Below are 42,788 nucleotides of genomic sequence, written 5' to 3' on the forward strand. Positions count from 1 at the left end.
CCATTCCCGCGACGCGGCGCGCTGATCTGGCTTCGATTGCAGTGCTCGCGCACCACTCACCCGCTCAACCTGTCCATCGCGCAAATCGACCACGCGATCAGATACCCCGAGCATCTTGTGATCGTGGGTATTGGTCACAATGGTCACACCGCTTTCGCCCTGCATCTTGAGCAACAACTCGATAATTTCCTGCCCGGTCTTCAAATCGAGATTTCCTGTCGGCTCATCAGCCAGAATCAAATCGGGATCATTTGCCATCGCTCTGGCAATTGCCACGCGCTGCTGCTGTCCACCCGACAACTCGTAGGGTTTGTGATGCAGACGGTCGGCAAGGCCCACCAGCGACAATTTGTGCGCGGCCTTTTCTTCGTAATCACTGCGCGCCATGCCCGAAAACACCATGGGCAAAGCCACATTTTCAAGCGCCGTCATCACGGGAATCAGGTTAAACGACTGAAAAATATACCCCACACTGTGGCAGCGCAAATAGGCAATTTGCCCCTGGCTCATATCGCCCATATTGGCACCGTTGACCAATACGGTTCCCTTCGTGGGCGTATCCAGTGCCCCGACCATGTTAAACATCGTGGTTTTACCCGATCCCGAAGGACCCATAATGGACAAATATTCACCGCGAATCACATCGAGGTTCACGCCTTGCAGGGCATGCACTTCCTGGTCGCCCATCCGATAGGTCTTCCAGACCCCTTGAACTTTGATAATATAATCTTCAGTATCAACCTGTTGTTCAGCAGCCGATTCCTGATCCATTGTGTTCTCCTCTGAAACAATAAAGTTCACCATTGAACGCACGTATGGTAGCGAAAACCCATGGGCATGTCAAGCCATTTTAATGAAGATAAAATTCTACGTGATTCCGCAAGCGTCTTCTACTATATTCTAAAGCGTTGTGCCATAGACCTGCCGCATCACCAAAACCAGCACGAAAGGATCGCATCATGAAACTCGCAGTATGCAATGAATTTTTTGAAGATTGGAAAATCGAAGACGTCTTTAACTACGCAGCGGAAATCGGCTGTGACGGCGTTGAAATCGCGCCTTTTACACTCGCGGAAAGCGTCACGAAAATCTCTGCCAAACAGCGCAGCGACATTCGCAAAGCCGCGGAAAAAGCCGGCGTGGAAATCGTTGGCCTGCACTGGCTACTCGCCAGTCCACCGGGGCTTTATCTCACACACCCGGACAAAGCCATCCGCGACAAAACTGAGGACTATATCAAAGCATTGATCAACTTCTGCGGCGACCTGGGCGGACAGATTATGATCCACGGCTCACCGGCACAGCGCAACATCCAAAAAGGCTGGGACCGCGAAGAATGCTGGAAATACGCCGTCGATATCTTTTCAAACTGCACTGCAGAAATGAAACAAAACAACGTCACCTACTGCATCGAAGCACTCACCGGCAAAGAAACCAATATTCTGAACTCCATCTCTGAAGCCCTCAAAATGGTTGCCGATGTCGGCCACCCAAATTTCCAGACCATGGTCGATACCAAAGCCGCAGCCGCTGAAAACAAATCCCATGTGGATGTAATCGCCGAAGCGGGCAAAGCCATGCGCCATGTCCATGTCAACGACCCCAATTTGCGCGGTCCGGGATTTGGCGACTTACAATTTGCATCCATCCTCCGCGCCCTCAAGGACCGCCACTACGATGGTTATGTATCCGTAGAAGTCTTTGACTTCAAACCCGATGCACAAACCATTGCCGCACGCAGCATCGGCTATCTCAGGGGTATTTTGGAAGGATTGGAAGGGTGATCCTCTAGACTACACACGGAGTGTCTGTTGTTTGGCTTTATTTACCATCAGAACCTCCGCGTTCCGGCAATCGCTCTGCCACAAATCCCAATTCTTCTTTAATCCGGCTCACATCGTAAACACTATCGTATTCATGCCCGCGCTGTTCAAAATGCGACAGATCCACCTCGTCTCCCCACCAGGCGCGAAAAATCTCCGCCACGGGTACGGCAACCCACGCCTTTGGACCAGCGGCATTCATAATGCGAACCCCGGGTTTGTGCGGCGACTGTGCAGACAGCGTGAAGACCCGAACTGCATCTGGCAAATCCATAATGGTCATGGAGCCCAAGCCCCACTGCCGCGTCGGAGAAATATTTCGCAAAGGCGGCAATCCGGCGTGCGGCACCGAAGACAGGCGCAAATTAATCACATCGATATCGCCATTTTGCCGCGCATAGAACTTTGTGATCTCCTCCATCAAAAATTTCGACAAACCATACCCATTGCGATCCAGACATGGGTGTTCATCGGGAATCGGCAATGTCTGTGGACGAAAAGCCTCATTCTGCATCCCGACCGCTGCGATCGAACTCGCCATCACAAATTTGCGGCATCCGCGATCCATCAAATAGCGCATCAAACACCGCGTACCCTCCACATTGACAATCAGCGCGTCGCGCTCCGAACAACCGCCGGTCACAGCCGCGAGGTGAATCACAACATCAATCGCCTCATCATTGAGCTGTTGCAAATCTTCAAAAGAGCCAAACTCGCCGTTTACATAGGGCAAATCCAATTCTGGATCTCTTCGACTCATGCAAATCACCCTGTGGTCTTCCGCCATCGAGACAGACAGTGCCCGACCGATAAAACCACTCGCTCCAGTAATCAGTACTGTACTCACAATCCCTCCTCATTTAATCACTAAAAATATCACTCGCCCCACCTAAAACATCTGCGATAACCTCCCCCTCTTTCATCACCATCTTCACCTGCCGCAAGCATGCAATATCTTCAAGCGGATTGCCGTTTAGTGCAATCACATCTGCGAACATCCCAACGCCGAGATGTCCAACGCAATCCGCCATGCCCAACATCTCAGCCGTATTCGTCGTCACCGCCTTCAACGCATCCACCTCTGACACGCCCAACCCAACGAGTTCTTTTGCCTCGCGCCAGAGCGTTGCATGCGTGCTATCGGTACCCAAACACACTTTCACACCCGCACGCACGGCTTCGGGAATATATTTTGCCGTCAATTCACGCGCGCGTTCAACCCGCTCGCGCCACCAATCCCACGCCCATGTATCAAAAGACGCAAAACCCACTTCATCGTCGAAAAACAGTTGTAAATTGGGATCGCTCAAATATGCGCCCGATTTCACAAACAAAGCCACATCCTCTTCGGTCAGCAAATTGGCGTGTTCAATACTATCGATCCCCGCTTCCATCGCCCAGCGCATTGCCAGCCCACCAATCGCGTGTGCGGCCACGGGAATTCCCAGATCGTGTGAAACCGCAATCGCCGCATCAATTTCCCGCTTCGAATACGCCGCCACATCCGTCAGGTCACCCCGAATATAGTCCTCATAAGAGTCGCCCTCTCGCACATTGGTAATAAACAACTTGGTCCAATCCGCACCCTGAGAAAAATTCTCTCTGATTTTTAATGCCAGTTCTTCTTCCCCATCCGCGGGAAAACACAAAAAAGGCGCAGTCCCATGGCTCGGTCTCAATGCCCGCACACACACCTTCAACCTCGGACCTACAGCTTCGCCGCGACCAATCGCACCCTGAAAAGCCTTCTCAACACCCGGACGATCTCCCAGCGTGCGCATGGTCGTCACGCCCGTGTTCAAATCACTTCGCAAATTCATCGCACCGCGCAACACAGCCGTTGTCGCATCCAGATCGAAATGCGCACTCAAGGGCGTGTGGAACCGATTGTTAATCGTAATATGCACATGGGAATCAATCAACGCCGACATCACGGTATAGGACGAGCAATCCACAACCTCGGCGTCTGGAGGCACATCTATTTCAGTTCCGACATCAACCACGCGTCCCTTGTTCACCACAACCATCCCCTGCGGAACAGGTGCACAATCGGGATGGACAATCAACAATTTGGATTTAATCACTTTTGACATAATTATTTTGTTTGTATAATGTAGGTGGAACAACAAAACACCGTCATCTCGATCACCGGAGATCTATTCATGCAATTTGGCATCTTTTACGAACACCAGATTCCCCGTCCATGGGCAGAAGGCGAAGAACACCAGCTTTTCAAAGACGCCCTCGAACAAGTCGAAGTCGCCGACCGGATCGGCATTGAATATGTTTGGGAAGTTGAACATCACTTTTTGGAAGAATACTCCCACTCCTCAGCCCCCGAAGTCTTTCTCGCGGCCTGTAGCCAGCGCTCGAAAAATATCCGCCTGGGACACGGCATTGTACTCATGCCCCCCAATTACAACCATCCGGCTCGCGTTGCCGAACGCATCGCAACCCTCGACCTGATCAGCGATGGACGCGTCGAATGGGGCACGGGTGAATCGGCCTCTCGCGCAGAACTCGAGGGATTCAACGTGCCGCCTGGAGAAAAAAAAGCAATGTGGGCGGAAACCGTCCGGGAAACCGCCAAAATGCTCGCATCAGACCCGTATCCCGGATACGACGGCGAATTTTTCTCAATGCCCGAACGCAACGTCTTGCCCAAACCCCTGCAAAAACCCCACCCACCACTATGGGTTGCCTGTTCCAACCGCGAAAGCATTCGCTGGGCGGGAAAACACGGCATCGGCGCGCTCACCTTTGCCTTCATTGAACCCGAAGACGCCAAATACTGGGTTGACGAATACTACACCGCATTTGAAAACGAATGCGAACCCCTCGGACAAGCTGTCAACCCCACCATCGCCATGGTCGCTGGATTTATGTGTCACGAAAACGGAGAAAAAGCGCGCGCACAGGGCCTCGAAGGATTCCAATTTTTCGGCTATGCACTCTCCCATTACTACCGTCACGGGACGCACATCCCCGGCGAATTTGACATCTGGGCAGACTTCCAGCAAAACAAACCCGAACGAAAAAAAGGTTCGGGATCAGGCTGCATTGGATCCCCGGATGAAATACGCGCTCACCTCGAATCAATGGAAGAAATCGGCGTCGATCAGGTCGTCTTCCTCCAACAAGCTGGCAACAACAGACACGATCATATATGCGAATCCCTCGAATGTTTCGCACAAAATGTATTACCCGACTTCAAAACGCGACACGAAATATACGCCGCACAAAAAGCAGAACGCCTCGGTCCCGCTATCGAAAAAGCACTCTCTAAAATTCCACCAATAGACAAACCCAAATCCACACCCTTCGAAGCCTATCCGCTCTTAAAATCACCTGACGAAAAGCAAGAAGACCTCGAAATTGTGGAATCCGTTGCGGGGAAAAAGTCCTCATAATCCGACGTTAATCCAAATCCCCAATAGCCTCGCGCACCGCTTCTATTGTATCTTCGATATCCGCCTCTGTATGTGCCAGGGAGAGAAACATCGGATGCGAGGGATGCAAGTAATACCCCCGCGCAAGACATCCCCGCAGCATCTCCATGCAGCGCTCGCGGTCAGAATCGTCTATGACGGGACGCGGCATGGGCCCAACGCCAATGAGATGATAACTCAACCCTGCTGCTTTGCAAACCGCGTTGATACCTTCGATCAATCGGCTTCCAATTTTCCATTGATAGGCAATGCCATCCCGCCTCTGAAGTTCCCCTATCACGACCTCCATTGCCGTCAAACTGAGCGGGTCCCCGTGCGCGGTAGCTGTCATCCACACCGACTGGCACGCTTTTGACCCCAGAATCTCGCGCTTCCCGGCAATAAAACTTCCCGCATACCCATTGCAACACGCTTTGCCAAACGTCGCAATATCGGGTACAACCCCATAATATTCCCCCGCGCCGCCCATTGCCACGCGAAACCCTACCTTTGTCTCGTCAAACACGCAGACCGCGCCGTATTCATGTGCCAGATCCACACACCCTTGCAAAAATCCATCCGGCGGGCCGCTCCCCTGAATCGTCTCCATCACCACACACGCCACCTGATTGTCATACTTCTTCAAACCCGATTCCAGAGCGTCTAAATCGCCGTAGGGAACCGCACAGGTCAGTTCACTGACGGATTTCGGGACACCCTCATCGTCCGGACGCGCCCAATCGTGCCAGCCGTGATACCCACACGTAATCACTCTATCGCGACCCGTATATACCCGCGCCAGGCGCACCGCGCTGGAAGTCGCTGCACTGCCCCCAATAAAAAAACCCACCATCTCCGCACATGGAATCACTTCAATGAGCAATTCTGCAACCGCCAACTCCCTGGGATACGCCAGACTGTACACTGTGCCATTCGCCACCTGATCCTGTATTGCACGGCACACAGCAGGATCATCATACCCCAGAACAATCGGCCCGAAACCCATTACATAATCCAAAAACTCATTGCCATCCACATCCCAAAATCGCGCTCCCGCTGCGCGCTGTACAAATGCGGGATAGCCCATATCGACCTGGCCAAAAATATTCTTATGCGGAATGTACCCGCGAACCAGAACATCGCCATAGCGATTCAGCAGAGCCTTTGACTTTGCAATGGTATAATTCTTTTTTGACATTTCGACCTCCTCCGCGCGTAAATTGAACCTCTTTTTCTAACAAATGAACTTCTCACACAGACACAAGCACAAAATAGACTGCTTCTGCGCTCCTATTGTACTTGCCCCCCGCCTTTTCTTATCTTATCCTATTTTGATAGGATCGTCCTCACTTCTAACCGGAGAATTTATGCCACGCGAACTCATAGCAGACCGGCCGGGACACACGACACTGCGAGAATACAATGAAGAACCTTTAAATCGAGATCAGGTACGTGCAAAAAGCTTGTATTCAGCGGTAAAACACGGCACGGAGTTCCGGGGTTTCCAGGCCAATACACTCGATGCGTCCGATATTTTTAGCTGGGAATGGCGCATGCACCTGCGCGGACAAAAACAGAAAGACGCGTTTCCCAAACGGTTGGGCAATATGTATGTCGCCGAAGTGACAGATGTGGGACAAGACGTGTCAAATATTCGGGTGGGAGATCGGATTTTTGGTCACGCTCCCGTTCGAGAGACGCATACACTTTCGGCGGATCGCGTTGAAAAAGCACCGGATGGCGTCTCGTGGCAGGCTCTAATGGCTACAGACCCCGCAGGCGTTGCCCTTGGAGGCGTCAGAGATGCCAATATCCGCATTGGGGATCGCGTCGCAGTCTTTGGTCTGGGGGCGATTGGATTGATGACCGTACAACTCGCCCGCATCGCCGGCGCGCGCTGGGTCGCGGCAATTGATCCCATTGAAAAGCGATGCCTGATTTCCGAAGCCTACGGTGCAGACCTCGTCCTGGACCCGCGCGAAGCCGATGTCGGCATGGTCATTAAACAAGCCACCGCAAAACTCGGCGTCGATGTATCTATGGAAACCAGCGGATCGTCCGCTGCAATGACCGATGCACTGCGTTCAACGCGCTATCAGGGCACGGTTGTATCCACAGCCTATTACAATGCCCCCATGCAAAGCCTGCATTTGACCGGCGAATGGCATCGCAATCGGATTCGCATTATATCCGTGAGATCCGACAGCGAACCCTGGCTGGATTACGGGTGGGACAAAAAGCGCGGAAATAAAGAAGCCTACGACCTCCTCGTCGAAGGCCGCCTAAACGCCGAAGGCTTAATTGATCCCATCGTGCCCCTTAACCATGTTGCCGAAGCCTATATGCAAATGAATGAACATCCCGAAACCGGGATTAAACTCGGTGTTGATCATTCTCTTGTCTAATTGCGAACAATAAGAAAGACGAAAAGTAATATTTCAAATCATACAAAATCACATGTATGGCTAACTACAAATTCACGGAATACTTTGAGCAAGAAGTCCTGCGTAAACGCCCCTACTTAAAAAAGGAATGGTGTATTCATGCCGTTGAAAATGCCGTTCGTTCAGAGCCTCAAGAACACAATAGATTTCGATTTTGGGCTCCAATAGACGATTTTGGTGACCGCTACTTGAGGGTCATTACACTCGAAGATAAAGTTACAATTCACAATGCCTTTCCAGATCGAGGATTCAAGCCATGAGACTTAACTATTACCCGGAAACGGATTCTCTATATATAGATCTCTCAGAGCGAACCAGTACTGATAGTCGAGAAATATCGGAAGGCATTATTCTCGACTATGATGCGGAGGGCCAGCTTGTTGGCATCGACATTGACCACGCCAGCAAGAAGGTTGAACTAAAAAAACTCACGCTCAGCAAGTTGCCTGGTACACTTGAAATGAGCAGTGTATAACACGACCCATGCAAAAAATCCAAACCATAGCGATATGTCTATCCATCCTGTTGACCACTACGGACCTGCTGGCGAATGAAGGCACAGTACAGCAAGTCTCGGGAGACCTCGTTTACGTCACGGGCATGAACGGTTTGGCTCCGTTGTGGTCAAATCTCACAGTGCAGAACGGACAGGAGGCAGGCGCGCAACTCGAAGTCATCAAAGAATTGCCAGAACTGGTCGTAACGAGAATTGTAGAGGCCAACGGAACAGCGGTAAATACCGGCGATGCAGTGGTACTGAGCAGCGCACAGTCAGGCGGATCAGCACGAAAATCCAAGCGGATTGTTTACGCTGCTCGCGTTGACGAAAATCCAAATGTAGATGGCGTGCTGGACGACCCCGTATGGTCGCGGGCAACACCGATCAGGGGTTTTGTACAGCGCGATCCAAACTACTGGATGCCGAGTCCCGAACAAACAGTCGTGCGGATTATCTATACAGACAAAAGCATCTACTTCGGTTTTGAATGCCTCGTCCCGGACTCCTCTCAATTTATCGCAAACAACATGCGACGAGATTCCGAGATCCGCGGCGACGACAATATTCAAATCCTGCTCGACACGTACAATGATCGGCAAAACGGCTTCTTTTTCTCTGTCAATCCCCTCGGGGCGCAAAGCGATTTGATGCTCTCCAACGAGGGGCGAACCTATAACCGCGACTGGGATTGCAATTGGACCGCCCGCACCAGACACTATCCCGATCGATGGACAGTCGAAATCGAAATCCCGTTCAGCCAACTGCGGTTTAAGCAAGCTGCCGACGCCACATGGGGCATCAATCTCGCGCGCTATATTGCCCGAAAAAACCTGGCGACCCAGCTCGTCGTCGGCCAGCAGACTTCTTCATCCACAGAGCGTTACCGCACGGCGGACATCGGCGAACTTCACGGCCTCCAACACATTCGCGCCAGACGTCCGATTTATCTCAAACCCTACGCTTTGCCGGGCACGACCATGGACGATCAGGCAATCAACCCCTCTGAAAGCCGCACATTTGAAACGGGCCTCGATCTGCGCTATGGCATCACGTCAAATATCTCGCTCGACTTATCCTACAACACGGATTTCGCACAGGTAGAAGGCGACCAGGAACAAACCAACCTGACGCAGTTCCGCCTCTTCTTCCCCGAAAAACGCGAGTTCTTTCTCGAGGGCGCCAACCTATTCCAATTTGGCGAACAAGCGCGAAGAACCGGCAGCGGCACCAGACCACCCACCCTCCTTTTTTACACCAGACGCATCGGCCTTGAAAAAGGGAAAAAAATCCCGATTATCGTCGGTTCAAAAATCGCGGGAAAAGAGGGACGAACGAGTATTGGCGGTCTCAATGTGCTGACCGACGCGGCATTGTTTGCCGAAGATGGAGACACAGTCCAGGTACACCGCACCAACTACTCGGTCCTCAGCATAAGACGCGACGTATTCGCGCGGTCAAACTTCGGTTTCATCATGGTCAACAAACAAATCGATGACCCTCACGAGGGATGGAACCAGTACAACCGCGCGGGGGGTGTTGATTTCAACTATTCTCCAACGTCAACCTTGAATTTCCAGGCTTTTGCAGCGCGAACATGGGATTCGCAGATTGACAACGCAGACGATGCGCGGTTTGCATCTATGAATTACCGCGGCACCAAATATTGGGCGCGTCTAAAATTTCTCGATGTCGAGGAACAATTTGAACCCGCTGTGGGATTCATCAATAGCAGAAGTGGATTGGAAGGTTTCAGACGCTATGACCTCTATGCGCGCTACCGACCCAGACCGAAATTCGCCAATATTCGCTACATGTCAATCGGTCCCGAAGCGCAAATCTTTACAGACCGCGACAACAATGTGAAATACTGGACAGCCGCACTCTCGGTATATACGATCTTCAATACCGGCGACTACTGGCGGAACGAATTAAAACGCACGCGCGACGTGGTTGATGAAGAATTCTCTCCCTCTGCGCGAAACAAAGATGTAATCATCCCCCCCGGGGAATATACCTTCACGTCATTTACCACGGGACCGCGACCCAGCCGATCTCGAAAATTGCGCCCCGGCATCGTCTTCGAGGCAGGCACATACTACACGGGAAGACGCTATACCATACGCTCGGAAAGTGCTTTTCGCCCCTCTGGCCAACTGTCTTATGAAGTCGAATATCAGGGCGACTGGGTCCGACTCCCCCAGGGTAATTTTAATATTCACACACTCAGCAATCGCCTGCAATACTCCTTTTCCACAGACTTTTTTGTCAAACTCTTTGTGCAGTGGAACAACGACAAAGAGTTCGCAAGCGCAAATTTTCTCCTCAACTACCGGTATCGCCCCGGCAGCGACATCTTTCTCGTCTTCGACAGCGCTTATGGCACCGATCCGACCTTAACCCGGCGAAACCGCTCAGTGCTCCTCAAACTCTCCTACCTTCTGGGGCTGTGACGAATCTACGGAACGGGGCACAACTGGCCGCCTCTCAGGCCAGTTCATCTACGCCCCCCCATCTTCCCAAAATCAGTGTGTCTCGCAATTCGTCTATTCGTCTATTCGTCTAACAGCCAGCGCGACGGCTTCGCCTCCGCCAATGCAGAGTGAGGCAATGCCAATGCGCTTATCGGTGCTTTTCAAGGCGTGAATAAGCGTTACGAGAATGCGCGTGCCGCTCGCCCCAATGGGATGCCCCAGCGCGACAGCACCGCCATTGACATTGAGTTTTTCCGCCGGAATGCCCAGATCCTGAGCCGCCGCCATTGGAACGCCAGAAAAGGCTTCGTTGATTTCAAACAGGTCGATATCTGAGACCTTAAGGGAGAGCCTGGACAAAAGTTTGGAGATGGCACCAATAGGCGCGAGCGTGAACCACTCCGGCTCCTGTGCGTGTGTGGCATAACCCAAAATCTCAACTTCGGGTGCAATACCGCAATCTTCTGCTTTTTCGCCAGAAAGGACAATAACAGACGCTGCGCCATCGTTGATACTCGACGCATTGCCGGGCGTCACCGTGCCATCTTTTGAAAACGCAGGGCGCAGTTGGCGGAGCTTGTCCTCGTCAAATCTCAGAGGTTCCTCATCCCGATCTATGGTTGTAATTATCTTGCCAGAAGGTGCATCTATGGGTACAATCTCGCTACGGAAACGGCCTTCTCTATCGGCGCAAAGAGCTTTTTTATAGCTACTAATGGCAAAATCATCCTGGTCTTCGCGCGAAAAATTGTAGCGCTCAGCACATTGGTCACCACATGTACCCATATGCAGGTCATTGTACACATCCCACAAGCCATCGCGGATCATTGAGTCAACGAGTTCGCCTGTCCCAAGCCTGTACCCCGTTCGCGCATTTTCGAGAAGATAGGGCGCGCGACTCATGTTTTCCGTGCCCCCTGCGAGAATCAAGTCGGCATCGCCACACTGAATGGCCTGCGCGGCGAGCATAATGGATTTGAGGCCCGAACCGCAAACTTTGTTGACCGTTGTCGCCCCGACCGAAGTATCGAGACCCGCGCCAATAGCAACCTGGCGCGCGACATTTTGACCCAGGCCAGCACTGAGCACATTGCCAAAAATCACTTCATCAATTTCATCGCCGATTATGTCTGCCTGCGCTATCGAAGCCGCCGCGACCGCACTGCCCAATTCCGGTGCAGACACCTCGGCAAAGCCGCCCGTAAATCCACCAATAGCCGTGCGCTTGCTTCCAGTGATATAAATGTGTTTCATAGTCATTCCTCCATTTTACTATTAAGATACGTCCAGACCTGAAAATAATGCAAAAAATAAGAGATAAAAGGTGAAATATCCAATCGCCATTGCCCTGTGTAGTATCCTGTGTACATTAATCCTCATGATGTCCTGTTCTGTCCCCCCCGATGGCAAAACTGTATTTATCGAATCGGGGTGTACAAGATGCCATGAAATCAACGGCTCTGGAGGCTCTCAAGGACCGCGATTAGAGGGCTTACAAAGCAAATGGACACCCGAATCACTGGAAGAATTTCTGATTGATCCCCCTGCGTACGCAAAAGACAATACCCGATTGCAGGCGTATGAAAAAAAATACCCGACGCCAATGCCCAGACTTGAAATCGCACCTGCACGGCGAAAAATACTCGTCCAATATCTACTTAAAAGGTATCCATGAAAAATCAGATTGACCAAAAATACGAGCGGATATACAGAGAGGTTGCCAAAATCCCCGAAGGTACTGTGGCAACTTATGGACAGATTGCCGAACAGGTTGGGTGTGGACCGCGCGAAGTGGGCAGAGCACTATCGGAATTGCCACCGCACACATCCTGTCCCTGGCATCGGGTCATCAATGCGCGGGGAATGGTGTCCATTCGCAGCGGGAATCACATGGCACATCACGACCAGGAAGCCCGCCTTGAAAGAGAAGGCATCGTATTTGTCAATGGTCGCGTCGATCTCGAAATTTACAGGTGGGAGGCTGATGTTTAAGACCCGAATCAAATTTGTGTATTGACAAGGATAATCGGTTTTTTTATCATTCACGCACTTAGGGGAGAAATACGTCTGTAAATACTGAGAAAGGGGATGCAGTGACCAAAGCTGATATTGTCAATCAGATTGCCGACGCTACGGGATTGACCAAAACAGATACCTCTGTCGTTGTAGAGGGCTTTCTCACCTCGCTCATCGCAGCAATGGAGCAGGGTGAACACATCGAAATCCGCGGTTTTGGCACATTTAAAGTCGTTCACCGCGCACCGCGCACAGGTCGCAATCCCAAAACTGGCGAGGTTGTCAAAATTCCCTCGCGCGCAACGCCCGTGTTCAAACCCTCACGCGAACTGCGTAATTCTATTGCTGAGGTCTCTGTTATTCCATCCAGCTAATGCACCCACAGGAGGTAGCTCTTGCCCAGCGGAAAAAAGCGCAAACGCGCAAAAATCGCAACGCATAAGCGAAAAAAAAGGCGCCGAAGAGATCGACATAAAAAGAAAATCTAAAGGCGATATACTACACTGACGCTATGGACTTAGCCCCTGACATTGTACCTGGATATGCCGGCATTTTCAGTCACAAACGGCTGTGATACACTCCGGTATAGACCAATGAAGGCAGGGGCCTATCCGTAGTCTGCCCTCTGCGGCATTAGCTCAGTTGGATAGAGCACTGGTCTCCGGAACCAGAGGTCACAGGTTCGAATCCTGTATGTCGCACCACAACCAATGGGGCGAGAGTCACAAACGACTCTCGCCCCATTTTTTCGTCTCACTTCACTATGTCTATGCGTCTAGTACCAGACCCCACAACTTCTGAATAAGCGCATCCAGGCCCTGACCTGTGACAGAGGAAATTCCCATATCTGTTTGCCCCTGAAAAAATGGCCCTTTGCGTTGTTCGGGTGGCAACAAGTCCAGCTTAGTAGCAATAAGCATCGCGGGTTTTTCGCGCAATACGGGACTGAAACGATCGAGTTCTTCTCTCAAAACTGACAGATCGTATTCGGGATTGGGGCTGGTGACATCGACCATAAAAAGGAGAACGCGTGTGCGTTCAATATGACGCAAAAACTGAAACCCAAGCCCTTTGCCGCGATGCGCGCCTTCAATCAGGCCGGGAATGTCTGCCATAACAAAGCTATCGTAATCGCCACATTTGACAATGCCCAGATTGGGCTGCAGGGTCGTAAAGGGATAATCGGCAATTTTGGGCTGTGCCGAAGACACTCTGGATAGAAGGGTCGATTTGCCCGCATTTGGATGGCCGACCAGACCGACATCGGCGATGAGTTTGAGTTCGAGTTCCAGATGGCGTTCTCGCCCCGCTTTTCCAGGCTGGACATACTCTGGCGCTCTATTCGTCGGCGTGGCAAAACGCGCATTCCCACGACCACCACGACCACCCTCGACCAAAACAACGCGCTGCCCCGGCTCGGTCAAATCCGCGAGAATTTCGCCCGTTTCTGTATCCCTTATAAGCGTGCCAACCGGCACGGGAATTTCTGCATCTTCGCCACGACGTCCCGCTCTCTTTTGCCCCGATCCATGTTCTCCATGCCCTGCGCTCAGGTGTTGTCGATACCGATAATCGAGCAGTGTGGAAAGACGCGGGTCCGCTATAAAAACGACATCCCCCCCATTGCCGCCATCGCCACCATCTGGCCCACCTCGCGGCACATGCTTTTCTCGGCGAAAGCTTTTGCATCCATTGCCGCCGCTACCCGAACGGGCATAAATTCTGGTTAAATCGACAAACATGGGAAAATTCGCTATGTTGCGGACGCTGCCTGTGCGCTATTTCTCAAAAGCAGGGCCTCTTCAATGGGAATGTGCTCATCTGCGCTGTTGATGAGGTCCCTCGCCGTATTGTAGGTAAAGGAAATGACCTCAACGCGCGGTCCCAGAGTTTTAACGAGATCGACCAGAGGTACAAAATCGCCGTCACCACTCACGAGAACCACGACATCGAGTTTATCGACAAATCGCATGATATCAATGGCCATGCCCATGTCCCAATCGCCTTTAGCCGATCCATCGCTGCGCTGCCGCAAATCTTTCCTTTTTACTTCATAGCTCTTCTGCTGGAGCATTGAGATAAAGTTACTCTGGTCAACATCTGGCGATTGCACGACATAGGCAATAGCGCGGATCAAGCGGCGTTTGCCCACACTGAGTTCCATCAATTTTTCAAAATCGAGACGCGCATTAAACGGTTTTGCAGCATAAAAAATATTCTGTACATCGACAAATATCCCAACCCGCAATTCGGGCGCGGGAATGGCCGTGCGCCGATCTAACCGGGCGCGGGCATTGGCCTGTAGAGCAGCGATATTTTTCTGGATGGCGTCGAGAGTGTCAAAAATTTCCCGGCGCTCTCTGGCACCGCTAATAGCCTCTTTATAGACTCTGGACTTAATCTCTCGAAGGTCTCGAATTGAAGCCTGTGCCATGTTGATCTGATCTAATTTTCGCTCAATACGCGCTATTGCCTCTTGTACTTTTTTAATCTGTTCTTGAAAGTCTGCCATGTGTTATGGAGTCTCCGATATGAGTTTGTGTAACCCCGCGCCAAGGGCAAGGGCAAATCCGCTCGCCTGTCCGAGTTCTGCGCGATCTCGTTTTGACAACTGCACAGTGTCTATACCGCGAAAAATTGGATATTCTACAAGGTTGAGGTCTGCTGGTGGATCAATGGCCTGTATATCCCCCGATAGATAAACCCGTTTGCAGGGTCGATGTGGAGAACTGGAGATAGAGAACCAGCGTTGCAGACGCAAAGAATCGGGGCTTGCTGTTTCAACATCGACTAATATACCATTTTCCACAGAAATATAAAAAGCCCCAGAGGAGTCGCTGTGAATAGCCATTTGCCTACCCGCTTCCTCCCATACGCGAGCGGGCAGTCCCGCACAAAATAGAGCCAGCGGAGCAACGGAGAGATGCAGGTGGGTTTCTCCCAGAGCAGAACACAGAGTTTCGTGTGCGTCAATCACCCCGTTGCGCACTGCGGTCCAAAAAGCTGCGCGCCCCACCGCAATAAAGTCGATCACACAATTGTCAATAGGAGAAATAAGTGCCTGTGATGCTTCCCAAAAAATCTGCTCGCGGCGATCTTCTTCCCCCGCGACTTCGAGAGGAATTTTTTGGATGTGATACAAACCACCCGAAAGACAAAAAGAGAGCGTACCAATCGGTTTTGGCAGGCTTTCAAGTGCTTGACCCAATTCCTCAACAAAAGATTTGGGTACTTCTTTTTGGGGATCAAAATCAAAAGCCTCTGATACGCGCTGGTTAATCAGACCCCTGAGATAGTACGCATTATCCAATTTTTCAAGATGGACCACGCGCAAGGTGTTGCCCAAAACATGAATGCCCGTAGCTGTACTCATGGCGTGCTCATCGTAAGGTGTGGTCGCAGGCGCTCAAGGGTTTTGGTACCAATACCCTTGACCTTTGTAATATCGTCAATGCGTTTAAATGCCCCATTCTCTTCGCGATAGATCACAATGCGTCCCGCAATTTGAGGCCCAATGCGGGGCAGCCGCTCAAACTCTTTTGCCGTTGCCGAGTTGATATCGATCAATTCCCTTGCCGGGGCAACTTCTACTTTTTCGTTTTTTTTAGAGGCATCCGCTTTTCCATCCGCCTCAGTTGGCGACAGGGATTGACCAACTTCTGCTTCTTCTCGAAGTGGAGCTTCCACGACATTTTTACGCACCTCAAAATCGGGGATGCGATCCGGATCTCTACTGTCGAGATAACGGATAACAATCCCCACAATCAGAACGCCGCAAAGCATCAACAGAATAATTTGTTCGTTGCGGTTAAAAGTGAACACAAAAAAGTCCTTTTACTGAAATCCGATTTCACCCCAGAATCGAAAATCCCAGGTCACATTGGTGAGATCGCGCAGTTTGTCTTTGCGCCGTTCATGGCGGAACGTGGTACCGCCTGTAAATCGCGAGCTAAAGGCATATTGCGTACCCAGGCTAACAGACCAGGATGCCGAGTTTTGGCGGATAATGGGTTCGGCTGGCGCATCGGGTTCGGCACTTCGCGGCATTTCGGTTTGTGTATTCAAATTGCGCGAAAAGGAGAGCGTGAGATCCAGAGTGCGTTGAAATCTTCCGCGCAGCGAATAGCGAACATCTGCTTGCAAAGTACCGTTTTCCGTCAAAGTGGTTCCGATCAGACGATCGGCAAGGGTCGGTTGCACAGAAGCTGTATCGGCAGTCACATTGCGCTGATAGCGGATTTCATCATTGTTGCTTTGGCGGCGGCTAAATGTCGTATTCACATCGCCTTTCCAGCGCGCGCTCCACTGAAAAAGCGGATTATACGATATTTCTCTTGCATCGCTTGTCAAATAACGCGACGAGAGACTGAGGCTGCCATCACCCCGTCGGGTGCGCGATTCCTGGTATCCGAAACTGGCATTGGAACTAACCCAAAGCCGGCCGATCAAAGGCACGCGCTCAAGACCGCGCCAACTCGCGTCAAATTTGGGAAAGATGACCTGATCGTCTTTGCCGAGTATATTGCCCGTGCGTTCGTTTTCGGAATAATTGGCAGAGGTGTTGAAATTCAGGCCCAGAGGCAACCGAATACCACTGGATACCTGCGCCTGTCTTCGCACATTGCTGGCGTTGGTTCTCGTCCCCGTGGTCGCGACCACAATGGGGACCTGGATCGTATCGCGAAAGCCTAATTGATAGGCCAATGCAGGACGGTTCGTGAGGCCAAACAAATTATCTGATTTGTTCTGGGAAACACTGCTCGTCACATTCTGAAGGCGGCCACCCACTTTTCCAATCCATTGCAAGATGGAAAAACCACCGTCTTTACCTGATCTGCGCGTCCAGCGTTGAAACAAACTGGGCAGGTTGAGATTGATGCGCGCATTCGCCGTTTGCTGGCTATTGACCGTGAGTCCGCGCCGAATACTGCCGTATTGCACGCGCTCCCCACCGATTTCAAAGCGATCCGTGTACGTAGCCGAATACGATGGATTCACGGTAATCCAGTTTGAGATGCGCGGCGTAAATCTGAAGTTGAGCGATTGGTTGCGCGATACTTCACGTCCAAATTGGAGTTGGGTTAGAGCGTATCCATTTCGCAAGTCGCGGTTGATAGTGAGCGAATAATCGGCATTCAGGCTGCGAAATGGCGATAGTTTAATGGCATAACTTTCGGTCAGATTGAAAGTCTCTCGCACTGTATCAATCACATTTGACGTGTCGCCAGCGATGGCGCGAAATGAGGTCTGATCCGATACCCCGCGATTAAAACGCAGGTTGTAATTGATGCTGGAGGGCAGGTAAAAAAACTGCGCTTCCTGGAGCGTTTTATAAAAGGGCACCCACTTGAAAATGGCGAGAGCTTCACGCTGAGACCACACCTGATTATAGGTCATATTGCCGTTTAAGTTCTGGTTCAGGCTTCGCCTGCGCTGTGTAATCGCACCCGTTGTCGATGCATCAGAACTGTAGTTGAGCGACGTGGAAGCTTTGTCAAAGAAAACGCGAGATATCAGGCTCGGGTCTTCGCGTGCTGGTCGCTTTCTCAGCGAAATGGTAAAGCGCGTCTGAGAGCGCACATCGCTTTCGTTGATTTTTTGTTCCGGGGTAAGCACAATATCCGATCCCGGGCGTATGCGGGGGCTTGATGTATAGCGATTATAGCTAAATCGGACGGGTATGGAGGTATTCCATTCTTTGGGAAAGAACTTGTCGATATTGAGCTGGCTGTCAAAGTTGAAACGCGTGGTGGTATTGCCCGAAGCCCTGCCTTGAAGGTCTTGAAAATCACCGCTCCGGCGTTCCAGATTGACCGTCAGATTGCCCAGATCGGCGAGGGTTATGCGCGTATCAGCCAGGGCAGATAAGGCGGGTTTTTTGCGGATATCATCAACGCGCAATTCATCCATCCAGACTTCGTTCTCGCCAATGAGAATCTCATCGCCGCGATTGCGAATCCCCACGGTAAAGGCTCTGATCGAAGCCAGCGCGGGATTACCGCGCACAATATAGGTGCGACCATCCACGTCGATCTCTATGCGATTGCCCTCTTTGTCGTAGTGAGCGAGAAATTCGCCACGGCGAAGCGACACACTAACGGTATCAGAGACTTGTTCGGTGGCTTGAAGGTCAAGCAACTGGCCTTTGAGTTGCGACATAATCTCGAGATCTAATCGAACGGTATTGGTTTCTTCTGCCCAACCGCGATAAACCCGCGAGCGATATTCGTAAAAGTTGAGAGAATCTTCATTAATGGGCGCAAATCGCATAAAAAATTCAATCGGACTGGGGCCTGTGCTCATGGAATCTGCGGCATCTGAAAAATTGGTGCTGTAAGTGGGATCAGCCGGATTTCCGCCGTGCAAAAACAGCGTCATAACACCGTATTCGGTATAGTCCTCGCCATTGGCAAAACTGCGGGATGCCGAGATGGATTCGCCCGGGTAGAGATCGACGAATTCGAGCACCAGAGAATTTTCAGATAAACGAATACCCGTGGTGGGGTCAATTTCTCGTTCGAGGCCCGGAGGAGATTCGTAAAAAGTGTTGTTTGTCCCGATAGTCGAAACCTGAAAATCGCCCGATAACTGCCCAAAAGCGACGGGGTCTTCCTGCCATTCACTGCCAGTCGCGCTAAAAGTATAGATTTCGACAGAGGTCGTGTCATTGTGTTCGAACCAGACGCGCACAAAGTCAATCTCGCTGGCAAATGTGGTGTCGGGGCTCCCTTCAAAGGTGCGCGGCGCGTCTTGCCCCTTGAGAGGGATGCGCAACAAGCGCCACGGAGGATCCGTAACACCACCCAATTCGGGAAAGAGATCGGATTCCGTGCCCGGCACAAGCGCAGATGGGCCAGTAAAGGCCCCCGATGCGGGAGACAGCCCCCTATTGCTGGACAAATCGACGCTGTATCGGATAAAACTATCGCGCTCGTCGAGAAAACCATTGCCGTTGAGATCTTCGGTATCGGGTCGAGATTGGCGCTCTGCCCTGTTGCCCTCTGTTCCATTGAGACCAGAGGGATAGCGACGCAGGATATCCGTCGTGTTTTGATCTACGTCTTCAAAATTATCTCCCGAAGGATCGCTGGGCACAGTGACACCTGGAAATATTTTTCGAAAGACCTCGGCCTCTTCGGTATCGGTCAATCCATCCAGACCAATATCTTCTTCGTCGATGACGATATCGTCTCCTGTGGGCAAGCCACCGATGGGTTTGTCTTCTGTGCGAAAGCCACTTGGAAATCGCTCCCGGTCGCCGGGATCGTTGTACATGGGGTGATCGAGGGGCAGGAGAACGCGCTCAGAAATATCACCCAAATCGATGTGCAGATGCCCATCATCTCCCCGAATCCAGAGTTCGAGAAATTTAGACCGCGACAAATCGAGACCATTGACATAGCGCATAATCCCCGCCCATGATTGTTGGGGAATACCGTTTTCATTATTCTGCGATCGGATGGGAAATCCATTGCTACGCGCGGGATCAAATCGCAGTTTGAGAACATCTACAATGTCTTGTTCCGCGCTTATGTCATCGCGGGTGGGCTGAATTCGGGACAGAGATGCCCTGTCGCGATCAATGGGATTATACCACGTAAGCCGCCCTTGTGGCAATGTGAGCATTCTGCTATTGCGGAGGGGAACACTTGCGCGGTTCCACCCTATTTTGCCAATTGCAAACGCCGTGCTGTTCAAAGCGCCTTCAAAATCATCGATATAGGCCACATTTTTAGTATTGGGATTTGGCAAACTTTGCGCGATCTCAAAGTCCATGTCGATAGACGACGGCGCCTGCGTGTTCACGAGGGGAATTGAATTGACGAGATCGCTCAACAGTTTGGGTTGCATCCGGAAGCGCGCATTGGCATCCCACAAAATAGTGCGCGTGGGTTCCTGCCCGACCCGCACGCGCGGCGAGGCAGTACTTTGACTGCCGTATAGCAAGGTCATGCCAATAAGCGAATACTGATCGTCAAAGGGCCGCTCGAGACGCACGCCCAAAAGGCTTTTGGACTGTCCAAAACCGAACTGGTCTTTGGTCTGATACGATATGTCCAACTCAGAGGACGGATCCGCAACCTCGTTTTCGGCATCGCCAATAAATTTCAAACGGCCTGTCAGATAATTTATCGTGTAGTCTGTATCGCGTGTTAAGGTTCGGTTGTTCAGCCGAACGACTTCGCTGTCTTGAAGCAGTCCGCCAAATCCGAGGTTATATTCGGTCGATTTGCTCGTGGAACTCACCCGCAATTCATACCGCCCCGCTTCCTGGCGGTTGGACGTGTTGGTCTCATTGTAAATGCCCGGTACGCGCACCTCGAGATCTGGCGCGCCCAATCCCTCCTCGCCAAAAGGTTCGAGGAAGGGAAATACGAGATGTCCTCTGGCGAGACTCAGCCCGGGAATTTCATTACCCGTGCCAATATCGATGAGTCGATCTGGAGGAGAAGATTCAGAAGACCCATTGGTGTGCCGGTCGAGGCCAAAAATTTCCAGATATGACCTGCCTTCCTGATTATCCTGTGGACTTTCACCCGGCACATTGCGAAAAATGCCGACGGACAGGCCAGCGGGATCGATATTGCGCACACCCAGGCGATAAACATTGCGCCACGCAAGCCCCCATGTCGGATCTGTGGGGCGTTGTTGCCTGGCTTTGATGAGCTTGAGTTGAATTTTTTTGTCTGGATTTCCCGGATCGGGAATAAATTGTATGTCGCCAAAGTTTTCACCAGACGCGGTTTGATAAGCCACCGCAAGCGTGTAGCCCCGCGAAATTGAACCGCGATCATGGATGAGATAGCCTTCGGGTAAAGGCGTAAATTCGGAGGGGTCGAGCTCGTGAAACGTACCTTCTTCAACGCCCTTGTCAGAACGACGCGACGCTCCTTCATCGGGCGATCCATTGTTCCACACGAGGTATGCGATACCGGGAATGGCCGAGTCTTCGAGGTCGTTTTGCGCGTTGTAGTCGTTTATGAATACGCGCACGCTTTGCTCAGTGACGCGATCGCCCGGCGCGGGGAATAAGCCGCTGCGGAAATTCTCGCGATAAGTGTTATCGAGAAAAAAGTAAGTGTTTTCGACATACCTGTAATCGGGAATTGCATCAGCCCTTCCTTGCCCTTGTCCCGTATCTCCTTGTCCCGTAAAGGTTTTGCGACCACTCGACGATTTGTCCTGAGATGTGACAACCGTAAAATTGATGGCGCCAACCCGCCCCCGCGTTTTGATGCCAAACAGTCCGCCTCTACTTCCACCGCTAAATCCAATCAGTCGCGTACCGGGTAAAGCCAGTGTCGTGTTGCCCGCTTCTATGGTTTCAATAATGCCGTCCTCATCGCCTTTGTACTGCAGGCGCAGGCCCTCGGTCAGTTCAAAGCCTTGTCTTTCGCTATCCTGCTCCAGCGAAACCAATATCCGATCGCCAATGGAGCCTTCGACAGTGAGTCGGGCTTCTTGTTCAAAATTGATGGTGGGAAAACGCGATGTGCGCGTGAGGGCTGCTTGCGCCTGTCCCAAAGTGTATTGCGAGAGGCCCGACAATTCGATGCGGCGGTACCCCCGTATGGTGAGATTGGCAGCCCCTTCTCCGGTAATAGCACTCAAACGCTGGGGAACGCGAATCGGTATTTTGACATCGATTATGCCCTCACCTTCTGTATCTTCATCCATGCGTCCTCCCAATCGCTCCTGTGCAAGGCGATGGGTATCGTGGTAGAACTTGTAGCGCATAAAGTCGCCCAGACTGATAATCACTGGAAGGCCGTAAGGCGTACCGCCCAGATCGCGGAACACCATAAGTGTATATTCGGCTTCTGTTTCTATCAGTTGCGCCGTAGGAGTCGCATATGGGCGTCTTCTGGGAAAATAAGAAGTGGATCCAGGCGTATCGCGCAAAAAGGCTTCAAGCGTTGACACACCTATTTGCGGGCGCAAACCCGGCGTGGCAAGAGCAATAATCGGGCAGAGCAACGCGAAAAAAAATAAAACACTGAGGCCGCGCGACCACAGGTGAATGTGAATAAACTTCATAAGGACTTTGGGAAACAGACGGAAAGTTGTATTAAGGAGCAGGTGATAGACTGTCGAACAAAGTACATAATAGCATAAGCCACATGAAAGTCAAGGTAAAATCCGAAGAAATTGGCGGGAGATAAATATCGGTAAGCGCGTCTTTTTTTCAGAGATAAAAAGCCGTATATTCCGTTGATCGTTAAACTTATTTTTTTGCAAAAGGTTCCTCATGCGCTTGCGCTGGTATGTGATATCCGAACTGATAACGCCATTTTTATTTAGTTTTTCCGTGATCATCTTCCTTCTCGTCATTGATCTCGTGTTGCAAATGCTCGATCGCATTCTGGGAAAAGGCGTACCCATAGGTGTGGTTTTTGAGTTGTTTTTTTTAAACACGGCCTGGATGATTGCACTCGCCGTTCCGATGGCTGTGCTGGTCAGCACCCTGCTGGCATTTGGCCGCTTGAGTGCCTCGGGCGAAATTGTGGCCATGCGCGCATTGGGCATTGGGATACATCAGGTCGTAGGACCGGTCTTGATCGTCGCAATGCTATTGGGAATTGGGCTGGTGATTTTTAATGATCGCATTTTGCCCGAATTTAATCACCGCGCCCGCGTATTGATGACAGATATTCACCGCAAACGCCCCGCTGTCGCACTCGCCGACAAAGCCGGTGTAATGATCGGCGATTTCAAAAATTACCAGATTTTATTTGATCGCGCCGATGCGGGCGGGAATATCCTCCATGACGTACTGGTATATAGCTTTAATAGCGATGGGTTTCCCGAAACCGCGGTTGCCGATTCCGGTGTTGTCGAATTTGACGAAGCGCGCGACGAGGCTCTGCTCTATCTTTTTCAAGGAGAAATGCACCGCATTGATCCAGACGATTCCACAGTCTATGCGCTCACGACATTTGCCAAAGCCAGGTTGCGGCTCGGTGATGCGGGCCAACAGTTATCGCGGTCTTCATCGGCGTATCGCAATGATAGAGAAATGGATATCGCCACCATGCAGCACAAAATTGCACAATACGAAAGCGAATTATATCAGGCGAAGATCAAAAGAGCAAATCTCCTGAATGCATTTGTGCGCGAAGTGTTAATAGATTCTACTGATACAAAACCCGTGCAGTCGCTGCGCGCTGTATTGGGACGCGCGGCAGCCGATACGCGGATTGCAAGCCATAAGTTGAGAGCCGCAGACCGATTGCGCGTAGAGGTACACAAAAAATTTTCAATTCCCGCAGCCTGTGTAGCGTTTGTGCTGGTAGGCGCGCCTATCGGCATGTGGGCGCGCAGTAGCAGTGCGGCAATTGGCGCGGCAATTAGCATTGGCTTTTTTTTGGCGTGGTGGATTTTTCTCATCGGAGGTGAAAAACTGGCTGACCGCGGGGTACTCATGCCCTGGTTTGCGATGTGGATACCCAATGTATTGACCGCCCTCGTCGGCGTTGTTCTATCTGCTCGTATTATCTGCGAGTGGGGCGTAAAAAGGAGATAGCCGTGCGTATTTTGAGCCGCTATGTCATCGTCCAATTTGCAATGCCCTTTGCTCTCAGCTTGCAGGCTTTTACGGTTGTTTTTGTCGTAATTGATCTGGTAGATCGCCTCAGTTCGTTTATAGACCGCGAAGTCGGCCTGGGAACAATTCTATCTTATTATTTATGCTATTTGCCCTATATTGTCGTCCTCGTGCTTCCAATGGCGGTCTTGCTCGCGGGATTATTCTGTATGGGTGGGCTGATACAGCGTGGGGAATTGCTGGCAATGAAAAGCGCTGGCATAAGTCTTTATCAAGTCGTGATTCCATTGCAAATACTTGCCCTTGGAATCAGTATTTTGGCCGCTACAATGACCGATCAAGTCGTGCCGCGGGCAAACCGGGCGCGATCGAAAATCGAGCAACCGCGTCGATCAGCGGTTGGGCCTCAGTCCATTCGCGTGCAAATTGCGCTGCGGGATACGGGCAGGCGCGTTTTGTCAATGAGAGAATACGACGCCCAGGCCCTGAAAGGACGGCAGGTAATACTCGACAAATACGAAGGTGGGTCACTCGCAGAGCGCGTTCGCGCCGAAGAAATCGTTTGGGCCGCCGCAGAATGGCATTTTATGAATGGAGATCGGCGTGTATTTTCAGATGGTAAAGAATTTTATCGCGCATTTCGCGTGTGGGCGGCAAAAGATGTAACACTAACGCCCGAAGACCTCGTACGCGACGTCGTGCCCGAAGACCAGATGACGTATTCGGAACTGACGGACTTTATCCATCGCAAATCGCGCAACGGCAGCCAAACACTTCGAGAATCTGTGGCACTTCACATGCGTTTGGCATTTCCATTTGCGAACTTCGTGATCGCCCTTTTTGGCCTTCCCATCGCCTCTCGCATGCAGCGGACGGGACGCCCCATCCAAATTGGCATGTGCTTGCTGATTTGCTTTGCATTTTACGGATGCATTCAACTCGGACGCGCCATGGGTTGGAACGATGTGCTATCTCCTGCCTGGGGTGCCTGGGGGGCAAATGCGATCTTTGGCGCGATTGGGATTATCACCCTTCTCACAACGCGCAAATAGTTAACACCTTAACATTCGAGGATCCACATGAAATACAATATTCTCCTGATGATCTCCGATCAGCACAGCAAATATCACATTGGTGCTTATGGCGATCCCCTCGTGCGCACGCCCCACCTCGACCAGCTAACAGAAAACGGTATGCGCTTCACAAGCGCGTATTGTGCCTCACCTGTTTGCGTGCCCAGCCGCATGTCATTTATGACGTGTCGCATGCCTTCGGCCAATCGCGTGTGGAACAACAATCACCTGCTGCATTCGGGGATTCCCACCTGGGCACACGCCATGGGACTCGTCGGATATGAAACATCGCTTATTGGGCGGATGCACTTCAACGGACACGACCAGCGACACGGCTTTGAAAATCGCCCCTTCGGCGAATACGGTGCCACACATCCGGGCGCAAACAGGCAGGGCGCGCCCCTCTTCAAAAGCATTTCAACGGCGACCACCGGGCAAAATCGCACGGCTGTCGAAGTTGCTGGACGAGGATATGGCTCATACCACGTTTTTGACGAAATGGTCGCGGAAAGAACCAGTGCATATCTGCGCGACAAAGCGAAAAATCCCGGCGACCGCCCCTTTGCTGCCGTAGCGGGATTTCTTTTACCTCACTGCCCCTTCATCGCACACAAAGAGCTTTTTGATTATTATTACGACCGCGTCGATATCCCCCAACACACGCCCAATGAACCCGCAGCCATTCGCAAATTCAAACAGCTTCGCGGCCTCTATCCCCCCCTCGACGAAGAACGCATTCGCGTTGCCCGCGCCGCTTATTTTGGCATGTGTGAATACCTCGACATACAAATCGGGCGCATCCTTCAGACCCTGCGAGAAACGGGCCTCGACCGCAATACGCTGGTCATTTACTGCTCGGACCACGGCGAGATGGCCGGAGAACACGGCTGCTGGTGGAAAAGCAGTTACTACGAAGGATCTGTGGGCGTTCCCCTCATCGCAAGCCTTCCAGGCGTGATCGCACCAAACGCGGAAACCAACCAGATATGTAATCTGATGGACATTGGTCCCACACTCCTCGACATGGCAGATGGAGATCCCATGCCGGACATTTGCGGACACTCGCTCTGGCCGCTGCTTATGGGGCGAGATGATAGCGATCACCCCAATGAAACATTCAGTGAGCACCTGGGGATAGAACGCACACCCTCGTGTATGATTCGAACGGGTCCCTGGAAATGTTACACATATCACGACGATACCGCGCCCGTCCTCTACAACCTCGAAGACGATCCCGATGAAATGCACAATCTGGGCAGCGATCCCAATTATGAACACATCCGCGACCACCTCATATCCCGCATTTTTGAACACTGGGATCCGGAGTATGTACTTAGAGAATGCGCGGATATCGATCGCGATATACGCCTGATTACCCGCTGGGGACAGACCATTCAACCCGCCTTGCCCGACAGCGTTCCGGTACCCGATGGCGCCGAAGATATTGAATGTCTGTGACGCTAACCGCTAATCGCTTGTGTTTTTAAGTGACAAATGACTCTTTTTTACTTTACTTTAACACCCCCAAATTATCCGTTGTCGCATTTGACTGAATAGTTCTTCGAGCTATTTTTACAGAGGACACATTTATGCAACGCAAGTTTTTAATCCCAACCATATTTGTCATTGTCATCGGGTTCGCGTGGTTATCATCCTATTATACCGACTGGCTGTGGTTCTCGAGCCTCGATTTTCAGGCTGTCTTCTGGACCACCCTGAAAGCGCGTTTCCTATCCGGTATATTTTACGGTCTGATTGCCGCTGTGGTCATTGGTATCAACCTCCATTATGTCGGCCGATTCACCCGCTCCGCGCTCGAATTAGACGCCTCACTTTACGAAGATGAAATGCCCGGCGCAAGTCTGCTGCGCTCAAATACCGGCTATCTGTTAATCGCCGCTGTACTCGTCCTCATTATGGGCAATGTCGGCTCCTCCCAGTGGCCCACCCTGTTGCGTTACTGGTACGGCGGATCATTTGGTACTTCCGACCCCATTTTTGCGCGCGACGTTGGGTTTTATGTCTTTGATTTGCCCTTTTACCAGTTTACAGTCGGTTTTCTCATCGGCACGGTAATCGTATCAGCCCTTGCATCAGGGGTTATTTACATGGCCACAGGCGGTATTCGCTTGCAGGAACGCATTCAAGTCATGCCGCGCCCCGTAGCACACCTGTCTGCCCTTGCCGGGCTATTCTTGCTGTTTTCCGCTATCAATTATTACCTCAAAATCTACGGCTTACTCTATTCTCCGGGCGACGTCTTTTTTGGCGCGGGATTCGTAGATGTCAACGTCCAACGCTGGATATATTGGATCCTCATCATTGCCTTTGTCGCAACGGGCATCATGCTCTTGCGAAATATCAAAGCACGTGAAGCGCGCCCGCTCCTCATCGGTGTTGGCGTCTTTCTCGTCGGGACCATAGGACTGGGCAGTATCCCGGGCGCAATTGTTCAAAAACTCATCGTAGATCCCACCGAACTCCAGCGCGAAACCCCCTACATCAAAAACAACATCGAATTCACGCGAAAAGCGTACGCCCTCGACAGGATTTCGGAACAACCCTTTGAAGCATCCGAGAACCTCACCGCAGAGGATATTGCCGCCAATCCTTTGACCATTCGCAACATCCGCATCTGGGATGAGCGCCCAATGGTACAAACCTATCAGCAGGTTCAGGAAATTCGTCCCTATTATGTCTTTCCCAGCGTTGATGTTGACCGCTACACTGTGGACGGCGTATATCGACAAGTCATGCTTTCTGGACGCGAACTCGACACCAATCGCCTGCCTGCTCAGGCGCGCAACTGGGTCAATGAAACCCTGCAATACACACACGGATACGGGGTTGCCATGAGCCCGGTTACCCACGTCACGCCCGAGGGTTTGCCCGCGTTTATGATCAAAGATATTCCCCCGGTGTCCGACGCGGCAGAGCTACAAATCTCCCGACCTGAAATCTACTATGGCGAACGCACCTATGGCAACGTGGTCGTCAAAACCAGCGCCGAAGAATTTGACTATCCCCAGCGCGATGGCAATGCGTTTACCACCTACGAAGGCAATGGCGGGGTGCCCATGGGCAGTTTCATCAACCGCCTGGCATTTACCATTCGCATGATGGATCCCAACCTGCTCTTGAGTACCTACATCTTACCTGAGAGCAAAATTATGTACCACCGGCAGATCGCCCAACGCGCACGCGAGATCGCGCCTTTCCTCTTCTTCGACTCCGACCCCTATCTCGTTATCTCTGAAGGCCGTCTGTACTGGATCTTAGATGCGTACACGACCACCAACATGTATCCCTATTCCAAACGCATGGGAAGGTCGCAGATCAACTACATCCGCAATTCGGTCAAAGTCGTTATGGATGCCTATCACGGTTCTGTCACCTTTTATCAGGCAGAAGATGAACCCGTGATTGCCGCTTATGCCGCGATATTCCCCACCCTGTTCAAATCAATTGACACCATGCCTGCAGATTTGCGCGCCCATGTGCGCTATCCCGTTGACCTCTTCCGCATTCAAGCGACGATGTATCGCGAATATCACATGCAGGAAGTGCAGGTGTTTTACAACCAGGAAGACCTGTGGGAAATCCCAAATGAGATCTACGGCCAAAACGACCGCACACAACCGATGGAACCGTATTATATCATCGTCAAATTTCCCGGTGAAGAACGCGAGGAATTTCTTCTGCTCGTGCCCTTCACACCCGCCCAAAAGGACAACATGATCGGCTGGCTTGCCGCGCGATGCGACGGGGAAAACTACGGTGACTTGCTGGTCTATCTCCTGCCCAAAGAAAAACTCATCTTCGGTCCGATGCAACTCGAAGCCCGCATCGATCAGCAGCCAGATATATCGAGCCAACTCACCCTGTGGGGACAGGGCGGCTCCGAAGTCATTCGCGGCAACCTTTTGGCCGTACCCATCGAATCATCTTTCCTGTACGTTGAACCCATCTACCTGCAAGCCCGCCAGGAATCCAATCAATTGCCACAACAGGGTTTCGAAGGCGAAGGCGGTGGACAGCCCCAGCAAGGACAACCACCGCGTCAACTCCAGCAAAGCACAGCCATCCCCGAACTCAAGCAAGTGATCGTCGCATTTGGCGGGCAAGTCATCATGCGCGATACATTTGAACAGGCACTCAACGAACTGTTTGGCTCTGATGCGGGGAAAACCCTGGGGACTTCAAGTTCCGAAGAAACATTCGAGACCACATCAGAACAACCCGCTGAACGCACCGCGGCAGATTTGGCATCAGAAGCAGATATGCAATTCCAGCGCGTGCGGGAATCGCTTCAAAAGTGGGATTGGACAACCGCGGGCGAAGCGATGAAACAGTTGGAACAGTCGATTCTCGAATTGAAAAAGACACTGGAGAAATAATTCCTCCAGTCCATTTCTCCCAATTCAAACATGGATAGACGAGATAATTCGGTCTATCCATGTTTTTTAGAACTTCATAGAAAGGAAAAAAATGGCCGTAAAAGTAGGATTTATCGGAACTGGCGGCATATCGCGCCCCCACCGAAAACATTTGAAAAGTATGGATGACGTAGAAGTGGTGGCAATGTGTGACCTGGAAGAAGACCGCGTCGCAAAAGCCGCCGAAGAATGGAATGCGACGGTCTATACAGATTACAAAACAATGCTCGAAAACGAAGAAATGGACGCGCTATACGTGTGCATTCCGCCCTTTGCACACGAAGATCAGGAAATCATGGCCGCCGAAAAAGGCATAGCCCTCTTCGTGGAAAAACCCGTATCTGTCACAATGGAAAAAGCCCGCGAAGTCGATGCGGCCATTCGCAAAAACAACGTCGTATCGTGCGTTGGATTTCAAGGACGCTATTTAGACATTATCGCACAGACAAAAGACCTGCTCAAAGACCGCCCCGTTGGCATGGCGATGGGATACTGGATGGGAGGGATGCCGCAAGTGCCCTGGTGGCGACGCAAAGAAATGTCCGGCGGACAGGCCGTTGAGCAAACCATTCACGTCACCGACATGGCGCGGTATCTCTTTGGCGACGTAAAATCCGTCTATGCGGCTGGACGTACGGGGCTGATGACCGATGTGCCCGACTACAACATCGAAGACAGCAGCGCAGCCACGCTCGTTTTTGAAAACGGTCTGGCCGCCACCATCTTCTCCGCGTGTTTTCTATCGGGCGGGCGAGGCAGAGGCGGCATTGACATCTTCACCAAAGACATGAACATCGAATATCGCGAGCGCAGATCCATCACCATCATTCAAAATGGCAATTCAGAACGGGTCGAAGTGCAAAACGATTACTGGCAAGACATGGACAATGACTTTATAGATGCCGTGCGCAAAGGCGACGACTCCGCACTCAAAACCACCTATGCCGATGCCGTCAAAACACAGGAAGTCGTCATGGCCGTAAACCGATCAATAGAAACGGGCGAAGTTGTTCAAATATCGGATATGTGAGGAATCACTGTAAAAACCGCTCGAGGCGATATCGCCTCAAAAAATCTATTCGAGCACCATCCAAAATCTCAATCGCCGCACATTCGCCGATTAAAGGCGCAAGCGTAACCCCACTGTGTGTCACAGACAAATAGAGATTTGGAACCCGTTGGGAAAATCCGAGAATCGGGTGTCCGTCCTTTGGAATCGGCCGACGCCCGCGCCGTACCTCGCGCACGGGCACGCCTTCAATCGCAGGCAAAAAACGCGCCACCGCATCGACCACCCGCTGCACTTCTTCATCGTACTGCCCAAGCGAACCGCCATCGTACACCCGACCGTGCGCCCCGCCGTGAAGCATCACCGAACCATCGGGCAACTGCCTGAAATTGGTCTGCGGAGGACAATCGCGGGGCGAATGCACCACCGATGCATTTTCAAAAACAGGCGGCACAGGCTCTGTCAAAATCGTACATCCAAACGTGTAATACATCGGTACATCGATATCTGCCATTGCCGCAAGACTTGCCGTCTCTGCACCCCCGGCAAGCACGACCGCATCACACGCAATCTCTCCCCTATCCGTCACCACAGCCGCTATATCCGGCCCCGAACGCGCCAGCCCTGTGACGTGTGTCCCAAAAAAAATATCCGCGTCCCATTCTCGCAACCGTTCAATACATGCTCCAACAACAACCCCTGTATCCGCGTGTCCCTCTATATCCGTATAAGAAGCTGCCGTCACAACGCCTGGCCTTAAACGCGGCTCTAATACTTTAACCTCTTCCCCATTCAGCAGACGGATGGGATATCCCCACGACTGCAAAACGCCTGCGCGTTCCACAATTTCTCGCGCCCCATCATCCGTAGAAGCCCACCGCAATTCACCGCCCCATGTCGCACTTTGAGGAATGCCCAATCGCTCGACAAATCGCGCCCACATATCCAACGAGCGTCGGTTGAAAAGGTGATAATGTCTGGGATTTTTGTCGCGCGCATTCATCCATGCAAAAGATACCGCGGTTGCTGGTTGAACTGCCGATTTCTTCCCAGGTTCACCCGCATCGATCAGCGTGACCTTTGCACCGCGTCTCGCCAAGTGAAACGCGATTGACGCCCCCACAATACCCGCACCAATCACAGCGATATTTGAAAAATTGTTCATTTCCCTTCACCATATAGAAAACGGGTTCCCCCCAAAGGCGAACCCGTTTTATCTTACCTCACAATTCAATTATTTATACACCGTCAACTCACCCGCCTTGTAACGCCCCCAGTATTCTTTGAGCACTGCCTTGATCTGCGGGCTTAAGATAATGCCGCCGATAATATTCGGAAACGCCATGCCCAGGATCATCGCATCGGAAAAATCGAGTACATTCTTTAATGCAGTGACCGAACCGATAAACACAAAACACACAAAAATAATGCGATACGCCAGAATGGATCTCAAACCAAAAAGATATTCCCACGCACGCTCGCCGTAATAAGACCAGGAGATCATCGTCGAATACGCAAAAAGCATCACCGCAAATGCGAGCACATAACGCGCTCCGGGAATAAACGAATCAAATGCCGCAGCCGTCATTTTGGCTCCTACGAGAGACCCGCTCTGTCCCTGAAACTCAGCCAACTGATACGCACCCGTAATCATACAGACCAATGCCGTCATCGAACATATAATAACGGTGTCGATAAAAGGACCGATCATCGCAACCATACCTTCACGCGCGGGTTCATCGGTCTGCGCCGCTGCGTGGGCAAATGCCGCAGAACCCAGACCAGCCTCATTTGAAAAAGCCGCCCTGCGTACCCCCTGGACCAGAACTCCCAGGAAGCCACCATACATAGCTTCTGGCGTAAATGCCTGTGCAATAATATTCGCAATAAGCGCGGGCACTTCGGTAATATGCGACAGAATAATAAGGATAGACGTGAGAACATATAGTCCACACATAAAGGGCACAATGCGCGATGTCACATTGCCAATGCGCTTAATACCACCAATAATCACAATAGCGACCAGCGATGCCAGAAAAAGCCCGATCACCCATTTATATGTCTTAAATTCTTCGGCCACAGTGCCGAGAATTTCAACCGTCTGATTTGCCTGAAACATATTGCCGCCACCCAGAGAACCGCCAATCGTCAACAGGGCAAATATGACGGCAAATGTCCGTCCCAATGGTCTGAGACCTTTTCCTGAAAGACCGTGCTCCAGATAATACATCGGGCCACCCGACACGCGGCCATCGGGATGGATTTTTCTGTGCATAACCGCCAGCGTACAGGATGCCAGCTTTGAAGCCATACCAAAAAAGGCCGTGACGACCATCCAGAAAACAGCACCGGGACCACCGGCACTCACAGCAATGGCAACGCCCGCAATATTCCCCAATCCCACCGTTGCAGACAGCGCACTGGTCAATGCCTTAAAATGCGAAATCTCACCCGGATGATCGGGGTGATCATATCGCCCGCGAATCACATTGAGCGAATGCCTGAATCCGCGAAACGTGATCCAACCAAAATAAAAAGAGTAATAGATGCCCCCCCCGGTCAGCACAATAACTATCAGTGGTAAGCCCAAACCAAAATCAAAGAAAAAAACCGAAAACAGAAAATTGGCTGCAGCCCCCAGATGTTCATTTAATGCGGCGATAAATATCTGTATAGCGCCATCCGATTCACCCGACGCTGCCCCCTGTGCAAATGCATAACCGGCCATGAACAGACCCAGAAGCACGGTGAACAGACAAAATTTTTTAGAAGACATAGACCCTCCTTTGTATCTGATTTATACTCCCCAATGGAAAACGGCATGAGACCAATGAAAGCATAATACAAACAAATTGGAGGGATGTATAGCACTTTTACACCCTCCGTGACTTTATCCTTGCACTTTCCCCTCGCGTTGAGCAGATTAAATATCCGGATAAAACAACCATACAATATGGAATACGCATGTCAAATTCACTACTTCATCGCTATCTGCCTTTTCTCAACTGGATTGGAGAACTCAAAGACCGGCACATCCTGCGCGCCGATATTATTGCGGGCATCACCCTGTCGCTGGTCTTGATCCCACAGGCCATGGCCAATGCCCAACTGGCCGAGATGCCGCCCTACTACGGCTTCTATGCATCATTTGTACCCATCATCGTCAGCGCCCTCTTCGGGTCTTCTCGCCAACTCTCCACAGGACCAGTCGCACTCGTCGCCTTGATGGTCGCCTCTGAATTGGGACAACTCGCAGTTGATGAACAGGCGTATATCGCCTATGCGATCCTGCTGGCTCTCATGGTTGGCCTGTTGCAATTTGGACTGGGCGTATTGCGCCTGGGCGTATTGGTGAACTTTCTCTCCCATCCGGTGGTACTCGGTTTTACCAATGCCGCAGCCATCATCATCGGCACATCGCAAATCGACAAATTATTTGGCGTCACTGTAGAACGCGGCGGAGCACATTACGAACGCATGATACGCATGTGGGACGTCATCTCTGCTGGCTCTCACTCCCCCACCCTGATCATGGGCCTCTCTGCCATCGCATTATTATTTATTTTGCGCCGCATCAGCCCGCAAATTCCGGGTGTGCTAATTGTCGCCATCACAACAACAGGCGTTTCCTATCTCATTGGATTCGAACAAAATTACGGCGGACAGGTCGTGGGCAACATCCCCGAAGGCATTCCCGCATTTGCACTGCCAATAATTGACTGGGGTATCGTACCGCATATTCTCAGCGCCACCATAACCATCGCACTCATTGGATATCTGGAAACCATTTCAATTGCCAAAGCCATCGCCACGCAAACCCGTCAACGCATTGACGCCAACCAGGAATTGCTCGCACAGGGATTGAGCAATATCGCCGGCAGTTTTTTTCAGAGTTTTCCCGTCTCCGGGTCTTTTGTCCGATCAACCGTCACATTGCGCGCTGGCGGACAAACCGGCTTTGCATCTGTCATCGCCGGGCTGGTCGTCATCCTGCTACTCCTCTTCTTCACCCAACTCCTATACCACATGCCCCTATCCACCTTAGCGGCAATCGTCATCGTCTCTGTCACCGCGCTGATTCACGTCAAACCCATTGTAAGCGCGTGGAAAGTACACAAACACGATGGCATTGTCGCCATATCTACATTTGCGCTCACCCTCATCTTCGCGCCACACCTGGACCAGGGCATATTGATCGGTGCGACCTTATCACTCGCCCTCTATCTCTATCGCACGATGAAACCGCGCGTGGCATTCCTCGCCCGCCATCCCGATGGCGCGTTTCGAGACGCAGTAGAACACAATCTGGAATTGTGCGATGCAATAGCCACCATCCGATTTGATGGCTCATTGTATTTCGGCAGTGCAGGCGCATTTGAAGACACTGTATTGGAACGAATCCGCGATCCCAAATTGCGCTATGTAGTTGTCGATGCCGAAGGCGTAAATGAGATTGATGCAACTGGAAAAGAAATGCTGGTCGGCGTAGTGCAACGGCTACACGAGGCCGGTATTGAGGTACTCTTCACGCATACCAAAAAACAGATCCTGGACGCGCTCAACCGCGCGGACGTACTCGAAGAAATCGGCCGCGACCGATTTTACACCACCCTCGATCGCGCATTGGCCCATGTTTGGGACGCCTTAGAAGACCAGTATCCCTGCGACAGATCGTGCCCTGCCGAATGTCCACTTCATCGCCCCAGACCAGATGGAGACGTATTTTATCGCGTGTAGAAAATCCGATCCTTTTGAGTGTACAAACTGTAACAATTTTAACAATTTATTACAATTTGCATGGGAACGAAGTGACCTTCTAATTTGTCTAAAACAATGCAGTTGCAAATGGGCTGACCTGCTGACTACTGAATGTCACAATTATTGTTGATTTTTTTTTGTAAAATGATACTTTAAGGAGTCTTAGTTTTGCATCGCAACAGATTGTCTCCCTTCAATTTCGGGCAATCTGATTCAATTCCAATACGAAACAGCGCAACTGTCCCCTTTCATCACAGGAGGAAGTCTATGAAGCGATTAAGTCTGTTTTTCTTTTTGTTCACAGCCCTGGCATTCTCAGCCAGTGCTGTTTTTGCCGGATCAACCGGTAAAATTGCGGGCAAGGTCGTGGAGAAATCCACAGGTGAAACCCTGCCCGGTGCCAATGTCGTCATTGAAGGCACCACATTGGGCGCAGTCACTGATCCCGATGGCAATTATTTCATCATCAATGTGCCGCCGGGTTCTTATACCGTCAGCGCGAGTATGGTCGGCTATCACAAAGCCACGCAAACCAATGTGCGGGTCTTTATCGACTTGACCACAACGGTGAATTTCTCCGGTGACTTCGGTCTTGTCGAAGAGACTATTGAACTGGCAGAGATCACGGTAGTTGCCGAACTCCCGGTGGTGCAGCCCGATATTTCCGCCAATGTCGCCAATATCTCCGCGCAGGATGTCGAAACCCTGCCAGTGACCAGCGTGAACGAAGTCGTGCGATTAGAAGCAGGGGTTCTCGCCTCTGCCAATGGCGAACTCTCGATTCGAGGCAGCAATTTTAATGAGATCGCCTTTTCGGTCGATGGTCTGTCCATGCGCGATGGGCGCAACAACGAACCGTACTCCACGGTGAGTTATACCTCAATCAAAGAAATGAGCGTGCAGTCGGGTGGGTTCAACGCCGAATACGGCAACGTGCGCTCGGGCCTGGTCAATATTGTAACCAAAGAAGGCGACAAGCGACGCTACAACGGCGATGTGTTGTTGCGACACAGCGGCGCACAGCGCGATTATTTTGGTCCGTTGCCAAACCATCCCAATGGCTTTTTTTGGCGGCCATTTACAGATCCCGCTGTGAAGAACGTGGGCACCCATTCGCCCGAAAGCCCCTGGGATGTGTACACGCGGCGTCAATACCGAGTCTGGACCGGGTGGAATACCATTGTACAAAGATGGGCTGCCACCCCTACTGATCCCTATCACGGCGTGGGCGTGAGAGACACGGGCGCGGATGAATCGACTTTACCAGTCGATGAACTGCAAGTTGATGACGCAGTGATTACAGAATTGTTCGAGTGGTATCGCCGCAAAGACCTCGAAGTTCGCAATGCGGATTTCGATATCGATCTGGGTTTTGGTGGTCCCTTGATTCCGGGATTGAGCGAAAAACTGGGCGGTCTGAGATTCTTTGCTTCGGGCAAGCGCGAGCGCAGAGCCTATATGATGCCGCGCAATATCGATGAATACGAAAACGACTGGGGCCGCGTAAAGGTCACGTCGGATATTCGCAGTAGCATGAAATTGAGTGTCGAGGCGATGACAGGTGAAGAATATGGCTTAAATCCGAACAAAAGTGGCTTTCCCAACATGTGGCGCGGCAATCAGGAAATGGGTCTTAATGATGCTGACCTGATTTGGGCAAATCACCACGAGAACACGCTTCAGATCAAGCGCAATAATATCGGCCTTAGCTTTTCACATGTGTTGAGCCCCAGAACATTTTACGAGTTTCGCTTGCAGAGGATGCAATCGGACTTTTTGACCGAAAAGTATCCAGACCGCGATTTGACGGCTGTTGAAAATACCATTCCCCGCAATCCGGACTTTGCGCCTCCCAGTCCGTCTTTACAGGTTTCAGAGGTCACGCAGAACCACATCGGGTTGACGGCTGCACCCGATGGCTATTTTATGAAAAATGAAGTCTTTGTTGACGGCCTGTATTTGGGGGGACACTGGGCCAATGGACGCGACGACTCTGAAGTCGTAGCCTATACAACGCGTTTTGACATTACCAGCCAGCGCAATCAGGTCGCGCAGTTTAAGGCGGGTTTTGAATGGATCGCCAGTGATTACGATGTCAAGCACGAAAATGCACAGCCTTTCTTCAAAAACAATGCGGCACCCAAATACATCTGGCAACGCACCCCAAACCAATTTGCCGGATACGTGCAGACCAAGCTCGAATTCAATGCGATGATCGCAAACCTGGGGGTGCGTTGGGATCGCTGGAATGGGAGCGGCGAATGGTGGGTTTATGACGATTTCTCCTATGCGTTTGGGCCTAAAGTTGGCAAAGACAATCTCGAGGCAGAACTCGAACAGGCACCTGTTAAGACCCTGTCTTATTTAAGCCCGCGCCTGGGTATTTCATTCCCGGTGACAGCAGATAGCAAATTGTTTTTTAACTACGGGCACTTCCGCCAGATGCTGAACCCGCACAATCTCTTTCTCGTAGATGAAATAAATACGGGCGCAGTCTCTCGGATTGGCAATCCCAATCATCCGATGCCGCGCACGATCAATTACGAACTTGGCTTTGAGCAGAATTTGTTTGATCGGTATTTGCTGCGCCTGACCGGATATTACAAGGCCAACGACGACCAGTCAATTGGCGTGGCTTACACCAATCTGGACCAAACCGTAGCTTACAACCTTTTTGAACCCCTCAACTACGACGATATCCGGGGCTTTGAAATAACCATTAGAAAGCACAGGGGCAAGTGGTTTGGCGGATCAGTCAACTATACGTATCTGCAAACTAAGGACGGCAACTTTGGTCGGCGCCAGATATTTGAAAATCGCTTAGAGCAAGCCACTTTTGATGCGACCTCTACGCGGCACTATCAAAGCCGGCCCGCCAGCCGACCCTTCGCCAGATTGTCGCTGGAAGTTTACACGCCGCGCGACTTTGGTCCCCAGGTCTCTAAGTTTTATCCCCTGGGCAAGTGGGATATGTCTTTCGTGGGCCGTTGGCGAGCGGGTCAGTACAGCAACTGGTATGGGCCAGAAGGTGGCGATATCCCCGGTTTGATCAGAAATGTTCAATACACGAGTATCAGGAATATGGATCTGCGCCTGACCAAGCAGTTTGCGATGATGGGCGTCAGGGCCATGTTCTTTTTAGACGTCGATAATGTGTTTAATCTCAAGCGACTCAATAGCAGTTCTGCCAACCCGGGGCTCGAAGACTGGGAATTCTATATGGTATCCCTGCATTTGCCAGAAGACACATTTGGCGAGTTTGAACCGCCCTATCAGTTCATTCCCGGCAATGACTCGCCCGGCAGTTTCAGAGATTACGGCACGGATTTTGTGCCCATTGAAATTGTCAATACAGCCAGCGATTTGCCCGCCAATGGATTGCCCGGCGATGCGGAAATCACGGCTGTACTGCCCACGGGTCTCGAACCCGGCCGCCGCGTGTTGTGGTATGTTCAGGAAACCGGACAATATCACGAATATCAAAACGGAAACTGGGCGCAGGCAAATCAGGACTTTGTAAATGAAGTGCTGGACAATAAGCTGTATATCGACATGCCCAACAACGACTCTATCTGGTTCTTGAACCCACGGCGCGTGCGTTTGGGCTTGCGGTTCTCGTTCTAAATTCAAACGCAACCACAGAGTTTATCTGTGGTTTCAACAGGAGACATTGTAATGAACAGATTGTTAAAACCGCTGGTCGGAACAGCTTTTGCACTTGTGGCTCTGGTGTTCTTTGGTCAGCCAACCGAAGTGCAGGCGCAGGCGGAACTAATGTGGCTGGATGTGGGCGATTATCACTATCGATACGCATCGACAGGCACAGAGCCTTCAATCACACGACCCCCGTTTCGGGCACGTGTGAAATACTGGCCCGGTATTTATGCTCGAGAAGGTGGAACCCATGTGCGTTCGCGTCACTATATTGGAGTAAAAGATTTTACCGATGAGAATGGCCAACCCTGGCCATTTAAGGTCGCCCGTGCGGGACCGCGCGTATTTGACCTGGGCGAACACTTTGCATTGCCCATGGAACTGATTGGCAAGTTTGACAAACCCGACGTGTTTGTCGATGGGTTTCAATCTTTTTCTCGGCCCACAGTATTGACCCGCGTCGATCCTTCTATTCCATCAGATCGCATGATTGTTCGCGGTGCCAATTCCAATGTGGGGATCACATGGGAAGAGAAGATATACGCATTTTCCAATCCCTATCACGATGACTACCACATCCGGGAAATGACCTGGACAAATACGGGCAATGTCGATGCCGATGAAGAGATCGAATTGCCCGATCAAACCGCGAACGAGATGATGTTGTCCTTTGCCGCTAAAGAGCACCTCTGGGGGCCGCGCGGGGTTACGGGCGCGGGTGTCTCGGGCACAATGTGGGATTATGTGGGCGACGGCAAGGAGCCTCTGGGCAAATGGGAAGGCATACGCGCCACGCTCGGCTGGATCGGCAATGGTACGAATGTGTCCTTCCTGAACCGCATTGGAGGACCTATCTGGCGAGGTGGACGCGGAAATGCTAACTATCGGATTACAGAAGGCGATTCCATTGGTCGGCTCGGCGGTGCTTATATGCTGACCCGCGCGATCTTGCACGCAGATACAAGCCCATCAGATCCGACGAATGATCCTGGCCAGCCCAGGAGTACGGGCTTTCACCGCGGCGGCGACTCGATTAGCAACCCGTCGTTTGGCGATGCCGAACAGATGGCAGACACGTACCATTTTATGCACCCGGACCTGAGCTATGCCGAATATGGCAACCCGGGCACTGATGGACACTTTTTTCCGCACGAAGCCGACCGGTCAGCACCGCCGGAGCCTGCGGGTCCTTTCGATGATGAATCGTGGTACGAACGCATGGGTGCACAAACTGATGTCTCTCGCATGAGAAGTGGTGGTATGGTACCGTGGTTTGCCTTTGGTCCCTACACACTGCCGCCGGGCGAAAGCGTCAGTATGGTCTGGATTGAAGGTATGCACGGGTTGAATCGGGACGTATCTGTTGCAGTGGGCACGGCTTACAAAGATTCTGGTTATGACGATACACTCCCCATTACCTTCAATGGGCAGACCCACACGAAGAACCGCTGGGTACTGGGCACCCGGGATTCCATCTACCAGATGATCCGCAGAGCTACTGCGAACTGGGAATCGGGGTATAATATTCCGCATCCCCCACTACCGCCCAGAGTTTTCAATGTGCAGTCCGGTTCTGATCAAATTGTGCTTTCCTGGGATACCTTTGCCAATGCCAATCACACGGGTTTTGAGATCTGGCGTACGCGCAATTTTTATGAAGGCAATGTGGATGACCGCTGGGAATATCAATTAATCGCCACCCTGGGGGCAGAGGCACGCGAATACGCAGACACGGACGTGGTGCGCGGCATCAGTTATTTCTACTATATCCAATCCGTTGGTGCAGTGAACAACGATGGAACGGGAATGACGCCGACAGGCAGTGTGCTGAAAAGCAGCCGGTATTATACGCAGACCTATGATCCCGCGTTTTTGAAGCGTCCGCCCGGAGGTGTCATGAGTGACGTGCGCGTTGTGCCCAATCCCTATGTACTGGAAGCCGATCAGAATATTCGATTCCCAGACCAGCAGGACAAGCTGGCATTCTTCGAAATTCCCGGAGAATGCACCATCCAGATCTTCAGCGAACTGGGAGAATCGATTTTCACTATTGAGCACACAGACGGCACAGGGGATGAATTTTGGAACCTGACCACAGAATCGAATCAGGTGATTACAAGCGGTATTTATTTTGCCGTGATCACAGACCTTCAGACCGGCGAAAAGATAATCAAAAAATTCGTCATTATTCGTTAAGAACGGAGTATTCCAATGACCAGAAAATTTCTTACTTATGTCGCGCTGAGTCTGATGTGTCTGACGCCGCTCTATGCACAGGACCCGGTGGATACGACAGATCCAGACGACCTTCCCGTGCCCGAACCGGGACAGGATCTCCCGCGCGAACGCCGCGCACAAGCGGGCTTTAAGTTTTTGAGCGTATCGCCCGATGCGCGCGCTGCCGCCATGGGCGATGCGTATTCCGCATTGAGGGTGGGGTCATCGGCGATGTTTTACAACCCCGCATCAATGGCGTATGCCACGCGCAAGTTTCAACTCTCTGCCGGGCAGATCCAGTGGATCGCAGATGTGACCTACAATATGGGAAGTGTCGCATTGAATACGGATTGGGGCGTTTTCGGATTGTCGATGGTTGCCGTCGATTACGGCGATTTTGAACGCACCATTCGCGCGGACAACGAAAAGGGCTTCCTCGACGTGGGCACGTATAGCCCATCTGCCTGGGCAATCGGACTCGGTTATGCCCGCGCAATTACCGACCGCTTTTCAGTGGGCGGCAATATACGCATCGCCAAGCAATCGTTCGGCGATGTTCCCGTGGGGCTTGAAGGCGCATCGCCTGTAAATAAATCTTTTAGCGAGCGCTCGACCATTGTCGATTTTGGCGTGCTCTACTGGACGGGATATAAGAGCCTGACACTGGCACTGAACACGCGAAACTTCTCTCAGGAAAACAAGTACAGCGAGGAGAGTTTTGAATTGCCGCTGACATTCCGCATGGGGTTGGCGATGGATTTGATCGATCTCACGGATATGGATAAGGATACCCATTCCATAATCCTATCGGTAGATACCGAGCGCCCACGCGACTTTTCCGAACAAGTCAAAATCGGGGTGGATTATACCATTATGAAAACCCTGTCTTTGCGCGCCGGATATATAACGCCAACCGATGAGCAGGGCATCTCTCTGGGCGTCGGTTTTGGCCGCGACCTGGGCACCCTCGCTTTGCGCGTGGATTATGCGTACACCGATTTTGGCGTATTTGACGGTGTCAACCGCTTGACGCTTCAGGCGGGCTTTTAGATTATTGCGATGTATTCCCCGCCATTTTGAAAAGGGAGCCAGTTTTTGACCGGCTCCCTTTTTTACGTGAAATCCGCGGACATTCCTACCATGGCAGAATTAGCACATACACAAAAACCGCTCGACAGGGGTTTGCGCACCTATCGAACCGCTATTGCGTCGGTCGCCATGATCCTGGTCAGTGTGCTGTGGAATGAGTGGATGCCGTATTACACATCGGGATCCAATATCAGCCGCAGCCATTTTCCCGTAGCGCTCTACTATCCCTTTTTGATTTTGTGTATATGCAACTTGCTGGCAAATCATCGGCGCTCAACCTGGGCATTAACGCGGTCGGAATTGCTGGTGGTCCTGGCTTCTGGACT

At 51.5% G+C, this 42,788-nt stretch carries 31 protein-coding genes and 1 tRNA gene; 20 read left to right on the top strand and 12 right to left on the bottom strand.

All coding sequences use genetic code 11. The annotated features are described in order from the left end of the window. The coding region (locus OXH16_18660; GenBank protein ID MCY3683425.1) for an ABC transporter ATP-binding protein at positions 1-771 on the bottom strand (771 nt) is incomplete at its 3' end. 188 nt (positions 772-959) lie between these two features. Here OXH16_18660 and OXH16_18665 point away from each other — a divergent pair. Continuing rightward, a complete protein-coding gene (locus tag OXH16_18665) occupies positions 960-1,784 on the top strand; it encodes a sugar phosphate isomerase/epimerase (protein MCY3683426.1) in 825 nt (274 codons plus the stop codon). A 37-nt stretch (positions 1,785-1,821) separates the two neighbouring features. On the opposite strand, the gene OXH16_18670 is transcribed toward OXH16_18665, so the two are convergent. Both OXH16_18670 and OXH16_18675 read right to left on the bottom strand, forming a co-directional pair. Continuing rightward, on the bottom strand, positions 1,822-2,670 hold the full coding sequence (locus tag OXH16_18670; protein MCY3683427.1) for an NAD(P)-dependent oxidoreductase: 849 nt from the start codon (positions 2,668-2,670) through the stop codon (positions 1,822-1,824). A 13-nt stretch (positions 2,671-2,683) separates the two neighbouring features. Beyond that, complete coding sequence (locus tag OXH16_18675) at positions 2,684-3,916, bottom strand: amidohydrolase family protein (GenBank protein MCY3683428.1); 1,233 nt, start codon at positions 3,914-3,916, stop codon at positions 2,684-2,686. Positions 3,917-3,985: 69 nt separating this feature from the next. Between OXH16_18675 and OXH16_18680 the strand changes: the two genes are divergently transcribed. Then, entirely contained in the window at positions 3,986-5,233 is a 1,248-nt protein-coding gene (locus tag OXH16_18680; GenBank protein ID MCY3683429.1) for an LLM class flavin-dependent oxidoreductase, read from the top strand. 7 nt (positions 5,234-5,240) lie between these two features. Here OXH16_18680 and OXH16_18685 read toward each other — a convergent pair whose 3' ends face one another. Next, positions 5,241-6,449: an aminotransferase class III-fold pyridoxal phosphate-dependent enzyme gene (locus OXH16_18685; GenBank protein ID MCY3683430.1), complete on the bottom strand. Its 1,209-nt coding sequence runs from the start codon at positions 6,447-6,449 to the stop codon at positions 5,241-5,243. Between the two features lie 169 nt (positions 6,450-6,618). Here OXH16_18685 and OXH16_18690 point away from each other — a divergent pair, with 169 nt between their 5' ends. From OXH16_18690 to OXH16_18705, 4 genes are read left to right on the top strand one after another with little or no spacing between them, the layout of a single operon-like run. After that, complete coding sequence (locus tag OXH16_18690; GenBank protein ID MCY3683431.1) at positions 6,619-7,656, top strand: zinc-binding alcohol dehydrogenase; 1,038 nt, start codon at positions 6,619-6,621, stop codon at positions 7,654-7,656. Between the two features lie 56 nt (positions 7,657-7,712). Next, on the top strand, positions 7,713-7,955 hold the full coding sequence (locus OXH16_18695; GenBank protein MCY3683432.1) for a hypothetical protein: 243 nt from the start codon (positions 7,713-7,715) through the stop codon (positions 7,953-7,955). Further along, the gene (locus OXH16_18700) at positions 7,952-8,170 is read left to right on the top strand and encodes a DUF2283 domain-containing protein (GenBank protein MCY3683433.1); all 219 of its coding nucleotides are present in this window, start codon (positions 7,952-7,954) and stop codon (positions 8,168-8,170) included. Before OXH16_18695 ends, OXH16_18700 begins: the two co-directional genes overlap by 4 nt. Positions 8,171-8,178: 8 nt before the next feature. Beyond that, the gene (locus OXH16_18705) at positions 8,179-10,644 is read left to right on the top strand and encodes a DUF5916 domain-containing protein (GenBank protein MCY3683434.1); all 2,466 of its coding nucleotides are present in this window, start codon (positions 8,179-8,181) and stop codon (positions 10,642-10,644) included. Positions 10,645-10,737: 93 nt separating this feature from the next. Here the strand turns inward: OXH16_18705 and OXH16_18710 are convergent, their stop codons facing one another. Further along, the gene (locus OXH16_18710; GenBank protein MCY3683435.1) at positions 10,738-11,919 is read right to left on the bottom strand and encodes a thiolase family protein; all 1,182 of its coding nucleotides are present in this window, start codon (positions 11,917-11,919) and stop codon (positions 10,738-10,740) included. Positions 11,920-11,989: 70 nt separating this feature from the next. Between OXH16_18710 and OXH16_18715 the strand changes: the two genes are divergently transcribed. The 4 genes from OXH16_18715 (at position 11,990) to OXH16_18730 (ending at position 13,385) form a co-directional block, all read left to right on the top strand. Then, complete coding sequence (locus tag OXH16_18715; protein MCY3683436.1) at positions 11,990-12,340, top strand: c-type cytochrome; 351 nt, start codon at positions 11,990-11,992, stop codon at positions 12,338-12,340. Further along, a complete protein-coding gene (locus tag OXH16_18720; protein MCY3683437.1) occupies positions 12,337-12,657 on the top strand; it encodes an MGMT family protein in 321 nt (106 codons plus the stop codon). Before OXH16_18715 ends, OXH16_18720 begins: the two co-directional genes overlap by 4 nt. 101 nt (positions 12,658-12,758) lie before the next feature. Next, positions 12,759-13,055, top strand: coding sequence for an integration host factor subunit beta (locus tag OXH16_18725; protein MCY3683438.1), 297 nt, complete (start codon positions 12,759-12,761; stop codon positions 13,053-13,055). Positions 13,056-13,308: 253 nt separating this feature from the next. Continuing rightward, positions 13,309-13,385 (top strand) — tRNA-Arg (locus tag OXH16_18730). 63 nt (positions 13,386-13,448) lie between these two features. Here OXH16_18730 and obgE read toward each other — a convergent pair. From obgE to sprA, 5 genes are read right to left on the bottom strand one after another with little or no spacing between them, the layout of a single operon-like run. Continuing rightward, positions 13,449-14,423 (bottom strand): GTPase ObgE, encoded by a 975-nt coding sequence (gene obgE, locus OXH16_18735; protein MCY3683439.1) that lies wholly within the window; start codon positions 14,421-14,423, stop codon positions 13,449-13,451. Between the two features lie 11 nt (positions 14,424-14,434). Beyond that, a complete protein-coding gene (locus OXH16_18740) occupies positions 14,435-15,193 on the bottom strand; it encodes an NYN domain-containing protein (GenBank protein ID MCY3683440.1) in 759 nt (252 codons plus the stop codon). 3 nt (positions 15,194-15,196) lie between these two features. After that, positions 15,197-16,054, bottom strand: a complete 858-nt coding sequence (locus OXH16_18745; protein MCY3683441.1) for a hypothetical protein — start codon at positions 16,052-16,054, stop codon at positions 15,197-15,199. Further along, the gene (locus OXH16_18750) at positions 16,051-16,503 is read right to left on the bottom strand and encodes a helix-hairpin-helix domain-containing protein (protein ID MCY3683442.1); all 453 of its coding nucleotides are present in this window, start codon (positions 16,501-16,503) and stop codon (positions 16,051-16,053) included. The genes OXH16_18745 and OXH16_18750 overlap by 4 nt, the downstream gene beginning before the upstream one ends. Positions 16,504-16,515: 12 nt before the next feature. Next, the gene (sprA, locus tag OXH16_18755) at positions 16,516-22,719 is read right to left on the bottom strand and encodes a cell surface protein SprA (protein ID MCY3683443.1); all 6,204 of its coding nucleotides are present in this window, start codon (positions 22,717-22,719) and stop codon (positions 16,516-16,518) included. A 211-nt stretch (positions 22,720-22,930) separates the two neighbouring features. On the opposite strand from sprA, the gene OXH16_18760 reads away from it, so the two are divergent. From OXH16_18760 to OXH16_18780, 5 genes are all read left to right on the top strand, one after another. Continuing rightward, positions 22,931-24,205 (top strand): LptF/LptG family permease, encoded by a 1,275-nt coding sequence (locus OXH16_18760; GenBank protein MCY3683444.1) that lies wholly within the window; start codon positions 22,931-22,933, stop codon positions 24,203-24,205. A gap of 2 nt (positions 24,206-24,207) precedes the next feature. Next, the gene (locus OXH16_18765) at positions 24,208-25,278 is read left to right on the top strand and encodes an LptF/LptG family permease (protein MCY3683445.1); all 1,071 of its coding nucleotides are present in this window, start codon (positions 24,208-24,210) and stop codon (positions 25,276-25,278) included. Between the two features lie 27 nt (positions 25,279-25,305). Beyond that, complete coding sequence (locus OXH16_18770; protein MCY3683446.1) at positions 25,306-26,757, top strand: sulfatase-like hydrolase/transferase; 1,452 nt, start codon at positions 25,306-25,308, stop codon at positions 26,755-26,757. 131 nt (positions 26,758-26,888) lie between these two features. Beyond that, entirely contained in the window at positions 26,889-29,696 is a 2,808-nt protein-coding gene (locus OXH16_18775) for a UPF0182 family protein (GenBank protein ID MCY3683447.1), read from the top strand. A gap of 91 nt (positions 29,697-29,787) precedes the next feature. Further along, the gene (locus tag OXH16_18780) at positions 29,788-30,765 is read left to right on the top strand and encodes a Gfo/Idh/MocA family oxidoreductase (GenBank protein MCY3683448.1); all 978 of its coding nucleotides are present in this window, start codon (positions 29,788-29,790) and stop codon (positions 30,763-30,765) included. A gap of 4 nt (positions 30,766-30,769) precedes the next feature. On the opposite strand, the gene OXH16_18785 is transcribed toward OXH16_18780, so the two are convergent. Both OXH16_18785 and OXH16_18790 read right to left on the bottom strand, forming a co-directional pair. After that, positions 30,770-31,909 (bottom strand): FAD-binding oxidoreductase, encoded by a 1,140-nt coding sequence (locus OXH16_18785; protein MCY3683449.1) that lies wholly within the window; start codon positions 31,907-31,909, stop codon positions 30,770-30,772. A gap of 69 nt (positions 31,910-31,978) precedes the next feature. Then, positions 31,979-33,520: an alanine/glycine:cation symporter family protein gene (locus OXH16_18790; protein MCY3683450.1), complete on the bottom strand. Its 1,542-nt coding sequence runs from the start codon at positions 33,518-33,520 to the stop codon at positions 31,979-31,981. A 188-nt stretch (positions 33,521-33,708) separates the two neighbouring features. Here OXH16_18790 and sulP point away from each other — a divergent pair, with 188 nt between their 5' ends. The 5 genes from sulP to OXH16_18815 all read left to right on the top strand — a co-directional run. Beyond that, a complete protein-coding gene (sulP, locus tag OXH16_18795) occupies positions 33,709-35,481 on the top strand; it encodes a sulfate permease (GenBank protein ID MCY3683451.1) in 1,773 nt (590 codons plus the stop codon). A 288-nt stretch (positions 35,482-35,769) separates the two neighbouring features. After that, positions 35,770-39,126 (top strand): TonB-dependent receptor, encoded by a 3,357-nt coding sequence (locus tag OXH16_18800; GenBank protein MCY3683452.1) that lies wholly within the window; start codon positions 35,770-35,772, stop codon positions 39,124-39,126. A 51-nt stretch (positions 39,127-39,177) separates the two neighbouring features. Continuing rightward, on the top strand, positions 39,178-41,352 hold the full coding sequence (locus tag OXH16_18805; protein MCY3683453.1) for a hypothetical protein: 2,175 nt from the start codon (positions 39,178-39,180) through the stop codon (positions 41,350-41,352). 15 nt (positions 41,353-41,367) lie between these two features. Then, entirely contained in the window at positions 41,368-42,423 is a 1,056-nt protein-coding gene (locus OXH16_18810; GenBank protein MCY3683454.1) for a PorV/PorQ family protein, read from the top strand. A gap of 90 nt (positions 42,424-42,513) precedes the next feature. After that, on the top strand, positions 42,514-42,788 hold a 275-nt coding region (locus OXH16_18815; GenBank protein ID MCY3683455.1), incomplete at its 3' end, for a hypothetical protein.

The organism is Gemmatimonadota bacterium (assembly GCA_026705765.1).
Lineage (GTDB): Bacteria > Latescibacterota > UBA2968 > UBA2968 > UBA2968 > VXRD01.

Bases quoted from the DNA above. Each gene is read 5' to 3' on its own strand.
- OXH16_18665 (MCY3683426.1), top strand. From the start codon at position 960: ATGAAACTCGCAGTATGCAATGAATTTTTTGAAGATTGGAAAATCGAA.
- OXH16_18675 (MCY3683428.1), bottom strand. From the start codon at position 3,916: ATGTCAAAAGTGATTAAATCCAAATTGTTGATTGTCCATCCCGATTGT.
- OXH16_18680 (MCY3683429.1), top strand. From the start codon at position 3,986: ATGCAATTTGGCATCTTTTACGAACACCAGATTCCCCGTCCATGGGCA.
- OXH16_18685 (MCY3683430.1), bottom strand. From the start codon at position 6,449: ATGTCAAAAAAGAATTATACCATTGCAAAGTCAAAGGCTCTGCTGAAT.
- OXH16_18690 (MCY3683431.1), top strand. From the start codon at position 6,619: ATGCCACGCGAACTCATAGCAGACCGGCCGGGACACACGACACTGCGA.
- OXH16_18695 (MCY3683432.1), top strand. From the start codon at position 7,713: ATGGCTAACTACAAATTCACGGAATACTTTGAGCAAGAAGTCCTGCGT.
- OXH16_18700 (MCY3683433.1), top strand. From the start codon at position 7,952: ATGAGACTTAACTATTACCCGGAAACGGATTCTCTATATATAGATCTC.
- OXH16_18705 (MCY3683434.1), top strand. From the start codon at position 8,179: ATGCAAAAAATCCAAACCATAGCGATATGTCTATCCATCCTGTTGACC.
- OXH16_18710 (MCY3683435.1), bottom strand. From the start codon at position 11,919: ATGAAACACATTTATATCACTGGAAGCAAGCGCACGGCTATTGGTGGA.
- OXH16_18720 (MCY3683437.1), top strand. From the start codon at position 12,337: ATGAAAAATCAGATTGACCAAAAATACGAGCGGATATACAGAGAGGTT.
- obgE (MCY3683439.1), bottom strand. From the start codon at position 14,423: ATGTTTGTCGATTTAACCAGAATTTATGCCCGTTCGGGTAGCGGCGGC.
- OXH16_18740 (MCY3683440.1), bottom strand. From the start codon at position 15,193: ATGGCAGACTTTCAAGAACAGATTAAAAAAGTACAAGAGGCAATAGCG.
- OXH16_18745 (MCY3683441.1), bottom strand. From the start codon at position 16,054: ATGAGTACAGCTACGGGCATTCATGTTTTGGGCAACACCTTGCGCGTG.
- sprA (MCY3683443.1), bottom strand. From the start codon at position 22,719: ATGAAGTTTATTCACATTCACCTGTGGTCGCGCGGCCTCAGTGTTTTA.
- OXH16_18760 (MCY3683444.1), top strand. From the start codon at position 22,931: ATGCGCTTGCGCTGGTATGTGATATCCGAACTGATAACGCCATTTTTA.
- OXH16_18770 (MCY3683446.1), top strand. From the start codon at position 25,306: ATGAAATACAATATTCTCCTGATGATCTCCGATCAGCACAGCAAATAT.
- OXH16_18775 (MCY3683447.1), top strand. From the start codon at position 26,889: ATGCAACGCAAGTTTTTAATCCCAACCATATTTGTCATTGTCATCGGG.
- OXH16_18780 (MCY3683448.1), top strand. From the start codon at position 29,788: ATGGCCGTAAAAGTAGGATTTATCGGAACTGGCGGCATATCGCGCCCC.
- OXH16_18785 (MCY3683449.1), bottom strand. From the start codon at position 31,909: ATGAACAATTTTTCAAATATCGCTGTGATTGGTGCGGGTATTGTGGGG.
- OXH16_18790 (MCY3683450.1), bottom strand. From the start codon at position 33,520: ATGTCTTCTAAAAAATTTTGTCTGTTCACCGTGCTTCTGGGTCTGTTC.
- sulP (MCY3683451.1), top strand. From the start codon at position 33,709: ATGTCAAATTCACTACTTCATCGCTATCTGCCTTTTCTCAACTGGATT.
- OXH16_18800 (MCY3683452.1), top strand. From the start codon at position 35,770: ATGAAGCGATTAAGTCTGTTTTTCTTTTTGTTCACAGCCCTGGCATTC.
- OXH16_18805 (MCY3683453.1), top strand. From the start codon at position 39,178: ATGAACAGATTGTTAAAACCGCTGGTCGGAACAGCTTTTGCACTTGTG.
- OXH16_18810 (MCY3683454.1), top strand. From the start codon at position 41,368: ATGACCAGAAAATTTCTTACTTATGTCGCGCTGAGTCTGATGTGTCTG.